The sequence below is a fragment of the Clostridium beijerinckii genome, assembly GCA_003129525.1.
In the GTDB taxonomy this organism is placed as follows: domain Bacteria; phylum Bacillota; class Clostridia; order Clostridiales; family Clostridiaceae; genus Clostridium; species Clostridium beijerinckii_D.
On record CP029329.1, the window covers coordinates 582,843 to 640,513 of the forward strand.

Annotated in this window: 49 protein-coding genes and 4 pseudogenes (2 of these 53 cut by a window edge); 17 read left to right on the forward strand and 36 right to left on the reverse strand. The window is 28.2% G+C overall.

Annotation, left to right across the window (positions count from 1 at the left end):
- The 10 genes from DIC82_02335 to DIC82_02380 all read right to left on the reverse strand — a co-directional run.
- Positions 1-831, reverse strand: partial view of a glucan-binding protein gene (locus DIC82_02335; protein AWK49999.1) — the start only. The gene continues 1,263 nt to the left of window position 1, outside the view; 831 of the gene's 2,094 nt are visible here — the first part of the coding sequence; its start codon is at positions 829-831; its stop codon lies beyond the left edge, outside the window.
- A gap of 159 nt (positions 832-990) precedes the next feature.
- Positions 991-3,045: a diguanylate cyclase gene (locus tag DIC82_02340; protein AWK50000.1), complete on the reverse strand. Its 2,055-nt coding sequence runs from the start codon at positions 3,043-3,045 to the stop codon at positions 991-993.
- A gap of 198 nt (positions 3,046-3,243) precedes the next feature.
- On the reverse strand, positions 3,244-4,548 hold the full coding sequence (locus tag DIC82_02345) for a methyl-accepting chemotaxis protein (protein AWK50001.1): 1,305 nt from the start codon (positions 4,546-4,548) through the stop codon (positions 3,244-3,246).
- Positions 4,549-4,932: 384 nt separating this feature from the next.
- Positions 4,933-7,155, reverse strand: a complete 2,223-nt coding sequence (locus tag DIC82_02350; GenBank protein AWK50002.1) for a cell wall-binding protein — start codon at positions 7,153-7,155, stop codon at positions 4,933-4,935.
- Between the two features lie 247 nt (positions 7,156-7,402).
- Positions 7,403-8,824 carry a cell wall-binding protein gene (locus DIC82_02355; GenBank protein AWK50003.1) on the reverse strand — a complete coding sequence of 474 codons (1,422 nt, stop codon included), beginning with the start codon at positions 8,822-8,824 and terminating at the stop codon, positions 7,403-7,405.
- 627 nt (positions 8,825-9,451) lie between these two features.
- The gene (locus tag DIC82_02360) at positions 9,452-11,182 is read right to left on the reverse strand and encodes a cell wall-binding protein (protein AWK50004.1); all 1,731 of its coding nucleotides are present in this window, start codon (positions 11,180-11,182) and stop codon (positions 9,452-9,454) included.
- A gap of 361 nt (positions 11,183-11,543) precedes the next feature.
- Positions 11,544-13,214, reverse strand: a complete 1,671-nt coding sequence (locus tag DIC82_02365) for a cell wall-binding protein (GenBank protein AWK50005.1) — start codon at positions 13,212-13,214, stop codon at positions 11,544-11,546.
- A 553-nt stretch (positions 13,215-13,767) separates the two neighbouring features.
- Positions 13,768-14,562: a YdcF family protein gene (locus DIC82_02370; protein AWK50006.1), complete on the reverse strand. Its 795-nt coding sequence runs from the start codon at positions 14,560-14,562 to the stop codon at positions 13,768-13,770.
- Positions 14,563-14,615: 53 nt separating this feature from the next.
- On the reverse strand, positions 14,616-15,101 hold the full coding sequence (locus tag DIC82_02375) for a hypothetical protein (GenBank protein AWK53017.1): 486 nt from the start codon (positions 15,099-15,101) through the stop codon (positions 14,616-14,618).
- Between the two features lie 870 nt (positions 15,102-15,971).
- Positions 15,972-16,094: a hypothetical protein gene (locus DIC82_02380; protein ID AWK50007.1), complete on the reverse strand. Its 123-nt coding sequence runs from the start codon at positions 16,092-16,094 to the stop codon at positions 15,972-15,974.
- A gap of 160 nt (positions 16,095-16,254) precedes the next feature.
- On the opposite strand from DIC82_02380, the gene DIC82_02385 reads away from it, so the two are divergent.
- A complete protein-coding gene (locus tag DIC82_02385; GenBank protein ID AWK50008.1) occupies positions 16,255-17,391 on the forward strand; it encodes a cell wall-binding protein in 1,137 nt (378 codons plus the stop codon).
- 160 nt (positions 17,392-17,551) lie between these two features.
- On the opposite strand, the gene DIC82_02390 is transcribed toward DIC82_02385, so the two are convergent.
- Positions 17,552-17,944, reverse strand: a complete 393-nt coding sequence (locus tag DIC82_02390) for a nucleotidyltransferase (protein AWK50009.1) — start codon at positions 17,942-17,944, stop codon at positions 17,552-17,554.
- Between the two features lie 261 nt (positions 17,945-18,205).
- Between DIC82_02390 and DIC82_02395 the strand changes: the two genes are divergently transcribed.
- From DIC82_02395 to DIC82_02410, 4 genes are all read left to right on the forward strand, one after another.
- Complete coding sequence (locus DIC82_02395) at positions 18,206-18,406, forward strand: hypothetical protein (GenBank protein AWK50010.1); 201 nt, start codon at positions 18,206-18,208, stop codon at positions 18,404-18,406.
- Between the two features lie 112 nt (positions 18,407-18,518).
- Entirely contained in the window at positions 18,519-18,743 is a 225-nt protein-coding gene (locus DIC82_02400) for a hypothetical protein (GenBank protein AWK50011.1), read from the forward strand.
- Positions 18,744-18,820: 77 nt separating this feature from the next.
- Positions 18,821-19,039 (forward strand): DUF2922 domain-containing protein, encoded by a 219-nt coding sequence (locus tag DIC82_02405; protein ID AWK50012.1) that lies wholly within the window; start codon positions 18,821-18,823, stop codon positions 19,037-19,039.
- 323 nt (positions 19,040-19,362) lie between these two features.
- The gene (locus DIC82_02410; protein ID AWK50013.1) at positions 19,363-19,926 is read left to right on the forward strand and encodes a sigma-70 family RNA polymerase sigma factor; all 564 of its coding nucleotides are present in this window, start codon (positions 19,363-19,365) and stop codon (positions 19,924-19,926) included.
- Between the two features lie 111 nt (positions 19,927-20,037).
- On the opposite strand, the gene DIC82_02415 is transcribed toward DIC82_02410, so the two are convergent.
- The 3 genes from DIC82_02415 to DIC82_02425 form a co-directional block, all read right to left on the reverse strand.
- Complete coding sequence (locus DIC82_02415) at positions 20,038-21,135, reverse strand: hypothetical protein (GenBank protein AWK50014.1); 1,098 nt, start codon at positions 21,133-21,135, stop codon at positions 20,038-20,040.
- Positions 21,136-21,277: 142 nt separating this feature from the next.
- Positions 21,278-21,877 carry a hypothetical protein gene (locus DIC82_02420; GenBank protein ID AWK50015.1) on the reverse strand — a complete coding sequence of 200 codons (600 nt, stop codon included), beginning with the start codon at positions 21,875-21,877 and terminating at the stop codon, positions 21,278-21,280.
- Between the two features lie 71 nt (positions 21,878-21,948).
- On the reverse strand, positions 21,949-22,197 hold the full coding sequence (locus DIC82_02425; GenBank protein ID AWK50016.1) for an XRE family transcriptional regulator: 249 nt from the start codon (positions 22,195-22,197) through the stop codon (positions 21,949-21,951).
- A 294-nt stretch (positions 22,198-22,491) separates the two neighbouring features.
- Here DIC82_02425 and DIC82_02430 point away from each other — a divergent pair, with 294 nt between their 5' ends.
- Positions 22,492-23,067: a sigma-70 family RNA polymerase sigma factor gene (locus tag DIC82_02430; protein AWK50017.1), complete on the forward strand. Its 576-nt coding sequence runs from the start codon at positions 22,492-22,494 to the stop codon at positions 23,065-23,067.
- Between the two features lie 271 nt (positions 23,068-23,338).
- Here DIC82_02430 and DIC82_02435 read toward each other — a convergent pair whose 3' ends face one another.
- The 5 genes and pseudogenes from DIC82_02435 to DIC82_02455 form a co-directional block, all read right to left on the reverse strand.
- Entirely contained in the window at positions 23,339-23,809 is a 471-nt protein-coding gene (locus DIC82_02435) for a hypothetical protein (GenBank protein ID AWK50018.1), read from the reverse strand.
- A gap of 2 nt (positions 23,810-23,811) precedes the next feature.
- Positions 23,812-24,465: a hypothetical protein gene (locus DIC82_02440; GenBank protein ID AWK50019.1), complete on the reverse strand. Its 654-nt coding sequence runs from the start codon at positions 24,463-24,465 to the stop codon at positions 23,812-23,814.
- A 338-nt stretch (positions 24,466-24,803) separates the two neighbouring features.
- Positions 24,804-24,875: pseudogene (locus tag DIC82_02445) on the reverse strand (transposase).
- A 24-nt stretch (positions 24,876-24,899) separates the two neighbouring features.
- On the reverse strand, positions 24,900-25,106 hold the full coding sequence (locus DIC82_02450; GenBank protein AWK50020.1) for a hypothetical protein: 207 nt from the start codon (positions 25,104-25,106) through the stop codon (positions 24,900-24,902).
- A 184-nt stretch (positions 25,107-25,290) separates the two neighbouring features.
- Positions 25,291-25,479, reverse strand: a pseudogene (locus DIC82_02455) (UTP--glucose-1-phosphate uridylyltransferase).
- Positions 25,480-25,570: 91 nt separating this feature from the next.
- On the opposite strand from DIC82_02455, the gene DIC82_02460 reads away from it, so the two are divergent.
- The 4 genes from DIC82_02460 (at position 25,571) to DIC82_02475 (ending at position 29,098) form a co-directional block, all read left to right on the forward strand.
- Positions 25,571-26,665, forward strand: coding sequence for a hypothetical protein (locus tag DIC82_02460; GenBank protein AWK50021.1), 1,095 nt, complete (start codon positions 25,571-25,573; stop codon positions 26,663-26,665).
- Between the two features lie 56 nt (positions 26,666-26,721).
- Entirely contained in the window at positions 26,722-27,045 is a 324-nt protein-coding gene (locus DIC82_02465; GenBank protein ID AWK50022.1) for a hypothetical protein, read from the forward strand.
- On the forward strand, positions 27,038-27,229 hold the full coding sequence (locus tag DIC82_02470) for a hypothetical protein (GenBank protein AWK50023.1): 192 nt from the start codon (positions 27,038-27,040) through the stop codon (positions 27,227-27,229). The genes DIC82_02465 and DIC82_02470 overlap by 8 nt, the downstream gene beginning before the upstream one ends.
- Positions 27,230-27,457: 228 nt before the next feature.
- Positions 27,458-29,098, forward strand: a complete 1,641-nt coding sequence (locus tag DIC82_02475) for an IS66 family transposase (protein ID AWK50024.1) — start codon at positions 27,458-27,460, stop codon at positions 29,096-29,098.
- Positions 29,099-29,812: 714 nt separating this feature from the next.
- Here the strand turns inward: DIC82_02475 and DIC82_02480 are convergent.
- Positions 29,813-30,778 carry a polysaccharide biosynthesis protein GtrA gene (locus DIC82_02480; GenBank protein AWK50025.1) on the reverse strand — a complete coding sequence of 322 codons (966 nt, stop codon included), beginning with the start codon at positions 30,776-30,778 and terminating at the stop codon, positions 29,813-29,815.
- 188 nt (positions 30,779-30,966) lie between these two features.
- Here DIC82_02480 and DIC82_02485 point away from each other — a divergent pair, with 188 nt between their 5' ends.
- The 3 genes from DIC82_02485 to DIC82_02495 all read left to right on the forward strand — a co-directional run bounded on the left by DIC82_02485 (position 30,967) and on the right by DIC82_02495 (position 33,343).
- Positions 30,967-31,290, forward strand: a complete 324-nt coding sequence (locus tag DIC82_02485; protein ID AWK50026.1) for a hypothetical protein — start codon at positions 30,967-30,969, stop codon at positions 31,288-31,290.
- Positions 31,283-31,633 (forward strand): IS66 family insertion sequence hypothetical protein, encoded by a 351-nt coding sequence (locus DIC82_02490; GenBank protein ID AWK50027.1) that lies wholly within the window; start codon positions 31,283-31,285, stop codon positions 31,631-31,633. Before DIC82_02485 ends, DIC82_02490 begins: the two co-directional genes overlap by 8 nt.
- 99 nt (positions 31,634-31,732) lie before the next feature.
- Complete coding sequence (locus DIC82_02495) at positions 31,733-33,343, forward strand: IS66 family transposase (GenBank protein AWK50028.1); 1,611 nt, start codon at positions 31,733-31,735, stop codon at positions 33,341-33,343.
- A gap of 65 nt (positions 33,344-33,408) precedes the next feature.
- On the opposite strand, the gene DIC82_02500 is transcribed toward DIC82_02495, so the two are convergent.
- The 14 genes and pseudogenes from DIC82_02500 to DIC82_02565 all read right to left on the reverse strand — a co-directional run bounded on the left by DIC82_02500 (position 33,409) and on the right by DIC82_02565 (position 48,752).
- Entirely contained in the window at positions 33,409-34,269 is an 861-nt protein-coding gene (locus tag DIC82_02500) for a prenyltransferase (GenBank protein AWK50029.1), read from the reverse strand.
- A 17-nt stretch (positions 34,270-34,286) separates the two neighbouring features.
- The gene (locus tag DIC82_02505; GenBank protein ID AWK50030.1) at positions 34,287-35,942 is read right to left on the reverse strand and encodes a hypothetical protein; all 1,656 of its coding nucleotides are present in this window, start codon (positions 35,940-35,942) and stop codon (positions 34,287-34,289) included.
- Between the two features lie 72 nt (positions 35,943-36,014).
- Complete coding sequence (locus tag DIC82_02510) at positions 36,015-38,660, reverse strand: hypothetical protein (protein AWK50031.1); 2,646 nt, start codon at positions 38,658-38,660, stop codon at positions 36,015-36,017.
- Positions 38,661-38,675: 15 nt separating this feature from the next.
- The gene (locus DIC82_02515; GenBank protein AWK50032.1) at positions 38,676-39,701 is read right to left on the reverse strand and encodes a hypothetical protein; all 1,026 of its coding nucleotides are present in this window, start codon (positions 39,699-39,701) and stop codon (positions 38,676-38,678) included.
- The gene (locus DIC82_02520) at positions 39,679-40,413 is read right to left on the reverse strand and encodes a teichoic acid ABC transporter ATP-binding protein (GenBank protein AWK50033.1); all 735 of its coding nucleotides are present in this window, start codon (positions 40,411-40,413) and stop codon (positions 39,679-39,681) included. The genes DIC82_02515 and DIC82_02520 overlap by 23 nt, the downstream gene beginning before the upstream one ends.
- Before the next feature lie 9 nt (positions 40,414-40,422).
- A complete protein-coding gene (locus tag DIC82_02525) occupies positions 40,423-41,199 on the reverse strand; it encodes an ABC transporter (protein AWK50034.1) in 777 nt (258 codons plus the stop codon).
- A 14-nt stretch (positions 41,200-41,213) separates the two neighbouring features.
- Positions 41,214-42,053 (reverse strand): glycosyl transferase family 2, encoded by an 840-nt coding sequence (locus tag DIC82_02530; protein AWK50035.1) that lies wholly within the window; start codon positions 42,051-42,053, stop codon positions 41,214-41,216.
- Positions 42,054-42,066: 13 nt separating this feature from the next.
- Positions 42,067-43,266, reverse strand: coding sequence for a hypothetical protein (locus DIC82_02535; GenBank protein ID AWK50036.1), 1,200 nt, complete (start codon positions 43,264-43,266; stop codon positions 42,067-42,069).
- Between the two features lie 41 nt (positions 43,267-43,307).
- Entirely contained in the window at positions 43,308-44,144 is an 837-nt protein-coding gene (gene rfbD / locus DIC82_02540) for a dTDP-4-dehydrorhamnose reductase (GenBank protein ID AWK50037.1), read from the reverse strand.
- Between the two features lie 127 nt (positions 44,145-44,271).
- Positions 44,272-45,252, reverse strand: a complete 981-nt coding sequence (locus DIC82_02545; GenBank protein ID AWK50038.1) for a glycosyl transferase — start codon at positions 45,250-45,252, stop codon at positions 44,272-44,274.
- Positions 45,245-46,255 carry a dTDP-glucose 4,6-dehydratase gene (gene rfbB, locus DIC82_02550; GenBank protein ID AWK50039.1) on the reverse strand — a complete coding sequence of 337 codons (1,011 nt, stop codon included), beginning with the start codon at positions 46,253-46,255 and terminating at the stop codon, positions 45,245-45,247. The genes DIC82_02545 and rfbB overlap by 8 nt, the downstream gene beginning before the upstream one ends.
- Before the next feature lie 155 nt (positions 46,256-46,410).
- A complete protein-coding gene (gene rfbC / locus DIC82_02555) occupies positions 46,411-46,953 on the reverse strand; it encodes a dTDP-4-dehydrorhamnose 3,5-epimerase (GenBank protein AWK50040.1) in 543 nt (180 codons plus the stop codon).
- Between the two features lie 40 nt (positions 46,954-46,993).
- A pseudogene (locus DIC82_02560) lies at positions 46,994-47,338 on the reverse strand (glucose-1-phosphate thymidylyltransferase).
- A gap of 877 nt (positions 47,339-48,215) precedes the next feature.
- Positions 48,216-48,752 (reverse strand): annotated as a pseudogene (locus tag DIC82_02565) (glucose-1-phosphate thymidylyltransferase).
- 581 nt (positions 48,753-49,333) lie between these two features.
- Here DIC82_02565 and DIC82_02570 point away from each other — a divergent pair.
- The 4 genes from DIC82_02570 to DIC82_02585 all read left to right on the forward strand — a co-directional run bounded on the left by DIC82_02570 (position 49,334) and on the right by DIC82_02585 (position 54,911).
- Positions 49,334-50,758: an undecaprenyl-phosphate glucose phosphotransferase gene (locus DIC82_02570; GenBank protein AWK50041.1), complete on the forward strand. Its 1,425-nt coding sequence runs from the start codon at positions 49,334-49,336 to the stop codon at positions 50,756-50,758.
- 14 nt (positions 50,759-50,772) lie between these two features.
- Positions 50,773-51,642, forward strand: coding sequence for a glycosyl transferase family 2 (locus DIC82_02575; protein AWK50042.1), 870 nt, complete (start codon positions 50,773-50,775; stop codon positions 51,640-51,642).
- A gap of 247 nt (positions 51,643-51,889) precedes the next feature.
- Positions 51,890-53,734 carry a polymerase gene (locus DIC82_02580; GenBank protein ID AWK50043.1) on the forward strand — a complete coding sequence of 615 codons (1,845 nt, stop codon included), beginning with the start codon at positions 51,890-51,892 and terminating at the stop codon, positions 53,732-53,734.
- An 826-nt stretch (positions 53,735-54,560) separates the two neighbouring features.
- Complete coding sequence (locus DIC82_02585; protein ID AWK53018.1) at positions 54,561-54,911, forward strand: four helix bundle protein; 351 nt, start codon at positions 54,561-54,563, stop codon at positions 54,909-54,911.
- Positions 54,912-55,031: 120 nt separating this feature from the next.
- On the opposite strand, the gene DIC82_02590 is transcribed toward DIC82_02585, so the two are convergent.
- Together DIC82_02590 and DIC82_02595 are read right to left on the reverse strand one after the other, a co-directional pair.
- Positions 55,032-56,744: a cell wall-binding protein gene (locus DIC82_02590; protein ID AWK50044.1), complete on the reverse strand. Its 1,713-nt coding sequence runs from the start codon at positions 56,742-56,744 to the stop codon at positions 55,032-55,034.
- 741 nt (positions 56,745-57,485) lie between these two features.
- Positions 57,486-57,671: the final stretch of a cell wall-binding protein gene (locus DIC82_02595; GenBank protein ID AWK50045.1), read on the reverse strand. It continues 984 nt past the right edge of the window; only the last 186 of its 1,170 coding nucleotides appear in the window; its start codon lies off the right edge, out of view; the stop codon is at positions 57,486-57,488.

Below are 57,671 nucleotides of genomic sequence, written 5' to 3' on the forward strand. Positions count from 1 at the left end.
AATTGCATATACTTTGCTATTAGTATAGTCCATGATATTTATATTAAGTCCATCACAAATAATCTTAGTATTAGATGCACTTAAGTCAATTATTTTACCATATGCTGTACTACCACTTAAAGGTAGTGATGGAACTAACGCAAGGCTACTATAAGTTGCAGTTTTTTCAGTTGCATTATAAGTATCTACTGGATTTAGTGCAAGACCCAAAGTCCCACCAACTGCAAATCCTTGTGCTGCTGTGCTTGTTCCATCAGCCACAGTGTATTTATATACCGGTATATTTTTTGCTTCTTCTTTCACCATTGCAATAATTTTTGCATTGGATAAGCTTCCCATAGCTTGCAATTTAGTTAATACTCCAATTGCGGATAACTTCAATTTAGTTCCTTTTTGTATTAGAGTTTGAGATCCAATACTTTGCCCATAAGCAATTAACTGAGTTCCTCCAGTTTCTACTGCTGTTACTCCAGCAACTATTTTAGGCATATTATTAGTCAATGTTTGTGCGATTGTTCCTGCTGCCGTATCATCTAAGGTATAAGAAAGGCTTCCACACTCCTCAAATTGAGAAACTGTAGTGCTTGTACTAACATTACTATATACTGCATTTAATTTAGTAGGTATCATTGCTGCTTCTACAGTTTTTAATGCTTCTTCTTCATCTGTACTAGCCAATGTTACTTTATTATCCTGTGAATCTAACGTTATTTCTGTGCTATTATTAACTTCTGCCTTTGCATCTATAGAAAATATGTTCAAAGGAGCTATTGTAACAATACTTGTCCCAATTAGCACCAATGCCACTATTTTATTAATTCTTCGTATCATATTTATCGCCTCCAAAATATCTACTCATATTATATCATTTATACTGACCAGTTCAAATACTTTTTCAATGCACAGTTCACAATTGAGGATAAAATACTTTCGGATTTTTAAATATAATTTTTCGAGCTCCTTTGAAGTTTGTCACATAATTATTCATTGTTAATAAATATTCTCTTCCTTTAATAAATCAATGAATTCTTTTACAAGAAGTGGATCAAATTGAGTTCCTGAGCACCTTTCAAGTTCTTCAATAACATATTCTTTGTCAAAAGCTTCTTTATAAATTCGTTTATGAGTCATAACATCAAAGGAATCAACTATTGTGATTATTCTTGATAATAGTGGTATTTCTTCTCCGTTTAGTTTATTAGGATAGCCTGTCCCATCATATCTTTCGTGATGCGCCAATATTTTATTTGCAATATGAGCTAATTCTGGAGTTGAAGATGCAATCCTATAACCTATATCTGAATGTGTCTTCATAGTCTCCCATTCTTCATCAGTAAGTTTTGATGATTTCATTAAAATTTGTTCTGGTATTCCGATTTTACCTATATCATGTAGTGAAGACAATAACTCTAGTTCATCTAATTTTTCTTTTTTTAATCCAATTCTTTTCCCCAATCTTAAACTTAAGTTTTTAATTCTTATTGTATGTTCTTCTGTTTCACTATTTTTTTCATGCAAAGTTCTTAAAAGTGAATTTATAGTAGCACTTCTAGCACTTTTTTCCTCTAAAAGTTTATTTCTGTACATTCTCTTTTCTGCGAGGCCCATAACAGCTTCTATATTTGAATTTTCCTCATAAGATCCTGCATAGCCCAATGCTATACTTATTTTAAAATGAAACTTTTCTTCATTTTCACATTTTCCTCTAATTTTATCTATTAAATTAGACACATAAACTTCATCCTTATTTTTAATTAATATTATAAATTCGTCTCCGCCCCATCTAGAAATTACATCATCATAAGCGCAATTTTCTTTTAATATTCTGCTTACAATTTTCAGCAATTTATCTCCCTCTACATGACTTAGTGCATCATTTGTTAATTTCAAACCGTTAAGATCTCCCATGATAATGTAGTAACTTTCTTCTTCATTTTTATCTAATTCATTTAATATTTTCTCCATATATGCTCTATTCTTTAATCCTGTAAGTTTATCTGAATAGCTTAAAAATAATATCTCTTGGTTTGCTAAATTAATCTTGGCAAGCATTTTATTAGTCGCTTCAGCTAATTTAGAAAATTCATCATTTCCAGATAAATTAACAGTTAATTTTGTATCTTTAGTTTTACCAACTTTTTCTATGAAACTAGTGAGTTTTGAAAGTCTTATTAATATATATCTATTAATAACGATAATATCAAAAATCAAGATTATAACTATTAAACATAAAAATCGAAAAATAAAATTCTTTAAAAAATGACTTATTTGTTCACTATTTGAATTCTTATCAAACATTCTAATAATAATTGAATCTTGGCCATTAATATCTTCAATAGTCTTACTAGCTTCAGAATTTTCTTTACTATATGTTATTATGCCATCATCTGAATTTATATAAGATATATCATCATTGTTTTCAAATTTTTGTTGTTGTGTCTCTCTAAATTTCAAATTAACTGGAATAATTTCATCTATATAATTTAATAATTCCTTATCTATTTCACGAGTTAGTATTATTGTTCCATTACTTTCGGCTTGTTTATCTGATGATGTTATAGGTAATGTTCCCACTATATAAACCTTACCTTTTAAAAATAATAATCCTATTCTTTGATTATTTGCTTTATCAAAATTCTGACTATTTAATAAAAGTTTCTCTAAAATAGCTTGACTATCTTCCTTTTGCATTCCAATTTCCTCAGAATAGACTATTTTTTTATCGTTATTTATATAAATTACATTTTCTAAATTTAAATCATCTATTGTAACATATGACAAATTTGAATCAATATACTCTTGATTTGGCTTATTTATAAATTCATATGTATCATCCCATTGACCCCAATCCATAAGAAGACTTTGCAAATTATCCTCTTCTTTTTTAAGAATATGGTTAATTACTTCAAAATCTTTTATTATATGTTGTTCTTTATCTTTATCTATGTAACCAAAATAAGAAAAATAAAATATTATAATAGTTACTGCTATTACTGATATAAGAGTTGAACTTCCTATTATAAATGCTTTTTGTTTTATAGTCATAATAATGTCTCCTTACAAACTGTAAATATTTAATACTTAATGAAGAATATATTGTTTATAGATTTTATTTATATACACTTAGCTAAATTGTCAACAATCAATGATAAGTAATATGTAAACTTAAAATAACCATAAAACTAATTATATCAAAATTAGTTTTATGGTTAGAAGTAATGGTCAATTGTATTGCTTTTAATTTTATAATTTGAATCTTTGTACTAATTCAGTTAAATTCATTGCTATTGTCGCTTGTTCTGTTGCTGCACTTGCTACTTGATCCATAGATGAAGAACTTGCATCTATTTCGCTTTGTATTTCTTCACTATTAAGAGATGCTTTTTGCACATCCGATGCTGTAGTTTGAAGAGCCTTAGTTATTTCTTCAACCGTAGCTTCAACCTCTTGTGCCATTGCAACTAACTCTTCTGACATGGAGCTTATAAAGTCACCATCATTGCTATACTTCTCTCCAATTTTAGCATAATCTTGTAATTGTTTATCAATATCTGTTGACATAAAATTAAGTATATCATTGCTATTTTCAGCAAGGTTTTTAACTGCCTCGTTTATCTTAGATATTGTATTTTGAATAGTTATAACTGTTTGTGATGATTCCTCTGCAAGTTTTCTAACTTCCTCTGCAACAACTGCAAAACCTTTACCTGAATCTCCTGCTCTCGCTGCTTCAATGGCTGCATTTAGAGCTAATAGATTAGTTTGTTCTGCAATTCCAGCTATTATATCTGCCATGACTTTTACTTCTTGAACAACTTTAGCATCTTCAATAGCATTTATTATATTTGTTTCCTTTTGTTCACGAACTTTTACTGTGTTTTCTATTGCGATTTTACTGTCTTTTTTTACTTGTTCAGCTCTTCTCTTAATCTTTTCAGCATTTGTACTTCCTTCAGATGCTTTTGCTGCTAGACTTTCCATACTTGAATTAACTTCTTCAATAGATGCTGCAATCTCCTGTGCTGTAGCACTTGTTTCAGTCATTGTCATAGCTATATTTTTTGATGAATTATCAACTTGGTCAAGCTTAGCTGATACTTCTTCTGCACTTGCTGAAAGTTCTTCACTTAATGAACCTATATTGCAAGATTCATTAAGTATTGTAGAAATAAGCTCTCTGATATTCTTCTGAGAAATATTTAATTCATTTGCTATATTTCCAAGTTCATCATTTTTAGTAATTTTAATGTCTTTTGTAAAATCATATTTAGCTAATCTTATAGCAAAGTCTTTAATAACATTTAATCTTAAAATTATATTTCTATACATGTAAATTGTTGCAATAACAGCAATTATTAAACTTATACCACTTAGTATTGTTATTGTTGTAATATCTTTTGCTAATGTAGTTCCAGTCGCTAATCCATTTTTTATATCATTAATTTGTTTAAAATTTATAACTCCAGATATGAATACTAGTAAACACATAATAGTATATGACATTATTAGTTTAGTCTTTAGCGACACATTTTTTTTCTCTTTATTCATTTCAATTTCCCCCTTATTCTGCCTTCTAATACCAATTTGTAATTACAATAAAATATAATCGTCATGTGCTTTCAAAAACATAATAATAGTTAATGTAAAATATATTTAAACCCAAATGAAACATTACATAGATGATTAACACACATTTCTAGTATTAATAATATCACTATTTTTTCCTGTATTCAACAAATATTGTCAACGTATTCTTAAAAAAAATGAAGGTTATGCTTTCGTGTAAGTGTTACTAGTTCGGATTCAGCTGTAGATATTTCTTTAGTATGTGAGTCAATTTTCATTTTTCTCACAGCTAAATCCTCACGTAACCTTAACAAATGCATAACCTTCATTTCGGCGGAATTATACGCATAAGTATAATTTCATAACTTAAGCGTTATTTAAATTTATCCATTGGCCATCAAGGAACATCATTCCTGTTTTCATGACTCCATTTGCATCAAAATAATATTTCTTGCCATTTATTGTTTGCCAACCTCTTACCATTTTCCCATTACTGTCTATATAAGACCATGTCTTTCCACTATATAACCAACCATTTTTCAAAGTACCATCATCATTTAAATAATACTTATTCTTATCATAAGTTATCCACCCCTTTTGCATTACACCATGTTCATCCATGTAATACCAGTGTCCTCCATAGAAAGTCCAACCTGTTTGCATTTCTCCAAGATTATTGAAGAAATACCACTTTGCATCATAAGTTGCCCAAGTATTTACTCTCATAGAACCATCGCCTTGAAGGTAATACCAATATCCTTTATCATAAAACCAACCTGTTTGCATGATACCATCTTTGTTTAAGTAATACCAGTTTCCACTTTCTTGTAACCAACCATATTGCATATGTCCATTTATATCTAAAAAGTACCATTGGTTATCATATTTAACCCATTGATTTTTAATTTGAATGCCTGCACCATTATAGAATGTCCATTCTCCTGCAACAAGTACCCATTGGTTAGTTCCTTCTATATCGCCTCTAATTATACTTAGCTTATAAGTAGTTGTCGTTTTTCCATCTTCAGCAGTAACTTCTACCACGACAAGATTTGCACCTATCTCAAGCTTTATATAATCTGATTGTCCATTTGTGTATTCTTTACCATTTACTATGATCTTAGTTTTATCATTTTGTGCCGAAAATAGTACTCTTACCTTTTCAATGTTTCTAGCTACCTTAACACTATAAAGATAAGTTTCCGGATCAAATTTAGGAGACATAGTTCCATCAGTTACAGAAAGGCTACTCAAATTGACATTATCTTTCGAATATCTTCTTGTAACATTTAATATATAAGTATTACTATTCCCTTTAGTATCTTTGACTTTTACATTTATAACATTTCCACCTTCATCTAAACTTATGTAAGGTGAAGTTGCACCACTTGGCACACTCTTACCATTAACTGTGATAGTTGCATTAATATCTTCAGCTACTGGTTTTACACCTATTGAATTAACAGTATTATCTACAGTTGAAGTATATTCATATATGCCTTTGTTAAATGCTGGAGTAAGTGTTCCTGATGTTAATGTTAGTCCTGTAAGTTGAGCACTTCTAAATAATTCTGTACGTGTTACATTAACAGTATATGTACTTGTATCCCCATCTATAGTTGTAAGTACAATTTCAACTTCATTTTCACCTTCGTCTAATTTTATATTTTGACTCTTATTTCCACTACTTACCTTAACCCCTTCAACTTTAATAGTAGACGCATTATCTACAGTAGTTGGAGTAAATGCAATTGTTGATTGGGTAGTTGGTACTGTAATTGAATAATCATAAGTATCAGAATTAAAAGTTGGTGATAAAGTACCAGTTGATGGCACTAATGTTTTTAACTTTGCCTCACCTTTTTTAGTTATTATCAATTTGTATTGTTTAGATGTATTAAGATAAGTTCTAGTTATGTTTATAACATTATTTCCACCAACTAAGTTTACAACATTACTACTTCCACCATTAACAGTATAAGTCATTGGTGTACCACTGCTGTCAAGCAATTCAACTTTAGCAGTCTTTACAGATGATGCTACATCTGGAATTGTATAATTTCCATTATCATCTGTTTGTGTATATGTAAAATCAATAGGACTTTGACTATCTAAAGTAACTTTCAAAGTTCCAAATTCAAGAGATGAATCTGATTCAAATCTAATTTTTATTGGATAAGATACTGACTTCCCTGCACTATCTTTCATAGTAACTGTAAGTGTAAAATCACTATAATCACTTATTGATGAAACTACATAATTGAATCCGTTTGTAGTTCCTGTTTTTGAAATTGTCATTTTACTTGAATTACTACTTGTAGCACTTTCAATAGTATATCCAGATTTAGCTTCCAAAGTAAATGAAGTTCCTATTGGAAGAAACTCACATATATATCCATTTTTAGAATCTCTATCAATGACTTTTTCCGCTCCTGTCAAGTCTCCTATATGGAAAATTAATCCTTGTACTTGAGTTTCTTCAACTGCACTTGCTTTCTTTATACTTCCCATCTGCACAATTGTTAAAAATACAGTAAAAATTAATAAATAGGAAATAATCTTGTTAAAATTAATTTTTTTAGCTTTCATTAATATGTCCCTCCGTTTTTATGCATCTTAATTGTGTAAGAATTTATAGCATTTCGATATTTTAAATATGTACATTGCAATAATTATTTTACAATTAAAAATTCTAATATATTAAAAGTAAATGGTACTTTAATGTAAAAACTTAATTGCAACATATATAATATATTTAAATTAATAAGCTTTTATTTATATATACATAATATGATTATTATCGACTATTTCTAAAAAATCTTTAGCAGTTATTCAATTATCCAAAATTTACCGAACCATCTTGATTGAATTCATAAGTATATCCATCAATGGTTTTAGAGGTTGTCCTCATCGTGCCATCTCCATTAAAATAATAATATTTATCATCTTTATACAACCATCCATGCCTCATATTTCCAACATAATTTAAATAGTACCAATTTTCCTTACTAAAAATCCATTCTCCAGATTTCATGCTTCCATCAAAATTTAAATAATACCATTGATCCTCACATTCCATCCAACCAGTTTCCATAATTCCATGAGAATTTAAGTAATACCATTTCTTATCATAGTATAACCATCCAGTTTTCATATTTCCATTTGCAGTCAAGTAATACCACTTATCATCAATAGATATCCATCCAGTTACCATACTTCCATCTGCTCTTAAAAAATACCATTTATCATTATATTTAATCCAACCGGACTTCATAATTCCATTATTACTTAAAAAGTACCAATCACCTTTGTACATTAACCATCCTGTTTGCATCTCACCTTTAGAATTTAAATAATAATAATTATCCTCATCTTCCATCCAACCAGTTAACATATTTCCTCTGCTATTAAAATAAAAATAGCTTTTATATTTATTATCATAGAACCAAGTATTCTTTAAATATTTACCAAGAGAATCATTATATCTCCATCGTCCATTTACTATTAGCCATTGATTAGGTTTAAGTATGGCATTGATTGAATCTGAAGCATTTGGGGACACTGGGATTCCTAAGTATATATTTAAAGTGTAATTTCCCACCCTTTGAGTATCCTCATCTTTAAGACCTATATTAATGGTATATTTTCCTATGCCATTAAATTTTAATTTAATAGTATTTGTCTCTTCTAACTTTCTGCCATTAACAGTAATTGAATAATTTCCAACTTCGGGTATTGTTTTAAGATCCACTATATCTGTTCCTTGATCTAATTCTATATTATAAAAATTATTGCTTTTATCAAATCCAATAGTGCTATCATTCATATTTATATCGTTTAAATAAACAGTATTTTCCCCACCCCTATATACATAAACAATATATGCTGTTGTACTTTTAGTTTTACTGTCTTCAACTTCTATTTCTAATTTATTTTTACCTTTATCTAAAGTTATTATTTCTCTATAGTTATCATCCTTAGTTACTTCTTGACCATTAATTTTAACGATATCTGAATTACCACTTGGTTTAGCTTTAATTAATATTTGGTCTTCATCTTTATCAACATCTACAATATAAGAATATACATCTTTCGAAAAATGAAGATCATACTCTCCACTTATATAAATATCTTTTAAATAAGGCTTTTCTTCTGCATAAGCTTTTGTAGTTATTAAATTCAAACTATTTGGTTCTATAGCTGAAAAAACACCAATAATAACTACTGCTACAACTATATTTCTAATGCTTTTAATCATGATTCGCCTCTTCTCTTCATATCTATCTCTGTATTAATAATGTTACCATTATAATACTTTACTGTAAACTTAGGTTTCACATGAAAATTCTTAATTTTATATGAATTTTTGTTAACAAATAAAAAAATCGCAGGCGACTGTGGAGCCGTAGATTTTTTTTACGCATCTGCCTTTTCGAACGCATGTGAGAAAAATCTGGCAGGCGAATATATTTATTTTTATTCTTTAGGTTCTAGACAAATCTACTTGAATAGTATGTTATATAAGTTATCCGCAGATTTAATTTAATTATAAATTCCTAAAGAATAAAAAAAGATGGCTCCTACAAAAGTAGAAACCATCTTTTCAAATTTTTAATATTTAATAATATTAAAAGTCAAATTATATATATTTACTCTTAATTATATAAAGCTACATACTAAGAGTAAGTTTTTTTATTTTTAGTATTGAAATTATGAGTTCAAGAAAGAGCAAGCAAACTCGACTTATAATTCATTACTATATCTATTAGGTGACAGTCACTATTTCTCGGTAACTGTCATTGAATATCTTAGAGTCTTAGAGGAAACCCGATTCGCATGCGCTCACTGGGTAAGTGACTCACACCAAATCATAGATTTGGGTTCCCTACTTAACCCAAGCTCCTGATGCATTTAATTTGTATCCATCAACAGTTGTGTTAGCAAGCATTGCACCTGATGCATTTAAGTAGTACCAAGTTCCGTTGTCATTTAACCAACCAGTTTGCATTGCTCCTGATCCAGCTAAGTAGTACCAAGTTCCTCCGTCATTTACCCAACCAGTTTTCATTGCTCCTGATGCATTTAAGTAGTACCAAGTTGATCCATCTTTAACCCAACCAGTTTTCATTGCTCCTGATGCATTTAAGTAGTACCAAGTTGATCCATCTTTAACCCAACCTGTAGCCATAACACCATCAGCTTTTAAGTAGTACCAAGATCCATCTTGAATCCAACCTGTAGCTTTAGTTCCATCAGCTTTGTTATAAGTCCAAGTTCCGTTTGCAGCTTGTACCCATCCAGTTTTAGTTTCTACTGGAGTTTCTGGAGTTGTTGTTGCTTCATCAGCAATTACTGAGTAAACTTCATCTTCTTCATTCCATATAACCATGTTGTCTTGGTCATAAACAGATAATTTTTCCATAGCTCCGTCTACTTTGTATACTTTTGTCCAATCTTCATCATTATCAAATTTGTAAACATATCCGCCTTCTAATCTCCAAATGTTACCATTAGCATCTACATCTACATCTGTAGCATCTTCTGAATCTACATCTGTGATATCAGTATAATAGTATCCATTGCTTGATTTTAATTCTATTGTTTGAACATCTACTGAAGTACCATCTGTATATGCTATAACTTTTCCATCAACTATATTGAATTTAGCGCTAGCAAGTAAAGTTTCTTTAACTCCAGCATCATCTGAAACTACATATGTGTTTACTGTTTTAGCATATTTAGCTCCATCTATATCATCTGAATTTTGAGCTTTAGATATTTTTTGGATAACTTCAAAACTTACTGTACTAGTACCTGCACCTGTAAATGCTCCATTATCAACATTTACATCAATACCATTTATTTTAGTTATTACTTCATCAGCTGTAACTGTGATTGTTGCAGTTCTATAAATATTGTTTGCATCTTGTCCAATTACATTTATAGCTGAAACTGATGCTTTCATTCCTTCTTCAGTATCTTCTGTATTTGTTAATGTAGCTGATTTAGCAGCTGTTGCAGCTTTAATCTTTCCTACATTATAATTTGCATCAATATAATTTCCTTTTGCATCAGTATAAACAACTGTTGCTCCTCCACTTGTTGTATATGTAGTTTTGTACCAATCTTGACTAAATTTCGCTCCTGCAAGTTCTTCTAAATCATCTGAAGTTTTAAGAGCAGCATAATCAATATATCTGTCGTCTGCATCTGATTTGATTTTCTTTCTTAATGCTGTTGCAGCATCGTCTTTATTGTCTTCTGCTAAATCTTCATCTGTTACTGTACCAGTTGATAAATCGACATAGTAATCACCAGAATCTACATTAAGATATTTATCTCCATAAGTACCAGTAATATTTGCTCCTGAATCAATGTTATCTAATTCAGTGTAGTCTCCTGAATTTAATAAATATGCTGCATCTGTATCTCCATCTTTAGTGTTTCCATCAACATAAAAGTTACCATCTTTATAAGCTACTGCTTCGTATATAGTTCCTTCTTGTGAATCTATTTTTTTATAATCTGCTGCACTTACACCTGTTGCTGGTATTATTGAAGCAACTGCTGCTGCTGCAACTAAAAGTGATGTTACTTTATTCATTCTTTTTATCATTTGTTATATTCCTCCTAAAGTTTTATCTCTTGCTTTATCTTTTGTTTTTTTGTCTTATTAAATATAATTTTGCTGTGGTTTCCTTAACCATGAACTTATTCTAACATGATATTCAATCTTTTGGAATAGTTTTTCTTAAAATTATACTATAATTATAATTCCTACAAAACTATTTTAATCCTGTATGTAAATTAAAATACAATTTTACTAAATTATACAATATATATTAGGTGACAGTTACCACTTCTTTTGGGTAGCTGTCACCATCTTTTTGAGTCTTATTTAGAGGAAACCGATTCTTATGTGCTCACTGGGTACTCACAGAGTAAGCGACCATCATTGAATCACAGATTTTGGTTCCCTACTTAACCCAAGCTCCTGATGCATTTAATTTGTATCCATCAACTGTTGTGTTAGCAAGCATTGCACCTGATGCATTTAAGTAGTACCAAGTTCCATTGTCATTTAACCAACCAGTTTGCATTGCTCCTGATCCGTTTAAGAAGTACCAAGTTGATCCATCTAGAATCCAACCAGTTTTCATTGCTCCTGATGCATTTAAGTAGTACCAAGTTGATCCATCTTTAACCCAACCTGTAGCCATAACACCATCAGCTTTTAAGTAGTACCAAGATCCATCTTGAATCCAACCTGTAGCTTTAGTTCCATCAGCTTTGTTATAAGTCCAAGTTCCATTTGCAGCTTGTACCCATCCAGTTTTAGTTTCTACTGGAGTTTCTGGAGTTGTTGTTGCTTCATCAGCAATTACTGAGTAAACTTCATCTTCTTCATTCCATATAACCATGTTGTCTTGGTCATAAACAGATAATTTTTCCATAGCTCCGTCTACTTTGTATACTTTTGTCCAATCTTCATCATTATCGAATTTGTAAACATATCCACCTTCTAATCTCCAAAGGTTACCATTAGCATCTACATCTACATCTGTAGCATCTTCTGAATCTACATCTGTGATATCAGTATAATAGTATCCATTGCTTGATTTTAATTCTATTGTTTGAACATCTACTGAAGTACCATCTGTGTATGCTATAACTTTTCCATCAACTATATTAAATTTAGCATTAGCAAGTAAAGTTTCTTTAACTCCAGCATCATCTGAAACTACATATGTATTTACTGTTTTAGCATATTTAGCTCCATCTATATCATCTGAAGCTTGAGCTTTAGATATTTTTTGGATAACTTCAAAACTTACTGTACTAGTACCTGCACCTGTAAATGCTCCATTTGCAACAGTTACATTAATACCATTTATTTTAGTGATTGCTTCATCAGCTGTAACTGTGATTGTTGCAGTTCTATAAATATTGTTTGCATCTTGTCCAATTACATTTATAGCTGAAACTGCTACTTTCATTCCTTGTTCAGTATCTTCTGTATTTGTTAATGTAGCTGATTTAGTAGCTGTTGCGGCTTTAATTTTTCCTACATTATAATTTGCATCAATATAATTTCCTTTTGCATCAGTATAAACAACTGTTGCTCCTCCACTTGTTGTATATGTAGTTTTGTACCAATCTTGACTAAATTTCGCTCCTGTAAGTTCTTCTAAATCATCTGCAGTTTTAAGCGCAGCATAATCAGTATATCTGTCTTCTGCATCTGCTTTAACTTTCTTTCTTAAAGCTGTTGCAGCATCATCTTTATTGTTTTCTGCTAAATCTTCATCTGTTACTGTACCAGTTGATAAATCAACATAGTAATCACCAGAATCTACATTAAGATATTTCTCTCCATAAGTACCAGTAATATTTGCTCCTGAATCAATGTTATCTAATTCAGTGTAGTCTCCTGAATTTAATAAATATGCTGCATCTGTATCTCCATCTTTAGTGTTTCCATCAACATAAAAGTTACCATCTTTATAAGCTACTGCTTCGTATATAGTTCCTTCTTGTGAATCTATTTTTTTATAATCTGCTGCACTTACACCTGTTGCTGGTATTATTGAAGCAACTGCTGCTGCTGCAACTAAAAGTGATGTTACTTTATTCATTCTTTTTATCATTTGTTATATTCCTCCTAAAGTTTTACCTCTTGATTTATCTTCTGTATTTATCTTTTGTTTTATTTTTCTGTCGGTTTACAAATATTATTATATCAAGTCATTTCGACCTTGTCCACTATTTTTGTATATTTTTGTAGTTTTTATACGTATTTCTTTAATAAAATTATTGTTATCACGTGAAATTTATTCTTTTAGTGTTAAATAGTATTCATATTTGTAAAATATAGTATAATTTTTAAAGAAGTTAACCCATGTGTAAAGTGATTCATACTAAGTCGTTTTTTTAAGATCACTACCATACCGCTAATCGAAAGAAAAGTATCATCTTAAACAAAATGAAACAACATTTGATGTTTAAATATATATGCACAGAAATCGCCGAAAAGAAAGGTACTCTGTTGTGACCGTTATTCCACAACAGAGTACCCTTTATTTCTTTTTGTTTATTTGGCTTGCACTTGAAAGACCGTATTTTCTTTGCTTCATACTCAAAACACAAAATGACTATTGTCACTTCTTACTTTTTTATTTATGCACTTGTCCTTGCGAATTTCTAAAATCCACATCTTCCACGTAAATTATTATCAGTAACCAATGCTCTTATCCTATTATAATGTTCTTCTATTTCACCTGGAATATGAACATGAGCAATAAAATTCTTCCCACAAGGTCCATATCCATTAACATCATCTTTTAATCTTGGTATTTCTCCCATAATAAGTTGTAAATATCTTTGTTCATCCCAAATGCCATCAATATCTTTATTAGTTAGTTTTAAATTACTATCAATAACAGGAATAAATGGAGAGTAGTTTATGAGCTTTACTTTCTTATTATCAATGTATTTTAGAAATGATGCATAGGTTCTAAGTTGCATAGTAGGATCTTGAATTAAAATGAGAGAATTATATTGAATATGTAATTCATTTAATAGATTGATTGCTTTTAGAGCATTATCGCCACAATTAGTAGATTGATTTTCTACTATAATCTTATGATCTGGAATATTATAAATTTTAGTCATAATATCAAAAAATATATCCGCTTCTGCTCTGTTTTCCACTTGAATGCAATTGAAGCTTTCATCTTTTCTTATTTGATCTCTTAGTATTGCAGTTGAATGTCCTATTCCACCATTAATTAGAATTCTATCACACAAGTTGTTTTTATATGCTTCTACAGCACATTTAATAGTGTAAGGAATAGAATTACCTAATAAAATCAATATATCTACCTTTTTAATTTCAGCTGATTTTTCAAGCTCCGTGCAATCTAATTTATCAATATCTCTTGCAGCAAGAAATTTAGCTATTTTATTAACAGAGTGTTGAATTTGTTCATTGTTCATTTTCATCCTCCTATTCAGGTGACAGTCACCCTCAGGTATAAAGTGTCATTTGCTTATAATAACTTATTTATACGATAAATATATTCATTGAAATCTTTCAAATGGCTTTCAATAATAACTTGTACAACCTTTAAATTTAAAGTTCTATAATCATGAACTGCAACATTCCTAAATACTACCATTGATTTCATTTTTTTATTTAATGCATCATCTATTATATTATTAGAATTAAGTACTTCAAAAGAATCTCTACTGTTTTGTGGTATCCCTAATCTTTTTTCTGATACAATATGCATAGCTAAATCTATAGCTGCTTCACATGCCCTTTGTATATTTAAAATTATTGAATCTTGTTTTGTATAATCATTTAAATTTTCAGGATTATTATCATATACTTCATTAATCCTATTTATACATCTCTCAATAGTCTTACCTTTCAAGGAAACTCGACTCGCATTCGCTCCCTGAGTAAGCGATTCACTCCAAATCACAGATTTGGGTTCTCTGCTTATAATAACTTCACGTTCTTCATTTAACATTGCATAAGACTTAAAAGTTCTCATTTCAAAATACATACGTTTAGTATCATCACTACAATATATGTTTTTCCCTGTTCCAACTACTTGAGCTTTAAATACTGTGGATGACGTATTTAAATTTATAAGATCGACTTCTCTTTTAAAAATATCAGCCAATTCCTGTGCTTTCATGAAACATTTATATGGATCCACATCCTCATCTGTCAAAAATGCAATGTCAATATCACTATCTATCCTAAGTTCATTTCTGGATGCAGATCCAAATAAATATATTACTATAGGGTTAAATTCTTCTTTTAAATTTTCAATAGCTTTATTTAATTCAATATCCAAAATCGCTCCTCCTAACAAAATTTAATATAAATACTCTTATAATTATTATAACACTTAGGTGACAGTCACCACATAATTAGTTTCTTCATCTGCTATTCTCCTGCCTCAGAGGAATTTTCATATATGATTTTCCATAATAATTTATATGCTTTTTTATATTACTCATTTATACCTCAATTTCAATACTTTTTATAAATGTTTATTTTTATTTAAAAATATTCCCCAACTCTAATAATGCATACACTCACTTACACTAACTATATATTAATATTATATCCAATAAACTATTTACTTAAAACAAAAAACAGGTAAGATTTTATTGTATTACCTAATCTTATCTGTTTATTATTACTCTATACCTTATACTTGCAATTCATGTTTTTAGTACAGTGCAAGTGATTCACACTAAATTATTTAATTAAACTCGACTCACACCAAAATCATTTTTTAAGGAGGAACCAAATATAAAAGCTCAAAGAGAAAATTCTGCTTACCAAATATAAAATTTTTAGCATCACTTTTTGGACTCTCACTTATCTACCTAACCCAATTTCCATTTGTATCTAGTTTATAGCCGCTCACTGTTGCATTTGAAGGCATTTCACCTGATATATTTAGATAATACCAATTACCGCCATCATTTAGCCAGCCTGTTTTCATTGCTCCTGAATTATTTTACCTAAATTATAATCAGCATCAATGTATTTACCAGTTTTATCACTATAAATAAAAACTTTATATTATTTCACAGTTTATAAAGCAAATGTTAGATGTTATAATATAAACGTATACATGATTATTATGGGTGGGGGAATTTACTATGAATAACAATTTAAAAAAGATAATTGCATTTACTATTATATGTACAGCTTTTTCAACATGGGTACCATCAACTATACACATAGGAAATCAATATGCATATGCATATTCTGACAATAAACTAACTAGCTTAAAGATATCCTCAGGAATTTCTGGAATAGGAATTTATAGTAGTAAATCATATAAAAGTGACTATAAAATAAAAAGTGGTGATAAAGTTCCACTTGTTAGTTACTCAAAAATTCCTTCAAATCAAACAAATATTAAATTAAACTTAATTGAAACTAATGCTGCGGATACAAGGGGATTTGTAGGAAATGATAGTCTAAAGCTTACTGATATTTATAGTTCAATAAAAATTGAAAAAGGTGAAAAAAAATCAATTTATATAAGACTTTATGATTCTAAAAATTCTACTGATGATGAATACACTATAGAATATAAGCTTATTGTAGAAAGAGAAGATAATGGAGAAGATGATTCTGAATTAGAAACTGAAATTGTAACTACACAAGATTATGATGATATTTATTTAAATAAATTGCTTTTATATTCCAATAATGAAATAATTAATTTTACCTTTGATAAAAGTCAATCTATATATAACATAAATGTTGATGAAAACAAAACGTATTTTAAAATTAAAGCTGTTCCAGAACAAGAAAGTTACGATTTATTCATTAATGATAAAGAAGTAGATACTAAAGGTGATAATAAATATACAAAGGAAATATCATTAGATAAGGGAATAAATATTATAAAGATTAGAATTAAAAGTGAAGACTACGAACGAAGAGAATACTTTTTAAATGTAACAAGAGGAAAAACTAAATCAGTAACTGCCCAAACAAATACTACTAATAAGACTACAGTTCCTACTACCGACAATAATAGTCCACAAAATATACAAATAGGTGCAGCTTGGCAATATAGAAAAGCTGATGGAACTATGGCAATAGGATGGACAAGTATAGCAAATGAATGGTATTATTTTGATTCAACAGGCGCATTGAAAACAGGATGGTTACAAGATACTACTGGAAAATGGTATTATCTGAACGAATCAGGAGTTATGGCTAAAGATACCATGATTGCTGGATATAAGTTAGGTTCTGATGGAGTATGTATTATCAAATAATATTACAATACTCAACTATTTTTTCTTCAAATTTTTGTTTTCCAGCTGGCACTTCCTAAAATCTTAAGTAGGCTAGAGAATCACTTCCCTAGCCTTTCTCAAATTAGTTGGTGACAGTCACCGTATTCATAAAACAAAAAACAGACAAGATTCTCTTGCTTCAAATCCTTCCTAAATTATCAGCCAATTCTCCTATTGCATCAACATATTCATTGACTATTCTACTTGCAATTTCATTTGCTAAATTTTCATTATATATATATGATGTAGAATTTCTATCTTCTAATAAACTAATCCAAACTTTATCATCAAATATTAAATTATTTACATATGCTTTTTTATATATTGTACGTGGAAATGAATTTTCAAGGGTTACACCTAAATATTTCATGAATTCTCTAAGCGTTTTATGAGTAAGTTCATAAGTAAATTCAAATCTTTGAATTAGACTATCTCTTATTATATCATTCTTTCCATCATATAAATTACTTACTTCAACAAGTCTATCATAAGATTTTTTTAAATTCATGTATTTAAAATCAACGCTTCTCATAAATAACCACGCCCTCCTTTTTTATCTGTTCTATAAATAACCCATCATTTATATCCTTCATATCTGAAAAATCAAACTCTAATAAAGTACTAGTATTCAATTCAATATCTTCAATAAAATCTACTATTGAATTATCACAATTTTTATCAAATAAATAGTACTCTACTTATGGTAATTTCCTCAAAATATCATATATCCCTATTAGTAAAGAAATAATTTAGTTTGTTTCCTTTATTAATAAGAAACAAGGAGGTGATATTTATGACAATTAATGAATTAATAGGACTTATTGGAAATGTTGGTTTTCCTGTGGCTGTGAGTGCTTACTTACTTATCCGCTTAGAGAAACAAATAGATTCATTATCAAGTTCAATCAATAAACTCAATACCATAATATCAGCTAAAATTGGCATGGCTATTGATAGCTCTGGCGAGAATATTAATTCTAAAATTATTTCTTAAATTTTACTTTTATATTTCCATATGATTTTCATGAACAAATAAATTTTTAAAAAATAGAACAACTTTTTAAACTAACCATATATCTTATATGAATCGGAAAGGAGGTGAGACAATGGCTGCAAGTAAAGTTGTAAATGAAACTACTCTTAGCATCGAAGTTCAAAAATCAGTAGATAAAGCTGGGGATCCAATCTACAACAAAAGGACTTTCTCAAATGTGAGAAATGATGTTGACACTCAAAATGCCTATGATGTAGCAGAAGCTATTAAAGGCGTTTTAGAAGCTTCTACTGGAAATACATTCTTAAATGTTATTTCTAATGTAGTTAACGCTTAGTCAATTAATACTCTTTATTTGGCACACACTTTGAGCAATTGTTTTAGAAAACTCTACTTAGAAAGGAGGTGATGTAAATGGAATATATATTAGCTATGACTTTCATAACTGAATATGGTTTAAAATCCACTATTAATATAAACGGGGTTAAGCCTACATTAACACAAGCTGATGCTAACGCTTTAATGGATACCATAATAGCTAAAAATGTTTTTGCTGTGGAATCTGGAGCTTTTATTAGCAAAGATACTGCTAAATTAACTGAAAGAAAAGTTACTAAATATGAGGTAGCTTAGTAAAAAAGAACGCTAAATCTTTAAACGGAAGATTTGGCGTTCTTTTCTTTTGCTCTACAAAACTATTTAATCTAAATCATCTATTATAGAATGTAAAAACTCCACTAAATTTATACATTTAGATAAACTAGATGACTCCATCATATTTTCAAACAAAGGTTTGGTCTTTTTGCAATATAACTATTACTAAACTTGATAATTTTTACAATTAAGTATGTTAAACTTTTCTTGAAACCATATATATTAAAGTAAAATACGTGTGCTTTAGCTTTCTATGGCAACGCTTATTTTTAATATTTAATACATATGGAGGTGCTATATTAATGGATTTTAAAGAAATTGAAACCTTAGTTTCTTCTGCAAAAGCTCAAAATAAATTATCAAAGGAAAGATTAGCAGAGGAATTTACACCATTTATAATAAATCTTTCTAATAAGACTTTTATTAGTGGCTATGATGCTAAAGATATACAAAATGAATGTTTCAGAATACTTTTTAAATGTGTTTCTGTGTATAAATTAGAAAAACATAGATTTGTTGCTTATGCTACTAATGGAATTAAAAATAGCATTAATGATTTAATAAGAAAAAGTAAAAATAGAAGTTCTTCAGAAGGCTTTGAAGCACTAACACTTTCTGATAATTTAGAGCATATCCTCCCTTCTACAGAATGTGGATTAGACGAAATGCTATGTGGTAAAGATGATTGTGAATCATTAAGACAAGCTTTTAATAATCTAGATGAAGATGAAAAAGAGCTGATTATTTTTGTTTACTTTAAAAATAACTCTTTGCAAACATATGCATATTGGAAAAATATGTGCTATTCTACAGCTAATAGAAAGAAAAGAATCATCTTAAACAAAATGAAACAAGTTATATCTTAAAAATGCCTAAATAAAGGGTACTCTGTTGTTTCGCTTACTGAACAAAAGAGTACCCTTTATTTCTGGTTTGGATACACATATATTTAAACTTGGTATTATAAAAAAATACAATTACCAGCCAAGTAATGCTCTTTCTAATTTATCGTAGTCATAATTCCGAGGTTCGAAATTATTGAAATTCAAATTTTTGTGCTTTTTAGATTCATACCTAAATTTTCCTTTTGATTGATTTGCACAATCTTTAGGATATCCTTCTTCTTTCCAATTTTTTAGTATTCCATTAATATAATTCATTCTAGGTTTATTAACTTCTAATGCTCTGTCAATAGCAAATTTAACATTCTCTCCACCATAAATAGACACTGCAGTCTTAATTGAATGCAAGCTGCTTCCTTTGATTTTTTTAGGAAGTTTGTTAATATACTCAAGTATATCAACTTCACTAAAAGTATCAGCGCTTATTTCAACCTCAATATTGCTCACTATATTGCTTTCGATCTCAGTATTACTATCTTTCCTGCTCTCAGTCTCATTACTGGTCTCATTATCATTATCTGTCCTTTTCTCTGTCTCATTACTCCTCTCTGTCTTATTCTTATTCTTATTCTTGTTCTCTTTCTCTTTCTTATTCTGTTTAGTTACGGTAACGTTACTATAATTAGTACACTCCTCTTCAAAATTTTGTTCAAAAGTATTATCATAATCATCTTCTAAATCATATTCATCAATATTATCAGAGCTTTCTTCTAAATCAATTTTAATAGTATTACCACAATCATCAATTTGATTATTATTCTCCTCAGCAGTTTCATTTCTGTTTGTTTTATTCTTTGCTCTATATTTCTCAACACGTTTTCTCGTTTGTTCTCTAATTTTATCCATACTTTCAACATTTTGATGTTTATCCCAACTTAAAATATTGATTATGTTATTTTCATCAATATTTATCATCTTTAAATCCTCTAACATTTTTAATGCAAATTCTATTAATTCTATTGGTCTATTAAATATTATAGAAAGCATTTCTCTTGTATATGGAATATTTTCACTTAAAAATATTCTTCCAGCTGCATTAGTCTTTCCTGCTTGAATAAGTAATCTTATCCATACATAATGAACTACATCCCTATTAGGCATTGAATCTAATATTTTCATTTTTTCATCATCACTCATTCCAAGATCTAATTTAATCCATTTAATTATACCCATAATTCGCCCTCTCATATTTTTAAATTTAGAATACACAATTAATGCTCTTTATCCGATAGCTAGCCTCCATAACACTTCAGGAAATTTAACATAAGAACTCCAAGTAGAGCTTCTTGGAGTTTTGTTCCTTAACTATTCATTGTTAATTACTTTTAGGTGGAATTCTTTTTATAACATTATTAAGCCAAAAGTCTTTTTCTATTTGGATAATCATATTAATTATCTCTTCATCCCTTAAAACTTCCTTATATACAAATTTTTTGCCACCAATTAATGATGCTATATATGCTTTATCAGCTTTAGAAACCCTCATATAATGTTGACATTCAAGTAAGTAACTGGCTGGTAGCTCTCCCCCATCCCATTCTCTAGGTAAAAAAACGTTTTCTGTCTTACATATTAAAATTGCATTTTCTCCTACAATCTTTCTATGAATATTTCCTATAATAAAGTCATATTCTTCATCTATTAATTGTTTATTTTCTTTTCTGACCTTTTTTTCACTTCTAATTGAAAACTCCCTTGAAAGTGTTTCTTTTGCATTACAATCCCAATAATCAGCTTCACTTGCATCTTTCTCTAGTATATTTTCCACATTTTTATCTTGTTCAAGCAAAGCTATTTTTTCTAAATATAGATTACAGGCGCTTTTTCTTTTATTTATACCCATAATAGAACTAATATCTATAGCATCAATTCCAACTTTTATATTTTTTAATAAATTCCCTTTTAGCATTATCATTCCCCTTTTAATTTTAAATTCAGCCTTTGAATACGTTTTTATTTAAGTTATTTTGTAATTTACTCATTCTATTAAAATAAACTTATTTCTCCAAATATTATTTTCATGTCAACACCAAATATAGATGCTATCAATTTTCTATTTCTTTTAGTTGGAATTACTTTACCATTTTCCCAGTTCCACCAAGCCTTTTGTGTTGTAATACATTTATCAGCAGCTTTTTTTATTGACCAATCATGAAATTTTCTTAAACGTTTTATTCTTTCATACCACTTAAGATTTTCAAGCGTGTCAGTTAATATTTTCCCTAAATTATACATATTAATTCCCCCTTCATGCCTTAATTAAGTCCGTGTTATTATTTTACATAAGATCCATATTTATTTCAAAACCATAAATCTCTAAAAAAAACCTTTTAGCCTATAATAAATCTTATTTTTTACTTTATTGAGTGTTTTATTTAACTTCTCATATAGGATTACGTGAAATATGTATTTTTCGCTATCATCCTTTTTTTTACAATTAAATGTGTTAATATTATTTTAATATATATACTTATTGCATTTTATAATTTGCAATTAATTTGATTATTTACACTTGGAGGTGTTCTCTTAATGGATTTTATAGAAATTGAAAGTTTAGTAGCTAATGCTAAAACCCACAACAGATTATCAAAAGAAAAATTAGCAGAAGAATTTAAACCATTTATAATAAATGTTTCTAATAGAACTTTTATTAATGGCTATGACAGGCAGGACATAGAAAATGAATGTTATCAAATATTATTTAGATGCGTTTCCTTATACGATTTGAGTAAACATAAGTTTGTTGCTTATGCTACCAATGGAATAACAAATAGTATTAATTATCTAATAAAAAAAAGCATAAATAGAAGGTCTTCTGAAGGATTTGAGGCATTATCTTTCTCTTATAACTTAAAACATAAACTTCATTCTACGCATTTGAATTTAGAAGAAATATTATGTACTAAGGAAAAATTTGAAGCACTAAGAGCAATAATTAATAATTTAAACGGCGAAGATAAAGAATTAATATTGTTTGTTTACTTTAAAAATAATTCTTTGAAAAATTATGCTCATTTGAAAAATATGTGCTACTCCACAGCTTATAGCAAGAAAAAGGGGGTATTAGACAAAATAAAAAAGGAGTTATCTGTATTAAATTTTTAAAACAAAAAAACACTTCACTAAGCATTAAATTTAGTGAAGTGCTTGTATTTGTTAATTTGCGAGCCTCTGGGTGTTGGTAAATGAGTTTGTGACTAATTTTTCATCATATTATTAAAAATAGATGGATAATCTCTATCTCCGCGTAAAACTCTCAAAATATTTATTTATTCTAAATCATCTATTGCAGATTGTAAAAATTCTACTTTATATCTTGCCATTGATTAAATCCTTCATTCTGCTACTTGGATTAATGGAGTGTTTAATTTGTTTGTTATTTTATTTCACGTATCTTATCTTGGATAAATACCTCATATAAATGTTCTGCTGTATGCTCTAATCCTGTTTCATGCATAGTTACATATTGCTTTAGCATATCATCTACAGTTATTAAATCTATTAATTTACTACATGGTATATCATATTTATAGCTAACATAATTATAAACTTTTCCTATCCAATACAGTTTGTTTCCATAATAATATTTATCCTTATCGCTCTTTTGGTAATCAACATTTTCTAATAAATCTCTTATTACTACTGCTCCTATTTTCCCTATCCAATAAGGATGCCCTTGCTCTACTTTTTTCCTATGGGTTGATTTCATAAAACATTTAATCATCCAAGGTATATCAATACTCGGAAGAAGACTACTTCCATCTTGAAATGCCGATATAATTTGTTTTTCTATATCAGTAAAATAAACTTCATCATAAGTTACATATTTATTATTCCTATTATCCAAGACTATCTCCCTCCTAATAAATCTCTTACAAAAGTTTTACCATCATTAAAACTTTTCTGTAATAATTGTCTAAAGTAAAGTCTGGCTGTTTTATCATTCATAAGATAATCATCATATAATTCATTAGCACTACACAAATCACTACATACATACTTAATTTCATCAAATGCTATACTGCTAATTAAAACAAATTGTCTGCCTAACTTTCCTAAGTTTAGCGCATCTGCTAAAACTTCTAATGCTAATTGATTAGATAAAAAACTTTCAGCTATCTGAAAATAACTATCATCTGCTCTATATCCGGTAATTATATCATAATTTTTTACATCTATCTTTAAGTATTTCTTAATAAACTTTCTTCTAATAAATTCAACATCATCATCTAGATTATTAGGAATTCTATTATTCAATAATATAGCCATCCATAACAAAATATCATCTTTATCTAAATTTAATATATTTAATCCCTCTATATCTATTTCATATTTATTATTATATCCATCTTCTCCTTTGTTTACTGACCAAAGACTACCTGCCCTATTATCATCTATACAATAAAATCCTATACCATAATCATTATTTATTTTGCCATATCCATATACAGGTACTTTAACAATATCAGTACTGCCATGATAAACAGTTTTTATATTACTCATTTACCTCAATCACCATATCTTTCATTAATAACTTTAATTCATATTGAATTGCTAAAGTTGTTATTAGAATTCATATACTTACGTTCCTATAATATTAACTTCATATTAATATTATATCCCATAAGCTATCTGCTTAAAACAAAAACAGATAAGATTTTAATTAATTCATCTTACCTGTTATCTTTATTTCTATATTATTTTAAACTTCTACCTGGTAATTTTTATTTTCCCCGGGGTACTTCCAACGTGCGAAGGGCTGAGGTTGCTTTTGTTGGTATATCTGTCATTTTTGCTTTTACTGGATTCAAACGAACACACCTGCTATTTTCTGACATTTATTTATCATCCTCAATAAGTTCTGAATGATATCTATCTTGAAATAAATGACCAATATAATTGTATTTCTTATTACTGTTTTGTTCCATTCGCTTTAATCAAAACAATGGATATATATTTTTAGAAATATCTCTTTGATATACAATATTTAAAAAAGAAAAACACCTTACTAAACATTTAATTATAGTAAAGTGTTTGTACCTGGAAACTTTTGTTTTCCCTGGGGTGCTTCCGAGCTCCGTGCGAGTGAGGTTGCTAATATGATAAATAGCTCCCTTATACCATGTGATTTTTGCTGTTGGCATCATTATTTCTCCCTATAATTTTTCATTATCTGAAGTATAGACATAAATATTTTATTTAAACAGAAAACAGATAAGATCTTTATTATCTTATCTGTCTTATCTAATTATATATTAATTTAAAACTTGTACCTGGAAAATTTTAGACCTTTGAGGTTGTTGAGGGGAATGAAATGACCCTCTTGCTATTAGAAGGGGCATCTTCAACAGATGGCTTTTCAACTAATCCTTTTACTTTGCAAACTCTATCATATATTTGTATTCCATCAACTATACCATACTTAGATACATCTTCTTTTGCTACTATTTGCACTCCTAATATAGTCGTTTTATATTCATTATAACAATCAATAAGTTGTTTTAAGCAGGGTGTTTCGTCTGTAATTTTTTCAGAAAATTTGATACTATTATTAATAATTTGTATTTGATGATATAATTGATTATATCATTAAAATAGGAGGCTTTATATGTATACTACTGAAAATACTTTCAAATTTGATAAAAATACTACTACTCTGTTAAAAGGAATCGCAATAATACTAATGATTATACATCATTTCTTTGGCTTTCCCAAATGGATAATAGCTCCAAATTGCTATATTCCTATAGGCTTGACTATTAACAATCTCCCCCTTGAACAAGTTATTGCCACCTTCAACAAAATATGTGTGGGTTTATTTTTATTTGTAACTGGGTATGGCATGTTTTTCTCATATAATAAGAATAATTATTATAGAAAAAGTTTTAAAAAATTAATTAAATTTTTATCAAACTATTGGATTATTATGATCCTACTTTTTATTCCAATTAAAATATATTTAGGTAAATTCAATTTTAATTTGAAGGATATTTTCCTAAATATGTTCGCTTATAAGACATCATATATTACTTTTGCATGGTATGTTAGATTTTATATTGAAATTATAATATTTTTCCCATTATTAAAAAAATTAATAAAGAATAACTGCTATTATTCTATTTTTATCTCAATTATTCCATTTAACATTATTAACTATCTTATTATAAAACAAGGATATAGCTCGCTAATTCCAATTAATTTTGTATATGAATTTTTCTATTGGGTACCTATTCTAATGTTAGGATATATTTTTGCTAAGTTTAACATTTTTCAATACATAAAACATAAATTTATTCATTTGGACTTAGATAATATTTATATATATTTTTTTCTTTGTCTTTTAATATTTGCTTTCCGAACAAAATTCAAATTAATTTCCGGAACTAATATAGATATACTTTGTGTACCTTTCTTTATATTCTCTATAATTAATATAACATCCATTATTAATTATAGTGTAGTAAACAGAACCCTAATATTACTAGGAAAACATTCATTAAATATATGGTTTTTACATAATATATTCTTTATTGGAAATTCTAAAATACAATCTATTGCCTATTATCCTAAGCTACCTATTTTAATTATAATTTGGGTATTTGTTTTGGTTCTACCACTTTCTTATATAATAAATTCTATATTAATTCAACTTGAAAATTTATTTATTAAAATCGTAAGCGTAAAAAAATTAACGGATAGATAAATATAAACCTTAATTGTTAAAATTAACATAGATTTTAGCAATGGAGGTTTACTTATATGAACAATAATGAAAATATAAATTGGAGAGAAATTGTTGCAGCGTTTTCTTCTTACGAAGGAACGTTAGGAAAATTCTGCAATGCAAATCAAATTACTAAAAGTCAATTTTATTACTATAAAAAGAAATTTAAGGATGAAGATAATAATTTACAGTTTCATGCAATTTCCATGAGAGAAGAAAGAGTAACAACTGAAATCACAGTAGTTCCAACTGATAGACCTAATATAATAATAGAAATAGGAGCAGCTAAAATATATGTACCGGCTAATGAAATAGCTGTTTTGAGTAATCTACTTAAGGATTTGATTACAAATGTTTAATCTTAATAAAGTTAATACAGTTTATCTTGCATGTGGAATAACAGATTTGAGAAAAAGTATTGATGGACTAGTAGTGATTGTGCAAACGCAGCTAAAGTTAGATCCGTTTGAAAAAGTCTTGTTTGTTTTTTTCAATAGGCAAATGAATAGAATTAAGATACTTCACTTTGATGAAGGATTCTAGTTGTACTATTTCCGACTTGAAAATAGTAAATTAAAATGGCCGATGACTCCAGACGAAGCTCTTAAAATCAACAAAGAGTAATTGAAATGGTTGCTTATGGGATATGAAGTTAGAATTAAGTCTAAATTTAAGCCAATTGAAGTAAGAAATAGCTTTTAAAACAAATATTGCTGTAAACCCTTAATTTTGAACTTTTACAAGTTTCGGAATTGAGGGTTTTGTGGTAATATGTCCCTATATTTATTGCGAGATATAGGGATGGATATTTTAAATTTAGAAGATCAACTTGATGAAAAAACAAAATTATTGATTTATAAAATGGAAAAAGACATTGAATCAAAAGATAAGGAAATTGATGATTTAAAAAAGGAATTGGCTTTTCTTAAAGGACAGATTCTTAATAAAAACAGAAATATTTTTGGACAATCTAGTGAACAAGTTGATTCAAGACAGCTCTCACTTTTTAATGATGCTGAAAAAAACAGTGATCTTAAAATAGATGAGCCTACTATTGAAGAAATTACATATACAAGAAAAAAATCATCTTCTCATTTAGGAAAGAAAGATAATTTATCCGGCCTAGCTAGAGTTACAATTGAACACAAACTTGATGAATCCGAAGCAGTTTGCGATAAATGTGGAAATAATTTAGTAGTAATAGGAAAAAAATCAAAAGAAATTTTAAAATATAAACCAGCAGAACTTTACATAGAAGAACATATTTCATATACATATGCTTGCAAAAATTGCGAAGCGGATGCTGATAAATCCAATATAATTTCTGCAAAAATGCCAAATACTTTCTTATATAAGAGTATGGCTTCAAATGAATTATTAGCTCATTTTGTGAGCATGAAATATCAATATGCAATGCCATTATATAGAATGGAATCATATTTTAAGATGATGGATGTTAATCTTTCAAGGCAGACATTATCTAACTGTATAATAAGTTGTGCAAATGAACTTCAGCCTGTTTTTGATTATATGAAAGATGAACTCTTAAGAAGAAATTATATCCATGCTGATGAAACCTATGTAAAGGTTATTGAAGAAAACGAAAAAGACTCCAACTCAAAAAGGTTCATGTGGCTATATCGCTCCGGAGGCATAGAGAATCAGATAATTTTATATGATTATCTGAAAACAAGATCCGGCACTTGTGCTGAAGAATTTCTTGAAGGTTTCTCGGGATATCTTCAAACAGATGGATATGATGGCTATAATAAAGTTAAGAATATAAAAAGACTATACTGTATGGCCTATATTCGAGGAAAATTCTTTGATATAATATCAACATTAAACCCTGAAGCTCTAAAGCAGTCTCACGCATTAGAAGGGTTTAATTATTGTGAGCAACTTTATGAAGTTGAAAAGGATTTAAGGGAACAATATATAGGCTGTGATGATTATTATGGTGATCGACATACAATAATGCTTAAGAAATCTGCCCCTATTTTTAATAAATTTAAAGAATATGTAGATACTGAAATTGTTAATGCCCTTCCTAAAAGTCCATTAGGCAAAGCACTCGCATATGCTCAAAAATTGTTACCAAATATGAAAACTTTCTTGACAGATGGATGCCTTGAAATTGATAATAATGCAGCTGAAAGAGCTATAAAGCCATTTGTAATTGGCAGAAAAAACTGGATGTTTTCCAAGACAGTAAAAGGCGCAAAATCAAGTGCAGTGCTTTATAGTATTACTGAGACGGCTAAAGCTAATGGCTTAGCAGTGGAAAAGTATTTAGTATATTTATTTGAAATGTTTGCAAATTCAGAAGTTAAGGAAAGGGACATACTAGAAAAATGTATGCCATGGTCTGAAGGCATTCCAGATGAACTGCGCATTAAGACTACCAAATAATTATTTCTATATAAAATTATACCCAACAGAGAATATAAGTTTTTCTGTTGGGTTTATTTTATCACTTAAATTATGCTACCGCTACGCGTCGATTCCTTGACGCTTACTTTACAACATATATAGTTTAGTATTTAATTTATTTTCATAAATAAATTTTCAAGTTGAATTAATATAGAATTTACTATATAGGGAAGTGGTAAAACCAAAATAAATACCCACATTATAATTAAAATAGGTAGTTTCGGATAATAGGCTATAGATTGTATTTTAGAATTTCCAACAAAAAATATATTATGTAAAAACCATACTTAACTCATAACAACTGGTAATAATTTAGGCTCTGTAACTCTTTCATAAAAGAATTGATTTAAAAAATTTAATGCTGAAACTTCATTTCTACTAAATAGTAATACAATAAGAGTATATATTACTAAAAATAAAAAATATTTTTCCTGAATTTTTAAAATACCTTTAATATTTTTTATACTCGAATTAACATGTGAAAAACTCCATCCTGCAAAAAAAAAAAGAATGGAACATCTATCAATAATGTTATACTGCGAATAATAGTAGGTACGTATGAACTTCCAGACCAAAAAGCAGTATGTATTATAATAATATTAATTGCAGCTGACTCTCTTAAAAAATTAATATAATAATCACGTTTTAGACTCATCTGTATTCTACTTAAAGTAATATTTTTATTCTAACAATCTAATCTCTCTTTCTAAATGTAAATACTTTCATAAGAATAAACGTGATTGGTACACCAATAACTGCCGCTAAAGCAAATACAATGAGTTTATTCCATGTAAATATATTATAAAATAAAAATACCATTATATTTTGTATAATAAAATTAGGAATATAAGATATGAAAAATTTTATGAACTTATTAAAGCTCAACTGTTCCTCGAAGACAAAACTGCTATTTAAAATATATGATATAAGCATTGAGGACAAATATCCAATTATAAATGAAATATTAACATCTAAAAATATTGAATAAATACTTGAAAATAAAATCCCAGTTATAGTATTAATGCAACCTATAAATAAAAATTTAATAAATTGCTTAGTTAAAAGTATTGTTTTAATCTTTTTTAGCTTACTAGGATTATATTTACCCCACTCAATTATCTTTGTTTGACTAACTATATATGATTTTTTAGCTATTTTCGAGAGAGGCTCATCCGACAAAGAGTCAGAGTAAAACGATTCTATCTTTACGTTAGGAAACTGTTTTTTTAGTTCAATCACCTTTTCTTCACCATAACAATTTTCAGCCTCACATATTCCCGTATACTTGTTTACTTTAGAAGCTATTAATTTTTCTATCCCAATCTTTTTGCATATTGGTTTTAATAAAAATTCAGGAGAGGCAGAAATAACTAAATCTGAATCTCTCTTATTAAATAAATACCATTCTTTAATTTTAAATTGCTTTTCATTCCAAAAAACATTAATCATGTGATCGATATTATCTAAGCCTTTTAGAAAAGAATAAAACTTTTCTTTAAATTGTAATTTTGTATAGTTTCCAAATATATATCTTATAAATCCATAGATTTGAATTGGAAAATATTTAAGTAGTGATGGTTTTCTCTTTAGTGAAAATAAATAAAAGTCTATTGTACTGTCCCCATCATAAATAGTTTTATCAAAATCATAAACATTCATTTTTTCTTTCCCCCATTAATTTTTATATAGTTAATCTATAAAAATTAAATTATATGTATATTATTAATAATGTGATAATCATGTATACAAATACCATTCCTAGTAAGCGTAAAAAAATTAACGGATAGATAAATATAAACCTTCATTGTTAAAATTAACATAGATTTTAGCAATGGAGGTTTATTTATATGAACAATAATGAAAATATAAATTGGAGAGAAATTGTTGCAGCGTTTTCTTCTTACGAAGGAACGTTAGGAAAATTCTGCAATGCAAATCAAATTACTAAAAGTCAATTTTATTACTATAAAAAGAAATTTAAGGATGAAGATAATAATTTACAGTTTCATGCAATTTCCATGAGAGAAGAAAGAGTAACAACTGAAATCACAGTGGTTCCAACTGATAGACCTAATATAATAATAGAAATAGGAGCAGCTAAAATATATGTACCGGCTAATGAAATAGCTGTTTTGAGTAATCTACTTAAGGATTTGATTACAAATGTTTAATCTTAATAAAGTTAATACAGTTTATCTTGCATGTGGAATAACAGATTTGAGAAAAAGTATTGATGGACTAGTAGTGATTGTGCAAACGCAGCTAAAGTTAGATCCGTTTGAAAAAGTCTTGTTTGTTTTTTGCAATAGGCAAATGAATAGAATTAAGATACTTCACTTTGATGAAGGATTCTGGTTGTACTATTTCCGACTTGAAAATAGTAAATTAAAATGGCCGATGACTCCAGACGAAGCTCTTAAAATCAACAAAGAGGAATTGAAATGGTTGCTTATGGGATATGAAGTTAGAACTAAGTCTAAATTTAAGCCAATTGAAGTAAGAAATAGCTTTTAAAACAAATATTGCTGTAAACCCTTAATTTTGAACTTTTACAAGTTTCGGAATTGAGGGTTTTGTGGTAATATATCCCTATATTTATTGTGAGGTATAAGGATGGATATTTTAAATTTAGAAGATCAACTTGATGAAAAAACAAAATTATTGATTTCTAAAATGGAAAAAGACATTAAATCAAAAGATAAGGAAATTGATGATTTAAAAAAGGAATTGGCTTTTCTTAAAGGACAGATTCTTAATAAAAACAGAAAGATTTTTGGACAATCTAGTGAACAAGTTGATTCAATACAGCTCTCACTTTTTAATGATGCTGAAAAAAACAGTGATCTTAAAATAGATGAGCCTACTATTGAAGAAATTACATATACAAGAAAAAAATCATCTTCTCATTTAGGAAAGAAAGATAATTTATCCGGCCTAGCTAGAGTTACAATTGAACACAAACTTGATGAATCCGAAGCAGTTTGCGATAAATGTGGAATTAATTTAGTAGTAATAGGAAAAAAATCAAAAGAAATTTTAAAATATAAACCAGCAGAACTTTACATAGAAGAACATATTTCATATACATATGCTTGCAAAAATTGCGAAGCGGATGCTGATAAATCCAATATAATTTCTGCAAAAATGCCAAATACTTTCTTATATAAGAGTATGGCTTCAAATGAATTATTAGCTCATGTTGTGAGCATGAAATATCAATATGCAATGCCATTATATAGAATGGAATCATATTTTAAGATGATGGATGTTAATCTTTCAAGGCAGACATTATCTAACTGGATAATAAGTTGTGCAAATGAACTTCAGCCTGTTTTTGATTATATGAAAGATGAACTCTTAAGAAGAAATTATATCCATGCTGATGAAACCTATGTGAAGGTTATTGAAGAAAACGGAAAAGACTCCAACTCAAAAAGGTTCATGTGGCTATATCGCTCCGGAGGCATAGAGAATCAGATAATTTTATATGATTATCAGAAAACAAGATCTGGCACTTGTGCTGAAGAATTTCTTGAAGGTTTCTCGGGATATCTTCAAACAGATGGATATGATGGCTATAATAAAGTTAAGAATATAAAAAGACTATACTGTATGGCCCATATTCGAAGAAAATTCTTTGATATAATATCAACATTAAACCCTGAAGCTCTAAAGCAGTCTCACGCATTAGAAGGGTTTAATTATTGTGAGCAACTTTATGAAATTGAAAAGGATTTAAGGGAACAATATATAGGCAGTGATGATTATTATGGTGATCGACATACAATAAGGCTTAAGAAATCTGCTCCTATTTTTAATAAATTTAAAGAATATGTAGATACTGAAATTGTTAATGCCCTTCCTAAAAGTCCATTAGGCAAAGCACTCGCATATGCTCAAAAGTTGTTACCAAATATGAAAACTTTCTTGACAGATGGATGCCTTGAAATTGATAATAATGCAGCTGAAAGAGCTATAAAGCCATTTGTAATTGGCAGAAAAAACTGGATGTTTTCCAAGACAGTAAAAGGCGCAAAATCAAGTGCAGTGCTTTATAGTATTACTGAGACGGCTAAAGCTAATGGCTTAGCAGTGGAAAAGTATTTAGTATATTTATTTGAAATGTTTGCAAATTCAGAAGTTAAGGAAAGGGACATACTAGAAAAATGTATGCCATGGTCTGAAGGCATTCCAGATGAACTGCGCATTAAGACTACCAAATAATTATTTCTATATAAAATTATACCCAACAGAGAATATAAGTTTTTCTGTTGGGTTTATTTTATCACTTAAATTATGCTACCGCTACGCGTCGATTCCTTGACGCTTACCATTCCTATTAATACTTTATCACTTAAAACGACACTAACTGGATCACCATCTGACTCACCTTCAACATTTAGACTGTACTTCATACAAATTAGCATTATAAGTGGAACTGTCCATACAATATTGCTATTTGAATATCTTTCTATTGTAACAGGATCAACACACCATAGCGCATAGAATACAATTGTTAATCCTAAGCACATATACATATTTTTATCAAGAAAATCATGATTATAATATTTTAATACATTTCTTGTTTTATCCCCCTGATTTTGATATTCATTTCTTCTTTTCCCTAATCCTAGGTAAAAAGACATAGCTATAACTGTTAGATACAACCATTTTGAAGTTTCTATACCCGTAATTGACGAACCATATAGAACCCTTATTAAAAATCCTGATACCAAAATGCTGACGTCTATAATGGGTAAGTTTTTCAACCCCATACTATATGCAAAATTAATTATTAAATATGTAATTATAAATACCCAACTCATTATACTAAATCCACATGCAAAAAAATTAAAAATAATCCCGATTATTAATATAAATATTGCTAACTTATAAGCTGATTTTACAGATATATCTCCAGAAGCTATTGGTCTATTACATTTTTTAGGATGTTTTCTATCTTTTTCAACATCATTAATATCATTAACTATATAGACAATAGATGAAAGAATACTAAATGAAAAAAAACCCAATATAGTCTTCTTTAGTAATTCAATATCAAATAAATTTTGGCTAAAGACAAGTGGTAAAAAAATCAGCACATTTTTCAAATAATGCTGGACTCTCATTAATTTTAAATATTTTTTCAATTTTATATCCTCCATATCTAGTTCACTTTAGTAAAATATATTGTATTTCTAGATGTACTAAATGATGTCCATGTTTTTTCATTATCCATATTTTTTACTATTTTATAACTTATGTGCTTATCATCTAGTCTTTTTAGGCAAGACGATTTAAACTTATCTGATTTAATATATACCTCTATATTTGAATCTTTTAATGCTATTAATTGATTATTTATTGTTTTAGTACTTTGGACGTTTGCTTTAAAATAGCTATATGCTACAAATGTTATATTCAGAGCACATATTAATACCACTGCTAATTCAATTATTTTACAAAAAATCCCTCTTCTACCATATTCCTTTTTTTCTTGAATATCTAAGCTAAATGTACTAAATACTATAATTGGTATTAAATATAATTGTGGTGTATACCTTGCCCACCATGCCTCTGGATTCATTATTACTGTAATTAATATACCTAATAAAAATAAACTTATAGATTTCTTTTCATACTTTTGTCTAATATAAATAATTATAGATAATATCAGCATTCCACTGAATAATGGCCCCCAGCCTCCTATTCTTACATCTGGCATTTTAAAGACATTTATTTCCTCTTCATTAATATATAAAGGTACTTTTATTGCTGGATCTCCCTTTGCAACCTCATTAATATTATCACTTTCTGAAAATATCGATGTCATAAATTTTTCTATCCAATTTTTTTCTGCAAAACTTTTAGGCTGATTATATGATATAATATCCACTTTTCCTTGTCCCATTAATGGATAAAATATATGATTTCCTTCTTGTAAATTAATCATATATGGATTAAATCCCAAAATTCCTACTCCTATAACTAAAATCATACTTGCAGATATGATTAACTTTTTAATATTTCTTTTATTAATTAGACGATATAATATATACATTCCGCCAATAGCAAAGACATACCCAAGTAATGTAAACTTAATATTTACACCAATACAGCCTATCATAACTAAAAATATATATTTTATTGTAGAATCATCTTTCTCTAAATCTAATATCATACATCCACAAATTATTAAAAGAGAAGCTAGTATTCCATCATGATAAAAACTCAACATTTGATATATCGAAACTGGATTAAATCCTATTAATAAAGCATATACTAAACTATGTGCATAATTAAACTTAAATCTTAATAGCAATATATAAAGGCTATATAATGTTGCCATAATCATAAATAGTACATTTATCATCTTTCCCATTTCAATATTTTTAAATGTAGAGAGTATGCATGCCTGCATAATTTCTGAATACTTACCATAATAGTTATTCCATAAAGCTCCTTCTCCAGTTAGCTTTTCATATATTGGGTTCCATCCATTATTTAATTCAATAATAGCATTTTGATGATACCACATTCCATCCCATGATATATCATAAAAGTTGCCAGTTAAAATTAAGGTTATTATAATAATAGTCAATACAATAACTTCTATAATTAAAAATTGTCTTACATCTCTTTTTTTTATCATAACAAATCCTAAGCATATACTAATTAAATATGCAATAGGTATTATAAATGTATTTATTCCAATTTTTAAAAATAGACAAGAAATTGCTAATGCAAATATTATAAAGCACAATATAAGCAATTGTATATATACATTATGCACATATTGTGCAATATCATTTCTCTTTTCCATACTCTATTCTACCCCTATCACAAATTAAAAACTTTCTTTAATAACTCCATTATTGTATATTAAATTTTTAATTTATATTCTGTTTATTTCTTCATAGACTCTCTTACAATTATTTGTATCTGTATACCTATAAAAAGCGTTTACTCTATCTATATATTCATCTTTCATTTTACATCCATTTTTCATATAATTTATCATAGTTTCAATGAGCTCATTATATTCTCTACAAACCTCACCCATCCCCATAGTTTCATAATCGAAATATCCTTGCTCATAATGATTTTCATACCATTGAAAATAAATTACTGGTTTTTTCATATAAGCAAAATCAAAAGCTATAGATGAATAATCGGTTATTAGTAAACTAGATTCTGTTAATAACTTTTGATAACTTACTTCATGATTTATAAATTTAACATAATCGTTTTTCGAAAAGTCTTCAACTTGTTGGTAAATCTCTGGATGTGGATAAAATAATATTTCATAATTATATTTTTTAGCATACTCAATTAATTTTCTATCATTTATTAAAGAATTATATATTTTAAAATAATCACTTTCTTTAAATTTAGGGTTATAAATTCTCAACCTAGTCTCTGGATCAATTGGTCCTACCACCTCTTTATTCCATGTAGGAATTATAAATATTTGTTTTTTATCATTATTAATCAAATTATCATATCTTGGTAGACCCGTTAATTTAATCACATCCTCATTATAATAATAATTTCCATTTATAATAGATTCATATTCTTTTTCAGCTGATGTAACAAACATTTTAAATTGTGTATTATATCTATTTAAATTAAATGATAAATCATCTTTTATAATACCATGTTGTAAGAATATAAAATCAAAGTCAACTAAATTTCGTAATAAAATTCCATTTCCATCAAATTGATGCCTTGCAAAATCTCCAGTATGAGCCGAAATCATTTTATCACATAATATAAATAACATTTTATGTTTAATTGATCCATAATCTATTACATGACCTATTTGTGATAATCTGTTCCAATCAGTACTATCTTTACTTAATATGAAATATTTCTTTATCTTATCATTTTGTTTATTAGAATATTTAAATAAATGTTCTGCATTATCATCTGCTCTATCAACTCTATCCATAAATAACCATATTTTTTTTCTATTTATAGATTTTATAAGTTTTAATATTAATCTATATAAAATCATTTTTTTATTATTACTTTTATATAATTGTTGTGCAAATCTAAATTCTCTGCCTATGCGAGTCTTTATATTATTATGAAGTATTACAAAACAATTATATATATAAACTATACAATATTTATCTTGAGTAAAATAAGATTCATCAATAAAACTATATAATCTTACATTTCTATCAATCCAGATTCTAGGCCTTATATAATTATTATTTATTTTTATTTGTAATTTAATATCTCCAATACCAGTCTTTTTAAGATCTATTTTTATTCTAAATCCTTTTCTATCTAATATAATTTTATCTAATGCATTGACATTTTTATCTGGCCTATTTATGTGTTGAGATTTAAATTCCTTATTATTAATTGTTGCTACTACTTCATATAATTCCCCAGCAAGAGCAACCTCAGTATATCCTTCTATAGTAAGCAAATCATCTTTTATATCTAATACCTGTACTGCTAAAGTACTATCCTTCAAATCGCATAATACCCTATTTTTAAACAATATCTTGCAATTATCTTTTAAAAAGCTTAGTATATACTTCAAATCATTTCCATATTTCATCTCTAGCATAAATAATTTATATCTTAATTTTGTATCAGTTTCTAAAATTACATCATCATCAATTTGCTTTAAAATTTCTTCTATCGTTTCTATGAATTCATCTTTCTCTTTATCATTCATATTACTATTTTTCAATGTTTCTATATGTACACGCCATTTTAAATCATACATAACTAAATATTGAATATACTTTATTACTTCTCCATATACTTTTTGGGATTCTTCCATTAAATCCATAGGTCCCTTATTTAAAAATTCTGTATACCAATCTTTAGATTCACCACTATTATCTATTGCAGATGTTCCATCCTTTCTTTTCCTATACAAGTATTTACAATTTTCTATTGTTCCATATTTACCTGTTCTTAAAATAATTCTATTAATCAGATGTGCATCTTCTCCATATCTAAGATTTTCATCAAACCTATAATTTTTAACTATATGTGATTTTATAAAGGAACTACTTGACGATAGTACAATACTTTTAAATTCTTTTTCTATATCAATTATTCTATTACCCTTAAATTTTCTATTTAATGGATGTCCTCCTGTCTTAGCATCAAAAAATTGCAATGGTATTGCTACCAAATCAATTTCATAATAATGATTATCAAAAAATTTTCCTACAGTTAGTAATGTATTGGCTGATAATTTATCATCTGGATCTAAAAAATTAATATACTGTCCTTCTGCTACTTCTAATCCCTTATTACGTGCACTACTTACTCCTCCATTTTCTTTTTTTATATATATAATATTATCTGGATATAAATTCTTATACTTTAAGCAAATTTCTTCACTGTTATCCTTACTTCCATCATTTATAAATATCACTTGTACATATGTTCTAAAATCTAAGCTTTGTTCTATCAAACTTTGCATTGTTTCATCCAAATATTTTTCTACATTATAAACTGCCATAATTATTGAAAATTTATATTTATAGCTATAGTACTTCTCTATCATAATAATCAATTTCTCCTATCTATCCCATATAAACTTTATGTATTTTTCTTTAAATATATCTGCATTACAGTACTTTATTAGATATAAAATAATCATACATTTTTTATTAACTCTCTTATATTTTAATATTACATTCCATTTAACAGACTTTAATGCTATTCTTAACTTATCAAAATATTGACTCAATTCTTCATCTGTTAGTGTATCTTTCGCCTTTTTTCCTACGCTTACTTTCCAACTTAAATCATATAAAATAATATATTGAAGATACTTAGGTATAGTTCTATAGTCTCTATTCCCTAAATTTATTAGATCTAATGTAAATTTGTCCATACTCTCTAAAAACCACTCTTTTTTTCTCCATGACTCCTGCATAGTAGATTCCATAGTTGATCTATATCTATATAAATATTTAGCATCTTTTAACACTCCATACTTATTTTTTTCTAATATAATACTAGTAATCAAATACGCATCTTCTCCATATTTCAATTCTTCCTTAAATTTCTTATCACTAATTCTACTATATTTTATAAATGTTCCACTAATAGACATTTGGATAAAATCATAATACTTTTGTATATCTATAATCTCACCTTTATTAAACTTATAATTTAATAAATGAGATTCATTCTTTCCCTCAAAGAAATAAATTGGAATGCTAACCACATCTATCTCATTACCATGCTTTAAAAAGAACTTTTCAATGTTTTCTAAAGTATTACTAGATAACATATCATCTGAGTCTAAAAAATTAATATACTGTCCTTCTGCCACTTCTAATCCCTTATTACGTGCACTACTTACTCCTTCATTTTCTTTTTCTATGTATACAATATTATCTACATATAACTTCTTAAACTTCAAGCAAATTTCTTCACTATTATCCTCACTTCCATCATTAACCAAAATCAATTGTACATCTTCTTCAAATTTAATATTTTTTTGATTTATTACGCTATCTATACATTCTTCTAAGTACTTACCTGAGTTATAGATTGGTATTATAATGCTAAATTTATAAATACGCTTCATATGCATCACATACTTCTGTAGTATCGCCTACCATCTTAACCTGACCTTTTTCTAGCCATACTACTTTTGTACATAACCTTCTAATTTGTGCTATTGAATGTGATACAAATAATACTGTTGCATCTGATTTAATCAGTTCTAACATACGATCTTCACTTTTCTTTCTAAATCTACCATCTCCCACAGAAAGTACTTCATCTACTATAAGAATTTGTGGTACTTTGACAGTAGCAACTGAAAAACCAAGTCTTGCTTTCATACCTGATGAGTAATTTTTAATAGGTGTATCTATAAATTCTCTTATTTCAGCAAAGTCTATAATTTCATCTAGCTTACTATTAATAAACTTTTTATCATAACCTAGTATTAATCCATTTAAGTATATATTTTCTCTTCCAGTAAGATCATTATCAAAGCCTGCCCCTAGTTCTAATAGTGGAGATACCTTTCCTTTTACTGCAATTTTACCTACAGTTGGTTTTTGTACCCCTGAAACAACTTTAAGTAATGTACTTTTGCCTGCTCCATTTAACCCTACAAATCCTATTACCTCACCTTTTTGAATTTCTAAATTTATATTATTGAGAGCTATAAACTCTTCGTAAGTTATTTGCCCTTTAAATTTCTTTATAATATATTCTTTAAATGAATCAACCTTTTGAGTAGATTTCCTAAAATGCATTCCTACATTTTGAAGGCTTATTACTGTATCTTTCATTTTTACCTCCTATATATGCAAAATAAATTTATCTTGCTTCTTATAAAATGCTATTAATCCAATAATCATGGCTAATACTGCATAAACTGAACATAGAATCCAATTCCCGTATTCAGTTACCTTTCCATATAATATACAATCTCTAAAAACTGTTATAACCGGAAATATAGGATTTAATTTCATTACAAATACATATTTAGCATTTATAATATCAGTAGAATAGAATATAGCAGACATATACATAATTATAAGTAAAACTACTGAATATAAATGTTGCATATCTCTAAAAAATACATTTACTGTAGCCAGTATAAGACCTATTCCTAATGAAATAAGAAATAAACAGACTAATGGATAGAAAACAAGTAATATCATCTTTGTAACATGTTCTTTCATTACAATCATAATAATTATTAAAGGTATGAATGAAATTAAAGATATTATAAATGAAGATATTACTTTAGATAAAGGATATAAATATTTAGGTACATATATCTTCTTAATAAGAGAGCTCTTTCCTGTAATACTATTCATACATTGATTAGTTGATTGAGCAAAGAAATCATAAATAAGTCTTCCTGACAAACAGTACACTGGAAAGTTAGGTATTTTGCTTTTGAATATATTAGAAAATATAAAGGTTAAAACTACCATTATAAGCAATGGATTAAGCATACTCCACACTATTCCCAATACTGAATTTCTATATTTTAATTTAATATCTTTTTTTACAAATTCCCATAATAAAGCTCTATAATTACGGAACGTTTCTATTTGTGTAACCATTGTACTTTCTCCTTCTATCTACGTATGTATTTCTTGAGTCTCTTCATCACTCTATTATCAGACCATTTTAGAATATTCATTAGTGTTCCAATCCCCAATTGTTTATTATTTAAATCTTCTCTTAAATATCTATTTCTAATAATAGTGTCATATTTTTGATGTAACTTTTTCTTAGATGTAACTGTATTTTTAAAAGATTCTTGTATATTATTATCTTCTCTAATATGATAATTAGCTAAGTTTTTTTCTATAATATATATATCATACTTCATTAAAAATCTTAAATTAAATTCCCAATCTTCTAACACTTCTAAAGAATCATCAAAGTATCCCACTTCTTCATATACCTTTGTTCTATATACAAAAGATATAGGTGAGAATAAATTATTTTTAATCATATCATATAAACTAATTACATCCTTTAAATCTGTATTAAATGGTTTGATTTTGCCTTTTTTTATTTGATCATTTACTACTTTTTCGTATATCTTATTACTGTGAGTAAGCACACCCATACACTCTGAATTTGATTCAAGGTACCCAACTGTTTCTTCTAGAAAATGAATATCCCATGTATCATCGTCATCATGCATTACTACCATTTCTGTATCTACTGCCTTAGCACCTAGATTAATAGCTTTATGTAACCCTGACGCACCTTCATTGTTAATAATAACATATTGCTCCTTTGGCACCTTATTATTTATGATATCTTGTATTTTTTTTAGTTCACCCTTATCATTAACTAATATAATTTTCCACTGTTTATATGTTTGATTCATAATATCTTTAATGGCTCTATCTAAAAATATGTATCTTGTAGATGTTCGAATAATAATAGATATATTATACAAAGAATGTCCTCCTTTAATTTTGAGACAATCGCTCTCTAATTAAATCAAATAGTCTCTTACAGTTATTTTCATCCTGAAACTTAAAAAATGTATGTGCTCTTTTAGAATACACTTCATTTCCTTCGTCCCCTTTTCTAATCACTTCATAAATTTTTTCTAACAAATCATCTTTTTCTTTTACTATATCACCAAATCCATCTCTATCATATTGAAAATATGACCTTCCTGCATGCTCTTTTATAAATTTTTCTTGGTCAAATTGATAATAAATATTTATATTTCCTATATATGCACTATCAAAATGTACACTTGAATAATCCGTTATAAAAAGTTTAGCTTTTCCAAGCAACTCTGCTATTTTAACTTGTTCTGATTTATATATTTTTATATTGTCAGAAGAAACTTTAAAAAGTTCTCCCAATTTATTCATACCATGATGTGTAATAAATACTAATTTAAATTGCTCTTTTTTTAGAATTTCATTAAGTTTTTTATCATTCAATAATGTTTGAATGGTATTATAATAATCTGATTTTAAGAATTCCTTTTTTGCTGTTTCTAAATATTCTGGCTCTGTATTAGCTATATTGAATAAATATCTTCTCCATGTAGGCATATATAAAATAATATTTTCTTTATTATTCTCATTTTTATATTTAATAAGTTCATCATATCTGCAAAAACCTACATTGGCGATTTCATTTTCATCATATCCAAACTTATCTATTATAAATTTCTTTTCTTTATCTGTAGTAGTTACAAATAAATCAATATCTGAAACACTCTTTCCATAAACTGCACTAACATCTTTATCTGTAATTCCATGTTGTAAAAACACCTTTAATTTTTTAGGAAATACTTTGCCGAAATGTGCATAAAACATTCTACTTCCCCAGGGTTCAATAATATTCTTTTCTGTAGAAGCAATGACTTTGCTCTTTAAAAAATAAAGTTTATGCTTTAGTGTTCCTTTAATAATAACTTGCCCTATTAGCTTTACATCATCTATCTCTTTACATCCTTTTTCTAATAAGTAAACACTTGTTGTTTGTGGTTGTTCTTTATTTAAATATCTAAAAAAAGCAATACCGTTATCTTGAGCTTGATCTGCCCTTTCAGATATTATCCAAATTTCCTTAGGTAATAAAGGATATAGAATATACATAACAATTCCAGTAAAAAACATATCTATCCCATTTATAATATATTTCATTACTATATCCCTCCATATTTCTCAGTAGCTTATATAAAATTCTATTTTGATCTTAAAAATCTATCCAAAGCATCTTCCCACCTTGGCAATAACTTAAATCCATTATCTATAAGACTATTCTTAGACAATCTTGAATTTAAAGGTCTTACAGCCTTTGTTTTATACTCCCTTGTAGGAATAGGATTTATTACACAATTTAAGTTTGCTTTTCTCATAATTTCTTCAGCAAATTCAGCCCAAGAACAAAATCCTTCATTAGTTGCATGATACACTCCATACTTTTCAGATACAGCGATATCACATAAAAGTGGTGCTAAATCAAAAGTATAAGTAGGGCTTCCTATTTGGTCGCATACAACGTTTAAGCTTTCTTTTTCTTTTCCTAGTTTAACCATTGTTTTAATAAAATTATTACCATTAAGTCCAAACACCCAAGAAATTCTAACTATAAAATACTTATCTAAAATTTCTTTTACTTTTAATTCACCTTCATATTTAGTTTTTCCATAAACTGAAAGTGGATTGATATTTCCATCAATCTCAAAAGAAGTATCTCCCTGTCCATCAAAAACATAATCTGTAGATATGTAAATCATCTTAGCATTTACCCTTTGACAAGCTTTTGCTATATTTTCTGTACTTAATACATTGACATTATAACACATTTCTTTTTCATCTTCAGCATTATCTACTGCTGTATATGCTGCACAATGTATAACACATTCTGGTTTTAATTTTAAAATATATTCATAAGTAGCAGTAATATCTGTAATGTCCAAATCTTCTCTACCAATACCTATGCATTTTATATTTCTTTTATTTAATTCCTTTATAACATCAAAACCTAGTTGTCCTTTAGCTCCAGTAACAAGTATCATTTTTATATTCACACCTTTTTTTACTTGATAATTGACAATTATTTATTAAATTACTTTGTAATTTCTTAATTATATTTTTGAAAAGGCATAGGCTTTTCTTCCTTAATTGTCAACTGTCCATTGAATCCTACTTTAATTTTTTAATTAAAATCTTAAACAACCAATTAGGCATATATTTTATGATAATTTCAAAATATGCTTCCTTTTTATCTAAATAACTATATTTCAAAATTTTTAAGATATTTTTATTTATTCTAGCATCGCAAAAAATCTCAATATGCGTTAAATCAATGTTATCACTATTTAAATCCATACCATTAATACACCTTTTTACGTCATCAATTCGTTGTTGTAATATGTTTACCCTTAAATTATAGTAATCTTTTTTACTATAAACACCCTTAAAACTTCCAGTTTGATTATTCTCATGTATTCTATATTTTACCAAAGGTTTATCCACAAAGGATATTTTACCGTACCAGCCAGATACAATGCAAAGCCACTGATCATGTATGGTAACTCTTGAAAACGGAACAGCCTTTTTAGCTATTTTACTATTTATAAGCATACAACATCCTGAAACGCAGTTCTTAAAGAAAAAGCTAGAAAAAAGATTTTCTCCATAAATATATTTTATTCTTGATTTTACTTTTATTAAACTATCTGCTATATGATTTCCATCCCCATCTATAACTGACATATCACTATAAGCAAGCACAGAATTTTCACTTCGAATTAATTTTACTAAACTTTCTATTTTATTAATTTCCCATATATCATCTTGATCACAATATGAAAAAAACTCTCCATTGCCTTGTTTTGTAAGGTGTTCAAAAGCTTTATTAGAGCCTTCATTTTTAGTACCTCTAATCAAATTATATGTGAAATTAATTATATGTTTTTTTATTAGTTCTTCATCAACAGGATAATCAGGACAATCATCATAAATTAATAATTCTATATTATCATATGTTTGATTATTTAACGAAATCAGCTGTTCTACAAACCAAGTTTCATTTGGTTTGTAAACAGCTAATAATATAGATACTAATGGTAAATCTTTTTTACTATTGATTTTTTCTAAATTGCAATTATCTTCTTTAATCATAAAAACACCTTAACAATTGATAGTCTCCACTAATTATACTTTGCCACCAGGGCTTATTATCTAAATACCACTTAATAGTCTTTTTAATGCCTTCATCAAAAGTTGTTGTTGGTAACCATCCTAATTCATTATGAATCTTTGTCGGATCTATAGCATAACGCATATCATGACCCATTCGATCTCCAACAAATTTAATAAGGTCTTCTGATTTTCCTAGTTCATGAATAATAGTCTTAACTACTTCTAAATTTGTTCTTTCGTTATGTCCGCCAATGTTATAAACTTCTCCAACTCTTCCATTATGGATTATTAAATCAATTGCACTGCAATGATCCTCTACATATAGCCAGTCACGCACATTTTCTCCAGTGCCATATACAGGTAAGTCTTTCCCATTTAATGCATTTGCTATCATAAGCGGAATTAGCTTTTCTGGGAAATGATATGGTCCATAGTTATTAGAGCAACGTGAAATAGTTACAGGAATATTAAATGTACGATAATAAGCCCCTACTAGAAGATCAGCTGATGCTTTACTTGCTGAATATGGGCTTGAAGCACTAAGTGGAGTTTCTTCTGTAAAGAATAAATCTGGTCTATCAAGAGGTAAATCTCCATAAACTTCATCTGTAGATACTTGATGATATCTCTTTATTCCATATTTTTTGCACGCGTCAAGCAATACCCCTGTTCCTATAACATTAGTATTTAAAAATACTTCAGGATTTTCAATTGAACGATCCACATGACTTTCCGCTGCAAAATTTATTATCATGTCTGGTTTTTCTGCCTCAAACATATTAAACACAGCATCTCTGTCAGCTATATCTATTTTGTAAAAGTTAAAATTAGGATTTTCTTTAACTGATGATAAGGTCTCCATGTTTCCAGCATAAGTTAAACAGTCTACACATATTATTTTATAATCATTATATTTATTAAGCATATAATGAACAAAATTCCCTCCAATAAAACCAGCTCCACCTGTTATTACTATCTTCATTCTTTTTTCACACTCCTAATTAAACTTTGCTAATTAATACCAATATTTATGTTTAAACACTTCTAAGTCCGTATACTTACTTCTATAAACGGAAACTCCTATTCATATACATTCATAGGCGTAAGTTCTACTGACTAAATCATAGATTTAGATCATCACTTAAAACTACAATCGCTATCCTTCAAAAATGGTGCCTTAGCATCCTTATCAGAAATTATTGGATTTTCTACATTCCAATCCACATTTATTTCTGGATCACACCAAAGAATACTACGATCACTTTCATAATTATAATAATTATCTGTTTTGTATACAAACTCAACATCATCAGTCAAAGTTAAAAATCCATGTCCAAATCCCCTTGGAATAAACAATTGCTTTTTGTTTTCTGCTGAAAGCTCTACAGCTACCCACTGTTTATATGTACTAGAACCTTTTCTTAAATCCACTGCTACATCTAAAACTGCACCTCTAACACAACGTACTAATTTTGCTTGAGCATGCTTTTCATTTTGGAAGTGAATACCTCTAAGTATTCCTTTTTCCTTTGAATATGATTGATTATCTTGTACAAAATCACAAGCTATTTCTGGTGTTTTAATCTTAGAGTAAGTTTCCATAAACCATCCTCTTTCATCACCAAAAACATGTGGTTCTACTATATACACGCCTTCTAATTTAGTTTTAATTAAATTCATTATTACACACCTTTTTTCAATGTACAATTTACATTGTCAATTAATAAATGACTTTTCCCTCTGCAACATTTCTCAAGTGTTGTCCATATGGACTTTTACCATACTGTTTTGCACTTTCTAATAATATTTCTTTATCAATCCAGCCATTTTTGTAAGAAATTTCTTCTAAACACGCTATTTTAAGTCCTTGTCTAGTTTCGATTACTTTAACATACTCAGCTGCTTCTGTTAAACTATCTACTGTTCCTGTATCAAGCCAACCATATCCACGTCCAAGAGTTATTACATCTAGTTTGCCATTTTCAAGATAAATGTTGTTTAAATCCGTGATTTCTAATTCACCACGTGGCGAAGGTTTTAAGGCCTTTGCATATTCACATACTTTATATAGGAATAGGTAAGACTTTGAAGTTATCTCTGCCTTTTCCCCTCCTCCACACAGTGCTTGCGACTTTCACCGCACACTGCGTTCCATCAATGAAGTTTTACTATATTTTATCCATACAACTGAAAATATTATTATTCATAATATCCCATACAGTCAGCGTCTTTCATTGGAATTTTTCCAACGTTCTGCTTCTCTTATTCTTACTCGAACCTGATTGTATTGTATAATAAAATGTTTCCCATTTCATTGACTTGTGGCTATCCCTCCATTATGTTTCCATAACTTCACTGGTACTATGCCACTACTTTCACTGATATTAAAGCAAGTTATAACATTCTGTCTTTCCTTGCTACCGCTTCGTTGGATATAAGTCCTCTGCGTTATCAGCTTACCACGTTCCAATAATTTTATCCTTTCATATACCCTTAGGTAGTTCCTATAATCCTGTCTGCACAATACTGCCTGTAACAGTATAAGGATTTTCATAACGACAAATTTTACTCACCCTCACAGACCCTACAACTTCGGTAGGTGACGCATTTCTGCTCCATTTTTTTTTAGAACCTTACATTCGGAACTTTGTCAGTCTTTTATAATTTAGACATTCTTACCATAGGTCTTTTATGGACTCCCGACCTATCATACACTCGACCACCTCTGGTTCGCTTTTCCACAATCTCTTTCAAAATTGTTAGGGTGTATTCTCAGCCGACTTCACCGAGCTTATAACAAATTTATTCTTATAAATAAAAATGCTATTCGGAGTATCAGAGAAAGCCCTTCAAGGCGTTACCCTCTCATTTGACTTTTCAAATTATTAGTTCTTAAATAGCTTCGCTATTTAGGCAATACTTTTCATATTACAACGTGTCGCACTATCATAAAAATAAAGTCCTGTAACTGCATAATTGGATTTTGGTATTTCAGGCTTTTCTTCTAAAGATATAGCCTTTCCACTTTTATCAAATTCCACTACACCAAAGCGTTCTGGGTCATCTACATAATAACCAAAAACTGTTCCACGACCTTCATTTTCTACTGCTCTTTTTAAATGTTTTGTCAATCCATTTCCATGGAATATATTATCTCCGAGTATCATAGCACAGTTATCATCTCCAATAAATTCTTCACCTAATATAAAGGCTTGCGCTAATCCATCTGGAGATGGTTGTTCTTTATAAGATAAATTAATCCCATATCTCGAACCATCACCTAATAATTTTTCAAAATTAGGTAAATCCTTTGGTGTTGAAATTATTAATATATCCTTAATTCCAGCTAACATCAAAGTTGATAGTGGATAATAAATCATTGGTTTATCATATACTGGCAAAAGTTGTTTTGAAGTTACCATTGTCAATGGATAAAGTCTTGTTCCACTACCACCTGCTAATATTATACCTTTTGTCAAAATTATCACTTCTTCCTAATATATTGAAAGTTTATAAATAACTAAAATTAAATTTTCATATTATTTCTTCTAAACTTTATAAGAATTTGTCTTATAAATTAAAATTATGCATTATTTTCATATGTTAATTTTAACATATCAGAACAAAGAAATAAACGAATTTTATATATTCATTCCATTGGTAGTTATTTAAGTTATATGACATCTTTAATACAATGAGTAATATTATCCATAAATTTTATATTCATATAATTTCTTATATATCTTTATGTATTGGAAAATAATTATTAATTTACAAATTATAAAAGTTTCAGTCTTTTTTAATCTTAAAATTCCCTATATAATTTCTCAAGTTATACCTTAACATCCATGAAAATAGTTAGTAATGAATTCCTGATTTATTGCAAAATCTTGTATAAAATGATATCATACATCTGATATTAGATATATGATAATTATCAATTATGAGTGAAACTTCCCAGCATTTCTTAAAAATATATATTTTTAAGAAACTTATAGGGTTTTGTTCCTTAGTTGACAATTGTGCATTGTCAATTGCAAATTGTATAGGAGGATTATAAATGATAAAAGAAAATCAAAATTTTTTAAATAAAATTAATGCTCTAACAGATATTCTAATTTTATTTATATCAATGACTTTGGCATATTTAATCCGTTTTTATATATTCTCACCTGATACAGGTTACATTACATTAAATACATATATTAAATTTGCAGTTATCATAATTCCTATAAATCTTATTGTTTTTAACTTTTTTAATCTGTACCATTCATTTAGAACAACAACTTTTATTAAAGAATGTATTCAAATTATTAAATCAAATACAATCCTAACAGCTATTTTATTATCATTATTATTCATATTTAGATTAGTTGATATCTCTAGATGGGTTATTGTTATTTTTTATTTTGTAAATATTACGTTAGTTGTTACTAAGCGATTTATTTTAAGAAAATCTTTATCAAAAATTAGATTAAAAGGATTAAACTTAAAGCATGTAATAATTGCTGGTGCAGGTGAAGTAGCAAATGAATACTTAGAAGTGATTAACTCAAATAAGAGTTATGGTTATAATTATTCCGGATATGTAGCAGACAGATCAGACTTTAAAGGTGAGAAACTTGGAAATTACGATGATTTATTAAATGTTTTAACTAAGTACAAGCCTGACGAAGTTGTTTGTGCTCTTGATATATCTGATTCAAAATACTTGGAAAATGTAGTTTCAGATTGTGAAAAAAGTGGTACAAAAATTTCTATAATTCCATTTTGCTATAAATACATTCCTAGTCAACCTTATATTGATCAAATTGGAAGTATTCCTCTTATTAACGTTAGAAGAATACCTTTAGATAATTTAGGGAATGCATTTACGAAGAGAGCAATAGATATACTTGGTTCACTTGTTTTAATAATACTTTCAAGTCCAGTTATGCTTATTACCACTTTAATCATTAGATGTACTTCAAAAGGACCCATTATCTTTAAGCAAAATCGTGTAGGTTTAAATAAGAAGCTATTTACAATGTATAAATTTAGATCTATGAAAGTTAATTCTCAGGAAGAAACAGGGTGGAGTACGAATTCTGATCCTAGAAAAACTAAATTTGGATCTTTTATTCGTAAATTTTCTATAGATGAATTACCTCAATTTTTTAATGTATTAAAAGGCGATATGAGTTTAATAGGGCCTAGACCTGAGCTGCCTCATTTTGTGGATAATTTCAAAAATGAAATTCCACTTTATATGGTCAAGCATCAAGTAAAACCTGGAATAACTGGACTAGCTCAAGTAAATGGTTTTAGGGGTGATACCTCAATTAAAAAGAGGATTGAATATGATATATATTATATAGAAAACTGGAATATACTACTGGATATAAGTATATTATTTCAAACTGCTTTTAAAGGATTTAAAAATAATGAACAGATTATAATTAAATCTGATACACTTGACAATGAACATATGACAATTGACAATTAAAAAGAGGTGTTAGGATGAAGTTATCTATTATTATTGTGAATTACAATACTTATACTCTTACAAAGCAAACTATTGAATCTATAATTCAAAAAGAACATACTTTTGATTATGAAATATTATTAGTTGATAATGCTTCTGTTGATGGTAGTATTCAAAAATTGCGAGAAGAATTTAATGACCTTATGTCTGAATGCATTTTGCGAATATTTATAAATGAAGATAACTTAGGTTTTGCAAAAGCTAATAATATAGGAATGAGAGTTTCCAAAGGAGAATACATATTACTATTAAATTCTGATACTGTAATTAAAGAAGATTGTTTAGAAAAATGCTTAGCTCAAATGGAATTAGACAATAGTATAGGTGCATTAGGTTGCAAGGTTGTTCTACCAGATGGCAAACTTGATCATGCTTGCAAACGTGGCTTCCCAACACCTAAAGCATCTCTTTATTATTTGTTGAAGTTATATAAAAAAGATCCAATAAAATATGGGCAATATGATGCACTACATTTACATGAAGATAAAGTAGGCGAAGTTGATTGTCTTATGGGTGCATTTATGCTTATGCGTAAATCAGTACTTGATGAAGTCGGATTACTTGATGAAAATTTCTTTATGTATGGTGAAGATATAGACTTATGTTATCGTATTAAAGAAGGCGGGTATAAAATACTTTACTATCCAAAGGCACAAATTATTCATTACAAAGGTGGCAGCTCTAAAAAGAAAAGGACTAAAGTTATCTATGATTTTCATAAAGCAATGTGGATATTTTATAGAAAACACTACTATAAAGAATATAATTTTACTATATCACATCTTGTGTATATAGGCATTTGGGCAAAGTACTTATTAGAAATAATCAAAAATGCTTTTAAGTAGCATATCTTAATATTAAATTTATTATCATAGATATAAGCCACCTACAATGTGTGGCTTATTTTTTTCACTTAGAAAAATTTAACTCAAAATAATATATTCAATTTTAATAAAATAAGTAGTACTCTGCTTAATTGCAATGGCTCATTTTGAGTGTTATAATATTACATATTTATATGAATAAATCAATTGATTTACAAGAAGCTATGAATCATAAATTACAAAATAAACATATTAGGATGTGTAAAAAATGGCAAACTTAAAAAATAATTCAAAAGAAAAATCTTTTAATTTTTTCTTTCCAATTGCATTTATACTAGGGATCATTCCCTTAATTGTTCGTATGACAGTTGTTAAAGTTGATGAGCATACAATTAATATATGGGGTACTGCAACTCAAATTGATTTGTTTTCACAGAAAAAATCATTCTTTTTAATGATTTTTTCAATTATATTGATTGCTATTAGTATTATCTTTTTCAAGAAAATATTTAGTAAAAAAGATAAAGTTATTAATTATACTTTAATTGCATGTGGTATTTTTTCACTTTTCACTTTACTTTCTGCAATATTTTCGAAATACAGAGAAGTATCTTTTTGGGGAATATTTGATAGATCTGAAGGTCTTATTACAATTACTTGTTATATGATTCTTTTCATATATTCAATTTATACCTTTAGAACTACTAACGATTATAAGTATATTATCACTCCACTTTTAATATTAGTATTCATTAATGCATTTTTAGGTATTTTTCAATATATTGGCCAAGACTTAATTCAAACTTCTTTAGGTAAGTCTATAGTTATGCCTAGTCAATATCAAAGTGCTAATTCTCAAGTAAATCTATTAAATGAAAAGGGTACAATTTATGGAACTTTATTTAGTTATAATTACGTGGGTAGCTTTGTTTCTATTGTTTTACCTATATTATTTTGCTATACAATTTTTGAAGATGATGTTATGTATAAGATAATGTCATTCATTGGCACTCTACTTTCTTTTTGGTTATTATTTGGTAGTTCAGCTCGTTCAGGAATTGTTGGTGTTTTAGGATCAATTATATTTGGTATTATTATATTTTGGAAGTTACTTATTAAACGTAAGAAAGGAATCCTCATAGGAATTGGTGTTTTAATAATATTACTTATTGGTGCAAATTTTGTTTCTAAGGGAAGTATTTTTGATAGAATTCCTAGTTTGGCTACTGATGCTATTAGTATTTTTAAAGATACAAGTGACTTTGATTATACAGAGCATACTCCTGTTAAAGACATAAAATATAGTGATTCAATTACTGAAGTTCTATTACCTAATGATACTTTAAAAATCAGTTATGAAAATGGATCTCCTGTATTTAAAAATTCACAGGATGAGATAGTGGAATATACATTAAAAGATAAAGTACTGACAACTAATACTGAATCCTTTAAAAACATTACTTTTGCGTTTGGAAAGCTTGACAAAAAATCAATCATTTCAGATTCTCTTCTTTTAAATATTAATGCTAAACCAGAATTTTTATTTAAATTAAATGATAATAAAGCTTTTCAGTTAATGGATATGAGTAGTAAACAATATGTTGATTTAGAATATCCTGAAACCTTTGGATTTAAAGGAAAAGAGAAACTAGGTTCTTCTAGAGGATATATTTGGTCAAGAGCTATTCCACTTATTAAAGATACTTTTATACTCGGTACTGGTCCTGATACCTTCGCTTTTGAATTCCCACAAGGAGATTTAATAGGTAAATATTATGCTTATGATACTCCAAATATAGTTGTAGATAAGGCACATAATCTTTACTTACAAATAGCTATTAATTATGGTGTTATTGCATTACTAGCCTTCTTAGCCATGATGGTTATTTACATTGTTGATAGTATAAAGCTTTATGCTTTTAAAGAACACTTCGAAGAAAGATCTATAATGCTAGGTGCTATTACCTGCTTAGGGATTATCGGGTACTTATTTGCAGGAATCTTCAACGACTCAGTTGTAAGTGTTGCTCCTGTGTTTTGGATAGTTCTTGGAGTTGGGGTTGCTCTTAACTTTATAAATAGAGATGGAATTCGTACAGGGAAGATAAAGTAATCATTTTTCAATTATCAATTATCAATTATGGGAATTTTATATTCTCCTTGATTAAGTATTATTTAATAATTAATACAATTTAATGTTTAAATATCCGTGAAGTAATATATTCTTTTGAATTTGTTGCTTTATGGATATTTTTTATTGTTTATAATTTTTCCTTCATGTCAAAACTAAATATATATGTTTCAGTTTGTAAAATATTAGAAATTCTAAAAAGACTAGAAACTAAAATTAATGGTAGTCTAAATAAGCTCGATGCTAATCTCAATAGACTAGAAACCAAAGTTGACGAAAATACACTAATTTTAAGAGCATTAGAATATTCTGCTTAATTGAATAAAGTTGAGCATGATAAAATACCAAATGATATAGTAAAATTAAAAACAGTTATAAATAATATAAAAGCTAAAAGGATGGCCATATAAAATGTGTAGTTCAACATTATTGTAAAGAGGATTTTAGATAGCATTGAGCCTATGGACAGGAAAAGAAGTGAAAATGGGATATTAATTTTCAATGATAAATGGTAAATACTCAATTTTCAAAATTAGACTTAACCACTAATCATTTTTTTAAATGTTTAAAACTCTTTGTTTTTGTTAAGACTCAATTCATGTGATAGCTAACTTCAACTAATACACTAGTATCTTTATATTTTTATGTTAGTTGCATTTAACCCCTGGACGAGAGGTGATCCTTGAGAGTACATTGTTGTGTGTGACCCTTGAAGTTACGAGGTGCCCATTAAGGTTATAAAGCTCAACTAAAATTCAGACGCTAATTAAATCCCACTTGATATTTAATATTACTGGAGGTGTGTTGCATTTATAATAATATTATTGTTTATAAATCATTTAACTTAGCTCTTGAGATAATATCTATTTACAAATATCTAATAAGTAAAAGAGAATATGTTTTGTCAAAGCAGATATTACGTTCTGGCACTAGTGTTGGCGCTAACGTCAAAGAGGCAGTTAAAGGATATTCTAAAAATGATTTTCTATACAAGATGAATATTGCATTAAAAGAAGCTAACGAAACAGAATATTGGTTAGAATTGCTTATACAATCAGAAATTCTTAGTGATTATGATATAAAAGTTGTACTCCAACATTGTAAGGAGATTTGTAGGATCTTAAATAGCATTGTGGCAACTGGAATGAAAAAGGGGTGACAGCAGGATTTCTAATGTTCAATGATCAATTGAACATTAAGTATTTATATTATATTTGAGCATAAAAAAAGGCGAGGCATAAAGCCTCGTCCCTTTTCCATTCACTCTAGAAGATTTGGATTATTTAACCCAAGCTCCTGAAGCTCCTAATACATAACCATCAACAGTTGTGTTAGCTAACATAGCTCCTGATGCATTACAGTAGTACCAAGTACCATTGTCATTTACCCAACCAGTAGCCATAGCTCCTGAAGCATTAGTGTAGTACCAAGTTGCTCCATCAAGAACCCAACCTGTAGCCATAACGCCATCAGCTTTTAAGTAGTACCAAGTTGCTCCATCTAATAACCAACCTGTAGCTTTAGTTCCATCTGCTTTATTATAAGTCCAAGCGCCATTTGCAGCTTGAGCCCATCCAGCAGTTACAACTGGAGTTTCAACTGTTGTATCATCAGGTGTTGTTGTTCCACCGATTACTGAATAAACTTCATCATCTTCGTTCCAAGCAACCATGTTATCTTTGTCATAAACTGATAATTTGTCAAAAGATCCATCTACTTTATATACTTTGTTCCAGTCTTCATCGTTGTCCCATTGGTAGATGTATCCACCATCTAATCTCCAAAGATTTCCATCTACATCTGTTTCAACAGCATAACCATATTGAGAATCATTTGTTTCTACATCTTCATCTGCTGCATCTGCAAAATCAGTATAGTAGAATCCATTCTTTGATTTTAAAGTTATTGTTTGAGCATATACTTTTGTACCAGAAGTTTTATAGTTAACTAATTTTCCATTAACAACAGTATAGTCAGCAAATAAATCGCTTGATTTATCTGTTCCATCATCCTTAGAAATTACATAAGTAGTTACTGTTTTAGCAAATTTTGCTCCACCAATATCATCAGAATCTTGTGCTTTTGATATTTTTTGGATTACATTAAATTGTACCGAACCAGCTGTTTGAGTAAATGCAGAACCAGTGCTAACAGCTACTCCATTTATTTCTTTTACTACAACTCCAGTTTTTGTTAATATTTCAACTGTTGCTGTTCTATAGATATAATCTTTATCTTGTCCAATTACAGTTGCACTTGTAACATTTGCTGATACTGCATCAGCAGTAGCGTCAGCATCATACGTATCATCTGTATTTTCTACAGATACTGTCTTACTAGCACCAGCTTCAGTTGTTGTTACTTTAATTTTTCCTAAGTTGAAATCTGCATCAATATAGTTTCCTTTTTCATCTGTATATACATTTAAAGAAGCAGCAGTATCTGCAGCGATGTTATTTGTAGCATCGTGGTTACTATATTTAACTCCATACCATATATCTCCAAATTTATTTCCTGGAAGTTGTGCATTTTCTAAATCTTGAATTACTTCTGATTCATTAGCTCCTGTTCCTTCAACATATCTTCCATCTGTATCACCTTTAACCTTTTTTCTTAAAGCTGAAGCAGCATCATCTTCTGCGTCTTCTTTGATAGAATCATCAGTTGCTTTACCAGTTTCTAAATCAACGAAATAATCTCCATCTTCTACATTAATGTATTTAGAACCATAAGTTGTGATATCTGATCCAGTATCAACATCTTCTAATTCAGTGTATTCACCGTCAGCTAAATAAAAAGTTGCTTCATCTTTGTCTTCAATTTCTCCATCGATATAGAACTTTCCATCTTTGTATGCTACTGCATCATATACAGTACCATCTTCTGAATTAACTTTTTTAACTTCTGATGCACTAACACCAGCAGGTACTAATGATATAACTGCAGCTGCAGCTACTAATAATGAAGTAATTTTGTTTGCTCTTTTAAACATAATTTTCTTTCCTCCTAAATTTTTAAATTCAGATAAATTATAGCATCATTGTCCAAGCATGTAAAGTTAATTAATACTTCATAATGTATATGTTTGAATACATACCATATTTAACAAATAATTTAATATGTATTTATAATAAAATCACATACATTATTCTCATAAATAATAAATACAGCTTGTACATAAAGTGCTATTATTTTTCTCTTTTACTCTATTTTCTAGTATTTACTAAGTTGTCATAAATAAATACAACTATTTAATTTGTTTTGGGTACCCTTTTACTATTATATGGCCTTTATTAGATAACTTAGAAATTAAGTAAAAAACTACCTTGTTTACCATACTACATTTAATAATACAATTTATTAATTTATTTTCGGTACCTTTTTTAGATATATTTAAAAATTTAATATATATATATCTTAATTCCCTTAGTAATCCTCTATTGTCACTATATAATACACACTCCTATAATATTCTTGGTACCTTTTTTCTTTCAATTGAAAAAAATACTTCAACCTTCCAAAAGGCAGGTCTCTACTTTTTTAATTAATATAAATATAAAATCAAACATCAAAACTTGAATTAACAGTTAACCAATCCAAATTGACAATTGCGTCGATCATTGATCATTGAACATTGACAATTGAACATTGATAATTGATTATTATTCAAGGAAACTCGAGTCGCATTCGCTCGCTGAGTAAGTTCGACTAGCCAAATCATAGATTTGGAGTCTTACTTAACCCAAGCTCCACTATTTCCCAATCTATATCCATCTACCATAGTATTATACGCCATAGCACCAAAACTATTTAAATAATACCATTTCCCATCTGAATCTTTAAACCATCCTATTTTTATTTTCCCAATACTATCAAAACAGTACCAATTTCCGCCTATTAATTTCCAACCTGCTTTGAA

What these genes read in the sequence shown, in the direction of transcription:
- DIC82_02465 (AWK50022.1), top strand. Translation starts at nt 26,722, where the DNA reads ATGAACAATAATGAAAATATAAATTGGAGAGAAATTGTTGCAGCGTTT.
- DIC82_02420 (AWK50015.1), bottom strand. Translation starts at nt 21,877, where the DNA reads ATGATAATGCTAAAAGGGAATTTATTAAAAAATATAAAAGTTGGAATT.
- rfbD (AWK50037.1), bottom strand. Translation starts at nt 44,144, where the DNA reads ATGATACTTGTTACTGGAGCTAAAGGACAACTAGGTTTTGATGTTATA.
- DIC82_02380 (AWK50007.1), bottom strand. Translation starts at nt 16,094, where the DNA reads ATGAAAACAGGCTGGCTAAATGATGGCGGTAATTGGTATTATCTAAAT.
- DIC82_02345 (AWK50001.1), bottom strand. Translation starts at nt 4,548, where the DNA reads ATGAATAAAGAGAAAAAAAATGTGTCGCTAAAGACTAAACTAATAATG.
- DIC82_02400 (AWK50011.1), top strand. Translation starts at nt 18,519, where the DNA reads ATGGCTGCAAGTAAAGTTGTAAATGAAACTACTCTTAGCATCGAAGTT.
- rfbC (AWK50040.1), bottom strand. Translation starts at nt 46,953, where the DNA reads ATGAATTTAATTAAAACTAAATTAGAAGGCGTGTATATAGTAGAACCA.
- DIC82_02590 (AWK50044.1), bottom strand. Translation starts at nt 56,744, where the DNA reads ATGTTTAAAAGAGCAAACAAAATTACTTCATTATTAGTAGCTGCAGCT.
- DIC82_02510 (AWK50031.1), bottom strand. Translation starts at nt 38,660, where the DNA reads ATGATAGAGAAGTACTATAGCTATAAATATAAATTTTCAATAATTATG.
- DIC82_02575 (AWK50042.1), top strand. Translation starts at nt 50,773, where the DNA reads ATGAAGTTATCTATTATTATTGTGAATTACAATACTTATACTCTTACA.
- DIC82_02450 (AWK50020.1), bottom strand. Translation starts at nt 25,106, where the DNA reads ATGCCAACAGCAAAAATCACATGGTATAAGGGAGCTATTTATCATATT.
- DIC82_02385 (AWK50008.1), top strand. Translation starts at nt 16,255, where the DNA reads ATGAATAACAATTTAAAAAAGATAATTGCATTTACTATTATATGTACA.
- DIC82_02430 (AWK50017.1), top strand. Translation starts at nt 22,492, where the DNA reads ATGGATTTTATAGAAATTGAAAGTTTAGTAGCTAATGCTAAAACCCAC.
- DIC82_02485 (AWK50026.1), top strand. Translation starts at nt 30,967, where the DNA reads ATGAACAATAATGAAAATATAAATTGGAGAGAAATTGTTGCAGCGTTT.
- DIC82_02370 (AWK50006.1), bottom strand. Translation starts at nt 14,562, where the DNA reads ATGAACAATGAACAAATTCAACACTCTGTTAATAAAATAGCTAAATTT.
- DIC82_02460 (AWK50021.1), top strand. Translation starts at nt 25,571, where the DNA reads ATGTATACTACTGAAAATACTTTCAAATTTGATAAAAATACTACTACT.
- DIC82_02365 (AWK50005.1), bottom strand. Translation starts at nt 13,214, where the DNA reads ATGATAAAAAGAATGAATAAAGTAACATCACTTTTAGTTGCAGCAGCA.
- rfbB (AWK50039.1), bottom strand. Translation starts at nt 46,255, where the DNA reads ATGAAGATAGTAATAACAGGTGGAGCTGGTTTTATTGGAGGGAATTTT.
- DIC82_02580 (AWK50043.1), top strand. Translation starts at nt 51,890, where the DNA reads ATGGCAAACTTAAAAAATAATTCAAAAGAAAAATCTTTTAATTTTTTC.
- DIC82_02490 (AWK50027.1), top strand. Translation starts at nt 31,283, where the DNA reads ATGTTTAATCTTAATAAAGTTAATACAGTTTATCTTGCATGTGGAATA.
- DIC82_02480 (AWK50025.1), bottom strand. Translation starts at nt 30,778, where the DNA reads ATGAATGTTTATGATTTTGATAAAACTATTTATGATGGGGACAGTACA.
- DIC82_02405 (AWK50012.1), top strand. Translation starts at nt 18,821, where the DNA reads ATGGAATATATATTAGCTATGACTTTCATAACTGAATATGGTTTAAAA.
- DIC82_02350 (AWK50002.1), bottom strand. Translation starts at nt 7,155, where the DNA reads ATGAAAGCTAAAAAAATTAATTTTAACAAGATTATTTCCTATTTATTA.
- DIC82_02525 (AWK50034.1), bottom strand. Translation starts at nt 41,199, where the DNA reads ATGGTTACACAAATAGAAACGTTCCGTAATTATAGAGCTTTATTATGG.
- DIC82_02440 (AWK50019.1), bottom strand. Translation starts at nt 24,465, where the DNA reads ATGAGTAATATAAAAACTGTTTATCATGGCAGTACTGATATTGTTAAA.
- DIC82_02425 (AWK50016.1), bottom strand. Translation starts at nt 22,197, where the DNA reads ATGTATAATTTAGGGAAAATATTAACTGACACGCTTGAAAATCTTAAG.
- DIC82_02340 (AWK50000.1), bottom strand. Translation starts at nt 3,045, where the DNA reads ATGACTATAAAACAAAAAGCATTTATAATAGGAAGTTCAACTCTTATA.
- DIC82_02520 (AWK50033.1), bottom strand. Translation starts at nt 40,413, where the DNA reads ATGAAAGATACAGTAATAAGCCTTCAAAATGTAGGAATGCATTTTAGG.
- DIC82_02545 (AWK50038.1), bottom strand. Translation starts at nt 45,252, where the DNA reads ATGATTAAAGAAGATAATTGCAATTTAGAAAAAATCAATAGTAAAAAA.
- DIC82_02495 (AWK50028.1), top strand. Translation starts at nt 31,733, where the DNA reads ATGGATATTTTAAATTTAGAAGATCAACTTGATGAAAAAACAAAATTA.
- DIC82_02535 (AWK50036.1), bottom strand. Translation starts at nt 43,266, where the DNA reads ATGAAATATATTATAAATGGGATAGATATGTTTTTTACTGGAATTGTT.
- DIC82_02515 (AWK50032.1), bottom strand. Translation starts at nt 39,701, where the DNA reads ATGCATATGAAGCGTATTTATAAATTTAGCATTATAATACCAATCTAT.
- DIC82_02355 (AWK50003.1), bottom strand. Translation starts at nt 8,824, where the DNA reads ATGATTAAAAGCATTAGAAATATAGTTGTAGCAGTAGTTATTATTGGT.
- DIC82_02470 (AWK50023.1), top strand. Translation starts at nt 27,038, where the DNA reads ATGTTTAATCTTAATAAAGTTAATACAGTTTATCTTGCATGTGGAATA.
- DIC82_02415 (AWK50014.1), bottom strand. Translation starts at nt 21,135, where the DNA reads ATGGGTATAATTAAATGGATTAAATTAGATCTTGGAATGAGTGATGAT.
- DIC82_02475 (AWK50024.1), top strand. Translation starts at nt 27,458, where the DNA reads ATGTCCCTATATTTATTGCGAGATATAGGGATGGATATTTTAAATTTA.
- DIC82_02410 (AWK50013.1), top strand. Translation starts at nt 19,363, where the DNA reads ATGGATTTTAAAGAAATTGAAACCTTAGTTTCTTCTGCAAAAGCTCAA.
- DIC82_02375 (AWK53017.1), bottom strand. Translation starts at nt 15,101, where the DNA reads ATGTTAAATGAAGAACGTGAAGTTATTATAAGCAGAGAACCCAAATCT.
- DIC82_02505 (AWK50030.1), bottom strand. Translation starts at nt 35,942, where the DNA reads ATGGAAAAGAGAAATGATATTGCACAATATGTGCATAATGTATATATA.
- DIC82_02390 (AWK50009.1), bottom strand. Translation starts at nt 17,944, where the DNA reads ATGAGAAGCGTTGATTTTAAATACATGAATTTAAAAAAATCTTATGAT.
- DIC82_02395 (AWK50010.1), top strand. Translation starts at nt 18,206, where the DNA reads ATGACAATTAATGAATTAATAGGACTTATTGGAAATGTTGGTTTTCCT.
- DIC82_02360 (AWK50004.1), bottom strand. Translation starts at nt 11,182, where the DNA reads ATGATAAAAAGAATGAATAAAGTAACATCACTTTTAGTTGCAGCAGCA.
- DIC82_02570 (AWK50041.1), top strand. Translation starts at nt 49,334, where the DNA reads ATGATAAAAGAAAATCAAAATTTTTTAAATAAAATTAATGCTCTAACA.